A 54,876-nucleotide genomic window follows, 5' to 3' on the forward strand; every position below is an offset into this window, starting at 1 on the left:
GCGGCAGGCCACGTGCTCGGGCTGTCGGATGGGCAGTTGGCCGAGCTGATCGGTAGAGGGCAATTTTCAGAGGTGCACGACCATGGTGAAAAAATACCGCAGTGATGCTTTTGCGGCCATCCATGAAACGATGGAGGCCTTGCATGAGGTCGGTGCCATTGGCAAGCAGACCATGCGCGAGTTCGATGAAAGCTGCCTGACACCGGCGCTGCCCATGCCACCCGATCGCATCCGTGCGCTGCGCGAGCGGGAGCATTTGTCGCAACCCGTTTTTGCTCTGTATCTCAACGTGAGCAAAAACCTGATTTCCGACTGGGAGCGTGGCGTGAAGCAGCCTGGCGGACCGGCACTGCGCCTGTTGACGGTGGTGGAAAAAAACGGCATTCAGGCGATCACCTGATGGGATCGGACCAGTTCGCAGTGAACTGGCCTTACCCCAATCCCAGCAAGCGCACCGCGTTGCCCTTGAGGATGCCCGGCATCACCTCGGGTTTGAAGCCCGCCACCTCGAAGTCCTTCATCCAGCGCTCGGGCGTGATGAGTGGGTAGTCGCTGCCGAACAGGATGCGGTCTTTCAGCAGCGTGTTGGCGTACTGCACCAACTGCTTCGGGAAATACTTGGGGCTCCAGCCCGACAGGTCGATCCACACGTTGGGTTTATGGGTGGCCACACTCAGGGCCTCGTCCTGCCATGGAAAGCTCGGGTGGGCCATGACGATCTGCATGTCGGGGAAGTCGATCGCCACGTCGTCCAGGTGCATGGGGTTGCTGTACTCCAGCCGCAGGCCGCCTCCGCAGCGCATGCCACTGCCGATGCCGCTGTGCCCGGTATGGAAAATGGCAGGCAGCTTGTGGGCGTTGATGACCTCGTAGATCGGCCAGGCCATCTTGTCGTAGGGGTGGTAGCCCTGCACCGTGGGGTGGAACTTGAAGCCCCTGACGCCTTCTTCCTTGATCAGCCGCTCGGCCTCGCGCGCGCCCATCTTGCCCTTGTGCGGGTCGATGCTGGCGAAGGCCATCATCATGTCGCTGTTCTCGCGCGCGGCCTGGGCAATCTCCTCGTTGGGGATGCGTCGGCGGCCCAGCTTGGACTCGCTGTCCACCGTGAACATCACCAGCCCGATCTTGCGCTCGCGGTAGTAGGCAATGGTTTCTGCGATGGTGGGCCGGCGGTTGCTGCCGAAATACTTGTCCGCCGCGCGGTCGTATTCCTCGCCGTAGTTGTCGAAGGGGTTCCAGCAACTCACCTCGGCGTGGGTGTGGATGTCGATGGCGATCAGGTTCTGGTGGTCCATGCGCGTCTCCGGCGGGGGTGATTTGGTTATTTACTATAACCAAACCACCGACAACAACTCGCCGTGGCCGATGCCTGTTGTCGGCCATTCGGCCGCCGACCGAATGGGCCTCGCGCCTTGCGCCTTCAGGAACATCACCGCCTTCGCCACACCCGCGTGCGTGACCCACAGGGCCTCGCCGTCCTGGCCCACCTGGGCGACGAGGTCCGCCAGCGCGGCGGCCACACGGTCAATCACCTGCTGGGTGCTCTCCGCGCCACCAAATCGGTGGTGGGCGAAGTCGGCGGTCCAGGCGTCCACCGCAGTGCGTGGGAGGTGGGCCCAGGTGTGCCCTTCCCAGCAGCCAAAGTCCATTTCGTTGAGGTGCGGGTCGCGGCGGGGCGCGCCCAGGTCGGGGCGCAGCGTGTGCAGGTCGTGCGCCAACTGTTGCGCCCGCTGCAGTCCCGACACCCACACCGGCAGGCCGGCGGGCAACACGGCTGCAGCGGCCTGTGCGGCGGCGTGTGTGGCCTCGGGGTCAGCGGGCAGGTCGCTGGCGCCGTAGCACAGGCCGGGTGCAGCCAACACGCGGGCATGGCGCAGCAGCCACAGCTTCATGCCGCCAAACCCAGTGCCAGGCCCAAGTAGAAGCCTGCCTCGCTCACCTGCTGGGCGGTGCCCAGCCCGTCACCGGTGAAGCCGCCTAGGCGGCGGTGCAGCAGCCGGTGCACCCACGCCATGCCCAGCATGGCCCCGAGCATGGCCAGCCACCAGGGCGCCTGCGGCAAGCGTGCGTACAGCACCGCGAGTGCGGGCCACCACCACAGGCTGGCGCGCAGCAGGGCCCAGCCACCCAGGGCATCGGCCAGCGGTTTGGACTTGGAGCGTGAGGTGTCCCCCACATGTGGCAAGCGGTACACGGTCCACAGCGGCAGCAGGCGGGAGAGCACGTGGGCACCGAACAGCGCCGCGCCGGCCAGCGCCACGCTGTGCTGGGCGATCAGCGCCAGCAGGCCCAGTTTGGTGGCGCCGGCCAGCACCAGGGCCAGCGCACCGTAGCTGCCGATGCGCGAGTCCTTCATGATGTCCAGCGCGCGCTCGCGGTCCAGGCTGCCGCCCAGGCCATCGGCCAGGTCGGCCAGGCCGTCTTCGTGGAAGGCCCCCGTCAGCAGCACGCTGAACACCGTGCTCAGTGCCGCTGCCACCCAAGGTGCTGCGGGCAGCGGCGGCAAAGTCCAGCACAACCCCCAAAACACCGCGCTGCTGAGCATGCCCACCACCCAGCCCACCCCGGGAAAGTGCACCGCGCTGGCCCGCAGCATGGCCGGGCTGTAGCCCACCCAGGCCGCCAGCCGCCCCGTCACCGGGATGCGGGTGAAGAACTGCAGGGCGAGCAGGAAATGACGCACCGCTTGTGTCACGTGGGCTGCACCTCGGTGGCCGCGCGCGCCACGCCAGCCGCCTCGAAACTGGCCATCTCGCGCAGGATGGCACAGGCCGACACCAGCAGCGGCCAGGCCAGGGCCGCGCCCGAACCTTCGCCCAGGCGCAGGCCCAGGTCCAGCAGCGGTTCGGCGCGCAGCAGGGCCAGCATGAGGGCATGGCCGGGCTCGCCGGAGCGGTGGGCGAAGACGCAGTGGTCCAGCACCGTGGTATCCAGCCGGCTGGCCACCAGCACGGCGGCGCTGGCGATGAAACCATCGACGACGATGACGCGGTGTTCCTGTGTGGCCTGCAACACGGCGCCCACCAGGGTGGCGAGCTCGAAACCACCGAAGGCGGCCAGCGCCTGCAGCGGCGCGGTGGCGGTGGCGTGGCGCGCCAGCACTTGGCGCAGCACGGCGATCTTGCGTTGCACGCCGGGCGCGTCCAGCCCGGTGCCGGCGCCTGTCACGTCCGTGATGTCCAGCCCGCCCAGGCGGGCCAGCAGCAGCGACGCGGCCGAGGTGTTGCCTATGCCCATTTCGCCCAAGAGCAGCGCGTTACCCGGCAGGCCTTGCACCACGGCGCGGCCATTGGCCAGGGCGGTTTGGCACTGCGCGTCGGTCATGGCGGGGCCGTCCAGCGCGTCGGCGGTGCCCGGCGCGATCTTGCGCACGAGCAGACCGGGGCGGGGCGCGAAATCGTGTCGCACGCCGCAGTCCACCACGGTGAGGGCAATGCCGTGCTGGCGCGCGAGCACGCTCACCGCCGCGCCACCGGCCAGGAAGTTTTCCACCATCTGCCAGGTGACGTCGCTGGGGTAGGCCGAGACGCCACGCGCGGCCAGGCCGTGGTCGCCCGCGCACACCAGCATCTGTGGCGCGCGCAGTTCGGGCATGGTGCTTTGAAGGATGAGCCCCAGGCGCAGCGCCAGAGATTCGAGGCGGCCGAGCGAGCCCACGGGTTTGGTTTTGTTGTCCAGGCAGGCCTGGAGTTGTTGGGCGAGGTTCATGGGTGTTGCAGCAGGGCTTGATGAAGTGCCGCTTGCGCGGCGGGGGGCTGGACGCTGAGCCGCCAGTGGGCGGCCAGGCCCATGTTGTCGGTGGGCCGCAGCTTGATGCCCTGGCGGCGCAGCGCGTCACCGTCCAGGGCCTGAGGCGGCTGGGCGCAGAAGTAGGGTGTGTCGCTGGGCAGGCAGGTCCAGCCCAGGCTTTGCAGCATGGCGATCTGCTCCCCCTTCCACACACGGAGTTGCGCGCGGCTGTTGTGCAGCCAGCGCTGGGTGTCGGTGCGTGTCCAGGCCGTCAGCTGGGCCACGGCGTGCGCGCCGAGTGGCCAGGATGCGGCCATGTCCATCAGTTCTGCCGCTTGCGCCGTGGCCCCCGCGGGCGCGATGGCGTAGGCGCCGCGCACGCCCGTCAGCCCCAGTGCCTTGTTGGGCGACCACAGCTGCCAGGCGTCGTCGCAGCATGCGGCGGATGGCGGCGACTCGCTCAGGCGCAGGGGTTCGTAGGCGCGATCGAGCGCGAGCACACGGGCCTGGCGCAGGTCGGCCCAGGGCGTGGGTTCTGCCACACCACGCGGGCTGCTGGGCGTACAGCACCAGGCCAGATCGGCTTGCGTCGGTGTCGCTACGCGTGTCAATCGCCACTGCGCGGCCGCATGGGCGTAGTCGCCGTAGGCCTCGGTTGGCAACCACACCGTGCGGCCACCACCACGCGCCACCCAGGCCGTCAGGCGGGCAATGAGTTCGCTGCTGCTGCTGCCCGGCACGATGCGCGCTTCGGCCACACCGTGGAACTGGGCCAGCGCCGTGCGCAGTTCGGTGTACGCCGGGTCGGGGTAGCGCGTGGCGTCGGCCGCCTGCACCGCCGCCAGCGCGGTGGGGCAGGGGCCACAGGCATTGCTGTTGGTGGAGAAGTCCCAACGTGGCACGCCGGCCGCGTCGGGGCCACCGTGGTGGCGGTTCATTGCAAGCCTTCCCACACCAGGCACAGCAGGGCGCCCGCGCACACCGTTTGCACGGCGCGTGTGGCACGGAGGATGGCCGGTTCTGTGTCGGCGGCCCCAGGCGCGCGGCCCTCAGCGTTCAAGGTGTACACGCCAGGTTTGCCCAGGCGCACGCCCAGACTGAGTGCCATGGCGGCCATGGGCCAGCCGCTGTTGGGCGATGGCGTGAGGCGGGCTTCGCGTGGCAGGTGCCACCACATGCGCCACGGCCGCCACAGCACGAGCAGCAACGCGGTCAGGCGGGCTGGCACCCACGACAACACATCATCGGCCCGCGCCGCCCATTTGCCGGCCCAGGTCCAGTCGCGGCCCTGGCGTTCCTCCCGGTAGCCCCACATCGCGTCGGCGGTGTTGGCGAAGCGGTACAACGCCGCGCCCGGCAGGCCGCCAATCACAAACCAGAAGAGTGGCGCCACCACCGAGTCGTTGAGGTTTTCGGCCAGCGATTCGATGGCGCTTTCGCGCACCTCGGCGTCGGTCAGTGCTGTCACGTCGCGGCTCACCAACCAGGCCAGGCGTGCGCGACCAGCGTCCAGCGATTGAGCCAGCGCGGTTTCCACGGCCCACACCTCCTCGTGCAGCAGGCGCCAGGCCAGCAAGGGCTTGAGCAGCAGGCCCAGCAGCAGGGATTGCCACAGGGGCGGCGCCTCACGCACCAGCATCACAACACCCGCTGCAAGCACCACCACCAGCGTGGCACCGAGCGCCCAGGCCAGCGCGCCCAGCAGGAACACCCGCCAGGGCCGGTGGGTTTGGCCTGTTGTGGGCGCAACACGCGCGCCTGTGCAGCCCAGGTAACGGCCCATGGCCACCACCGGGTGCCAGTGCGCGGGCGGTTCGCCGAACAGGCGGTCCACCGCCAGTGCAACGAGGATGGCCAGGGCGGTGACCGCCATCAGTCCTCAATGCCACGTTGCGCCGGAATGCCCGCCTTGAAGGCGTGTTTGACCAGCGTCATCTCGGTCACGGTGTCGGCCAGTTCGATGATTTCGGGCGGGCAGCGGCGGCCGGTGATGACCACATGCACATGGCGCGGGCGCTGGCGCAGGGTGTCGAGCACGTCGTCCAGCGGCAGCCAGCCATAGATGAGTGGGTAGGTCAGTTCGTCGAGTGTGACCATGAAGCACTCGCCGCTGAGAATGGCTTCGCGCGCCTTGAGCCAGCCGTCGCGCGCCAGTTGGGCGGAGTGCTCCAGGTCCTGGCTTTTCCAGCTGAAGCCGTCGCCCAACCCTTCGATGCGCAAGCCCAACTGTTCGAACATGCGGTGCTCGCCAAAACGGGCAGAAGGAACCTTCATAAACTGGAAAATGCGCACCTGCTTGTGGTGCACATGGGTGCGGCCAAAGGCGCGCAGTGCGAGACCGAAAGCGGCCGTGCTTTTGCCCTTGCCGTCGCCGGTGTGGACGATGACCAGGCCACGGCGTTCGCCCTCGGGTTTGTCGTAGCGTTTTTCGGTGGGCGGTGATTCGAGTTGCATGGTGTCTCCGGTCAGCGTGGCAGTGCCACCCATTGGTGGTTCAGGGGGTGGATGGCGATGCGGTGGTCAAAAACGGTTTCGAGGCAGCGGTGCGCGACCAGATCGTGAGCCGGGCCGACGTAATCGATGTGGCCCTGGCGCATCACCACCAGCTCGTCGGCCATCAGGGCCAGGGTGATCTCATGCAATACGCTGACCACGGTGTGGCCTTCGGCCACCAGCGCGCGCACCAGGGCAATCCAGTCGGCCTGGTGGGGCGGGTCGAGGTTGGCCAATGGTTCGTCCATCAGCATCACCGGAGCCTGCACCGCCAGCAGGCGCGCCAGCAAAACACGCTGGCGCTCACCGCCCGACAGTTCGCCCAGCGCACGGGTGCGCCAGTCCCAGGCCTGGGACTGGCGCAGCGCGGTTTCCACGGCGGCGTGGTCGGCGGCGCTGGGCGGCGCCAGCCAGGCCTGGTGGGGCAGGCGGCCGAGCAGGGCCACGTCATAGACCGTGAGGTCGTCGGCGCTGGTTTCACCGGCGCCACTCTGGGCCAGCCAGGCCAGGCGGCGGGCGCGCTCGCGTGCGCCCAGGCCGGCCATCGGCTCGCCCAGCAATGCCACCTGGCCCTGATGAGGGACGACTTGTGCGAGCGCCTTGAGAAGGGTGGACTTGCCGGCGCCATTGGGCCCGACGATCGCGGTCCAGGCGCCGGCGCGCAGCGTGAGGTTGAGGCCGGACAGCACCTGGCGGCGCGAGGGGCCGCTGCCTAGCGAGACGCTCAGCTCCGTGGCTCGAAGGGCGGGCGGGGTGAGCATCAGATCAGCCGGCACGGCGGTGCATGAGCCACAGCAGGTAGCTTCCGCCCAGAATGGAGGTCACCACGCCCACGGGCAGTTCTTGTGGTGCCAGCGCACCACGCGCCAACAGGTCGGCGGCCATGAGCAGCACCGCACCCATGAGCGTAGCCAACGGCAACAGCCAGGCGTGGGTGGTTTTGACGGCCCCGCGCACCAGGTGTGGCGCGGCCAGACCAACGAAGGCGATCAGGCCAGCCTGGGCCACGGCGGTGCCGGTGGCCAGGGCCATGATGGCCACGAGCGCAACGCGCAGCGGCAGCAGTGGCAGCCCCAGGCTCTGGGCGGTGGCCTCGCCCAACGCCAGTCCGTCGAGCACCCGCGACAGGCCCCAGGCCACCACAACACAGGGCGCGGCCACGCCGGCCATCAACGCACACGCGGGCCAGCCCAGGTAGCCGGTGGAGCCCAGCAAAAAGGCCTGCATGGCCTGCAACACCTCGGGCACGGCCAGCGTGATGAGCGAGGTGAGTGCGCCCAACACCACGCCCACCACCACACCGGCCAGCAGCAGGCGCAGGGTGTGGGTCACGCCACGCGCCAGGGCGAGCGTGAGCGCCACAGCGGCCATGGCACCCAAAAATGCGGCACCCGTTAGGCCCAGGCGCAGCAGCCACGGCGCAGCCACGGATGTGGTGCCCAACAGGGCCAGGCACAAGGCCACGCCCAGCGAGGCGCCCGAGGCGCTGCCCATCAAAAAGGGGTCGGCCAGGGGGTTGCGGAACAGGCCCTGCGCGATGGCGCCCGCCAGGCCCAGCAGCGCGCCGGTGAGGCACGCGCCCAGCGTGCGCGGGGCGCGTATCTCCCACACGATGGCGGTGGCCGTGGGGTCGGCCATCAGCGCGCGCAGGCTTTGCAGCCCGGTGCTGCCCACGCCCAGGCCCAGCAGCGCCAGCAACACAGCGCACAGCAGCAAGACCACGGCCAGCCCGATCGGGTGCTGGCGGGCTGGTCGCGGCAGGCGCACATCCAGTGCAGCGGTGCTCATGGCGCTTTCTCCTGTAGGCATTGCGCCATCAGCCGCGCGGCTTCGGCCATGCGGGGGCCGGGGCGCACCAGCACGTCCGACGCCTCGTTGGGAAAGATGCACAGGCGCCGCTCTCGCACCGCACGCACGGTGTGCCAGCCGGGGCGCGCGGTCAGGCCCTCGGCGTTGCGGGCGCCCACCATGATGAGGTCGGGGTTGGCCCGCACCACAAACTCGGGATTGAGTTTGGGAAAGGGCCCCAGCGCGGCCGGCACGATGTTGGCCACGCCCAGGCGCGTGAGGGTTTCGCCGATGAAGGACGAGGTGCCGGCCGCATAGGGTGCGCGGTTGACTTCGAAATACACCCGCGTGCGCCGCGCCTGCGGTGGCAGCGATTGCGCCGCCGCCGACACCGCCGCATCGATGTGGCGCCACACGGTCTGCGCGGCGGCGGCGTCCAGGCCAGCCACGGCGGCCACCTTGCCCAACACGCGCTGCACGTCGGCATGGGTTTTGGGCTCCAGCGCCACCACCTTGAGGCCCAGGCTTTCCAGCCGGGCGATGGCGCGCGACGAATGGGCCAGCAGCACCACGTCGGGTTTGAGCGCGACGATGGCCTCGATGTTCGGGTCCAGCCCGCCGCCCACGCGGGGCAGCGTCGCGATCTGGGCGGGCCAGTTGGAATAGCGGTCCACTGCCACCAGTTTGTGGCACTGGCCCAGTTCGCACAGGCTTTCGGTCAACGAGGGCAGCAGAGAGACGATGCGTTGTGGCGGGGTGTTCCAGCGCACGACCACACCCCGGTCGTCGGTGACCTCCAAAGCCTGTGCTGCCAGGTTCAGGCAAACGAGCACACAGGCCACCAGCAGGCGTTTCATGGCGCGCCTTTCAAGGTCAAAGGCAGTCCGGCGGCCATGAGCGTGACGCGTTCGCACTGTGCGGCCACGGCCTGGTTCAACTGGCCCAGCGCATCCACAAAGGCGCGCACCTCGCGGCCCATTGGAATCACACCGAGTCCGATCTCGTTGCCGACCAGCACCACCGGCCCCGAGGCACAGGCAATGGCCTGGCACAGCCGGTTCACCTCGTCTTGTGTGGCTTCGGGCGTGTGGGGCGCTTGGCCGGGCGGCGGCATCAGGTGGTGGGTCAGCCACAAGGTGAGGCAGTCCACCAACACCATGCGGTGTGGCAAGCTCGATGCCAGCAGCTTGTCGCCCAAGGCGTGGGCATGTTCAACGGTGCGCAGGCCAGGCACACGTTGGGCGCGGTCACGCTGATGGCGGGCGATGCGTTCGCGCATCTCGTTGTCCCAGGGCCTGGCGGTCGCAATCAGCACCGCTTCGTGGTGGGGGTCGCCCTGCAGCCAGGCATGCGCCCGTTCTTCGGCGCGGCGCGATTTGCCACTTTTCTGTCCACCCAGAATGAGTTCGCTGCGGGCAAAGGGGCTGTTCACAACGGTGCCTCCATGAACAAGCTGGCGGTGGCCTCAGGTGCGGAGGCAAACCAGGCGTGGAAGTAGCTCGCGCGCACGCTGCCCCGTTGGTAGACCGCCTCGCCGGGTTTCGTGACGCCACCGCGCACCGCTTCGGTGTGGGCCACGGGCGCCAAAGGTGTGTCGCACCGCGAGTAGTGGAAGGTGTGGCCGCGCAGCGTGCCGGCTGGCAGGGTGAGCTGCTGCGGGCCCAGCGCCGCCAGCCGCTTTTGCATGCTCACCTGGCCGGGCAGCAGGCCCCACTGCGGGTGGGTTTGGCCGTCGACCTGGAGCAGCAGTTCGAACAGCACCATCATGCCGCCGCACTCGGCCCACACCGGCTTGTGGGCCGCCACGTGGGCCAGCAGGCTGGCGCGGCACAGGGCGGCGTGCTGCAGGGTCTGGGCGTGTAGCTCGGGGTAGCCGCCGGGCAGCCACACGGCGTCGCAGGCGGGCAGGGGCTCGTTGGCCAGGGGCGAGAAAAACACCACCTGGGCGCCCAGGGCGCGCAGCGTGTCCAGGTTGGCGGGGTAGATGAAACAAAAGGCGGCGTCGCGGGCCACGGCGATGGTGCGGCCGGCCAGCAGCGGGGGTGTGGGCGTGTGCGCCGGAGGGGCCTCGAAGGGCACTGCCCAGCGTGCCAGCGCGGCGGTGTCCATCTGGCCGAGTGGGGTGGCGGCCAGGGCGTCGGCAGCGGCATCCAGGCGGGCCATCGCGTCCGGCAGTTCGCTGGCCACGGTCAGGCCCAGGTGGCGTTCGGGCAGGGTGAAGGCGGCGTCGCGCGGCACGGCGCCCAGCCAACCACTGTCGTCGGTGGGCAGGGCCGCTTCCAGCATCTGTGCGTGGCCCGCGCTGGCCACCCGGTTGGCCAGCACGCCGGCCCAGGGCAGGCCGGCGCGGTAATGCCGCAGGCCGTGCGCCAGTGCGCCGAAGGTGCCGGCCATGGCCGAGGCGTCGATCACCGCCAGCACGGGCAGGCCAAAGCGTTGGGCCAGGCCGGCCGCGCTGGGCGTGCCGTCGAACAGGCCCATCACACCTTCGATGACGAGCAGGTCGGCGTCAGCGGCGGCGGCGTGCAGGCGGGCGCGGCAGCCGGCCTCGCCGGTCATCCAGAGGTCCAGGTTGTCCACCGGGTGGCCGCTGGCGAGCGTGAGCCAGTGTGGGTCCAGAAAGTCGGGCCCACACTTGAAGGCGCGCACGCGGCGCCCAGCGCGCGTGTGCAGGCGTGCCAGGGCGGCGGCCACGGTGGTTTTGCCCTGGCCCGAGGCGGGCGCGGCCACCAGCACGGCCGGGCAGGAGACCGGCGCGGTGCTCATTGCGGCGCCCACTTGAGACCCAGGTAGACCGTGCGGCCGGCGGTGGCGTAGCCACGCGCCGTTTCAAAGGCCTTGTCGCCCAGGTTGTCCACACGGGCGATCAGGCGCCAGTCGCGGCCCAGTGGTTTGGTGGCGCTCAAGTTGAACAAGCCGTAGCCGCCCAGGCGCTGGGTGTTGGTGGCGTTGTTGTAGCGGTGGGCCACCAGTTGCACCTCGGCACCGAGTTGCCAGTCGGCCAGCCGCTGGTCCAGGCCCAGGGTGGCCTGGCGGCGGGCGCGGCGGGCGAGCTGTTTGCCGGTGTCGAGGTCGCGCGGGTCCAGCAGGTCCAGCGAGGCGCGCAGCACGGTGTTGCCCAGGCGCTGGTCGCCGCTGAAGGTGACGCCCTGGTACTGAGCACGCGCGGTGTTGGCGTAGCAGCCGGGTAGCCTGCCCGTGCCGTTGACGCAGCTGCCGGGGCCGCTCACGTAGGTGATGAGGTTGTCCACCCGGTTGCGGTAGGCCACCACGGTGAAGTGGCGCGTGGGCGTGTCGTGCTTCAGGCCGAACTCGATGTTGCGGCCGGACTCGGCCTTCAGGTCGGGCGTGCCGTAGATGCTGAAGCGCTGGTACAGCGTGGGCACACGGAAGGCCGTTCCGGCCGAGGCGCTGGCGCGCCACTGGGGCGACAGCTCGTAGGCGTAGGCCGCGCTGCCGGTGGTTTTGCCGCCGAACTCGCTGTCCTGGTCGTGGCGCAGGTTGAGCTGCAGGCTGTGCCCATCCCAGCGGCGGCCGTGGCCGATGGCGAGCGCGTCCTGCGAACGGCGGGTGCGAGTGGGGGTGGTGCTCGCGTTGTCCAGCTCATCCTCGCGCCGCTCAAGGTCCACCGACCACTGTTGTCCGCCGGCCTGCCAGCTGTTGTGCAGCAGGTAGCTGGTGATGTGGGTGTCGGTCACGTAGGGCGTAGGTCGGGTCTCGTAGCGGTCGCGGCTGCGGCTCACGCTCAGGCGGCTGTTGTGGCTGGGGCTCCATTGCGCCAGCCATTGCAGGCCCAGGGTGTTCAGCCGGTGCAAGGCATGGTCGTCCCGGCCCGGGGTGGACGCGTCGTATTGCGTGTCCTGCCGGGTGTGCAGCGTGGTGGCTTCCAGCCGGTGTTCGCGGTGGAGCTGCCAGCCCAGACGCGCACTGAGGGCCTCATGCTCATACCCGTCGCGGTCGGGGTTGCCACTGGGCTGCACGTTGAAGCCCTGGCTGCTGTCGCGGCTGAGCGAAAGTGCGTAGTCGAAGGCACCTTCCCGACCACTGAGGCCCGCCTCCACCTGGCGCGTGCCATGGCTGCCCACCCCCACGCCCACGCTCGGGTTGAAGCCGGCTTCGCCCCGGTGGGTGAAGATCTGGATGACACCACCGAGGGCGTCGGAGCCGTAGACCGCGGCGGCCGGACCGCGGACGATCTCGATGCGATCGATCTGCGCCAGCGGGATGGCGTTCCAGGTGGCGCCGCCGGTGGATTGCGAGTCCACCCGCACGCCGTCCACCAGCACGGTGGTGAAGCGGCTTTCGGCCCCGCGCACGAACACGCTGGTGGTGGCGCCAGGGCCACCGTTGCGGGCGATGGTGATGCCGGGCTGGCGGGCCAGCACGTCGGCAATGCCGGTGGCGCCGCTGCGTTCCAACGCCTCGCGGTCAATCAGGGTGACGTCGGCCACCACGTCGGTCAGCGGCTGCACAACGCGGGTGGCGGTGACCAGGGTTTCGGACAGGGATGCGACGACCTCGACAGAGGTTTGGGCGTGGCACAACGGCGAGGCACAGGCGGCCAAGGCCCACGCGGCACGGTGCGCGCGGAGAGAGCGGGTTTTCATGAACAAGAACAAGCCAGGATGTCCGCACCGCCTTCCCCGACGGTGAATGGACCTTACGGTGCCGCGCTTGCGATGCAGGCGTGACACCCCCTTGTTGGCCGGTATCCGGGCTGGCGGAGCAACATCCGTCGCCTTCCCAGCCGCCTTGCGGGCGGCCAGTGGCAGTGAGGGATGCGGGGGTGAGGATCACCCCGTCCGCTTACCGTTGCGGGGGCAGCGCTGGTTAGGAGTGGCCTGTGTGACAGGCCGGTTCCCCCCAGCTTCCCGTTGAACTGCGGCCCAAGAGGCGGGCCGCGAGCACCAACGAGCGCATTGTAAACACAGCCTCAGCGGTGGCCGCCGTTGGCTACACCACCTTGGCCTTCAGGCCTGCTCCACCCGGTTGCGCCCCGCGTGTTTGGCGCGGTACAGCGCCTCGTCGGCGCGGTGCAGGGTGGCGTCGATGTCGGCGTCGGCCGGTTGCCACGCGGTCACGCCCATGGACACCGTGAAGTGGATCTGCTGCCCGTCAGCTAGCGTGACGGCCGTGTGGCCCAGCGTGTCGCGCAGGCGTTCGGCCACCGCCAGCGCCTGGTCCAGCGCGGTGGCGGGCATCAGCACGGCAAACTCCTCGCCGCCCAGCCGCGCGGGCACATCGGTTTCGCGCAGTGCATCGCCCAGGCTGTGGCTGAGCTTGCGCAAGACCACGTCACCACCCGCGTGGCCGTGGGTGTCGTTGATCCTCTTGAAGTGGTCGATGTCCATCAACACCAGCGACAAAGGCGTGTGGTGGCGACGGCTGTGGGCGATGGCGCGGGCGGCCTGTTCGTAAAAATCGCGCCGGTTGCTCAGCGAAGTCAACACGTCGGTGCGCGCCAGCCGCTCCAGTTGGGCCTCCATCATCTTCTGATCGGTGTTGTCGAAGACGGTGGACCGGGTGGACACCAGTTGCCCTTGGGCGTCCTTGATGGCCGTGGCACTGACCAGCACCGGCATGGGCGTGCCGCTGCCACGGACCATGTCCAGCTCCAGGTCCTTGATGCTGCCATCGCGCACGAACTGCGGGAAACGCTCTCGGAAAATGGCCTGGCTCTCTGGTGTGAGGAAATCGCTGAAAGGCCGGCCCAGGGCTTGTTCGCGGCTCAGGCCCAACCAACCGAGTTCGGTCTGGTTCATGCGCAGCACGCGGCCTTGGTGGTCCAGCGAGTGGTAGCCACAGGGCGCGCGGTCGTAGAGGTCTTGCACCTCGTCGCGTTGCAGCGCCACGGTGCTGAGATCGCTGCGCGCGGCCGATTCGGCCTGTTTGGCTTGCCAGAACCCTTGCAGAATGTCCCACAGCTCCTGCACGCGTATGGACTGGCCTGCCGGCAAGCTCAGTTCGTCGCGGCCAAACACCCGCACCACCGTGTCCATCTGGCGTGTCAGGTAGCCCGCGAAGGCCCGGGTGGCCACCACAGACAGGGAAATCCACAACAGCGCGACCAGCGCAATGCGCGAGAGCATGTCGGTGACGGGGGCGTTCAGCACCGATGTGGGCACGCCCACGCCCAGATACCAGTCGACGCCAAAAACGGGCAAGACGTGGTTGATGGTCTTGACGCCGTCCAGCGTGGTGCCTTCAAACGGCTGCGGCAGCTTGCCCGTCACGGCCGCTGTGAATTCGCCGTTGACCGGCTGCCCCACGTAGCGCTCGGCGGCGCGGCTGCGTGCCACCACCGTGCCGTTGCGGTCGGCGATACCGGCCACCCACTGAGCAGGGAGTCGGCGCTCGTCGATCATGTCGCTGATGGACTCGCTCGTCAGGATCATGCGCAGCGCGTGTGTGGCCACCTCGCCGCGCACGATGGGCACCGTCACGGCCACTACTTTTTCGGCAGGCCCGAGCGGTGACGCGAACGGGCCGGAAACGTTGGGGCTTTGCGTGAGCAGTGCTTCGGTGACCCGTTCCGGCGCGTTGAGCGAGCGCACGGGCGCGCCCAGCGGCAGCGAGGTCAGGAACAGCAGCCGCCCCTGGTTGTCTGCCAGCGTGATGGCACGGAAATCTGGGTTGTGGGCAACAAGCCGCCGCGCGTGCGCGTAGAGCGATGGCACGTCCAGCGCCATGGCCGCGTTCGATTCCGCCACCCCCTGCAGCGTGCCCACTGCGGTTTTGATGCGTTCGCCCACCGATTGCGCCAACACCTCGGTGCGGGTTTTCAGGCGCTCTTGAAGCACCCGTTGCTGGTCGTTTTTGTACGACCACAACACCGACGCGGCCAGCACCAGCAAAGGCAGCGTGCTCAAGCCGGCCAACAACAACAGCCAGGTGCGCAGCGTCAGGCGGACGGTGTTCACGCCCACAACCCTTCGGCGCCCTTATTCGCCCAAGCCTGCGAAGACGTTTTGCACATCTTCGTTGGCGTCCAGCGCCGCCAGGAAACTTTCCACCTCGTCCAGTTGCGCAGGCGTGAGGCTGGCGGCGCTGACCGGGTTCTTGGGCCGGTAGCCCAGCTTGGACGACAGCAACTTGAAGCCATGGGCGGGCAGGGCGCGGCCCACCAGATCGAGGTCGGTGGGCGCGGTGATGAACAGGGTCGCACCGTCCTCATCGGCGGGCTCGAAGTCCTGCGCGCCGGCCTCGATCGCGGCCAGTTCGGGGTCGGCGCCGGGCGTGGCCGGTTCGGCTTCGATCAGGCCCACGTGGTCAAAATCCCAGGCGACAGAACCCGAGGTGCCCAGTTGGCCCTTGCGGAACAGCACCCGCATCTCGGAGGCGGCGCGGTTCACGTTGTCGGTCTGGCATTCCACCATCACCGGCACGCGGTGCGGGGCAAACCCTTCGTAGATCACATGCTCGAAATGCACGACTTCACCGCTGAGGCCCGCGCCTTTCTTGATCGCGCGGTCCAGCGTGTCTTTGGGCATGGACGCCTTGCGGGCCTGCTCCACCGCCAGGCGCAGGCGCGCGTTGGCGTTGGGGTCGGCGCCATCGCGCGCCGCGATCATGATGTCCTTGACCAGTTTGCCGAACAAGCGCCCCTTGGCGTTGGCCGCCAGGTCCTTGTGTTTCGCTTTCCATTGCGCGCCCATGCTGCGTACCTTTGTGTGTGGATGTCGATGTGGTGAATGGGTGGGTCTTCAGTCTTCGAGCAGGCGAGCCTTGACGTTTTTGCCCTTGATGCGGCTGAGCCGGTTCGCCACCTGCTCGGCGATGGCGCGGTCCACCGCGATGTAGGTGGACCACTCGTTGACGTTGATTTTGCCCACCTGTTCGCGGGTGTAGCCCAGGTCGGCGGTGAGTGCGCCCAGCACGTCGCCGGGGCGGATTTTTTCCTTGCGCCCACCCTGGATGTGCAGGGTGACCATGGGCGCCAGCAGCGGCCCGCTGCCCGTGGGCTTGAGCTCATCCAGCGGGTGCCACACCGACTCTTGCTTCTGCAGTTGTTCAATGCGGCCCACCGAACCCATCTCATCAAGGCTTGCCAGGTTGAGCGCCAGGCCACTTTCGCCCGCACGCCCGGTGCGGCCAATGCGGTGGATGTGCACCTCGGGGTCGGGCGTCACGTCCACGTTGATGACGGCGGCGAGGCTCGCAATGTCCAGCCCACGCGCGGCCACGTCGGTGGCCACCAGCACCGAGCAGCTGCGGTTGGCAAAACGCACCAGCACCTGGTCGCGGTCGCGCTGCTCCAGGTCGCCGTGCAAGGCCAGCGCGCTGATGCCTTGCGCGTGCAGCACGTCCACCAGGTCGCGGCACTGGACCTTGGTGTTGCAAAAGGCCAGGGTGCTGGCCGGGCGGAAGTGCATCAGCAATTGGCCGACGGCGTGCAGGCGGTCTTTGTCCTTCACCTCGTACCAGCGCTGCTCGATCTGGCCACCGCTGTGCTGGGCTTCCACCGTCACGGTCAGCGGTTCGCGCATGAACTGCGCGGCCAGCTTGGCGATGCCTTCGGGGTAGGTGGCCGAGAACAGCAGGGTCTGGCGTTCCTTGGGGCACTGCCGGGCCACTTTCACAATGTCGTCGAAGAAACCCATGTCCAACATGCGGTCGGCTTCGTCCAGCACCAGGGTGTTCATGGCGTCGAGTTGCAGGCTCTGGCGTTCCAGGTGGTCCATCACCCGCCCGGGTGTGCCCACCACGATGTGGGCGCCGTGCTCCAGCGTGGCCAGCTGGCCGCGCAGCGGCACGCCACCACACAGGGTGACGACCTTGATGTTGTCGTCGGCACGCGCCAGGCGGCGGACCTCCAGGGTCACTTGGTCGGCCAACTCACGCGTGGGGCACAACACCAGGCTCTGCACCGCAAATCGGCGGGGATTGAGGTTGGCCAGCAGGGTGAGCGCAAAGGCAGCGGTTTTGCCGCTGCCGGTTTTGGCTTGCGCGATGATGTCCTTGCCCAGCAGGGCGGCCGGCAGGCTGGCCGCCTGGATGGGCGTCATCTGCTGGTAACCCAGGGTCACCAGGTTGGCCAGGGTGGCCGGTGACAGGGGCAGGGAGGCGAAATCGGTCGGGGAGGAAACGGTCATCCCCAATTATCGACGGGCCAGAGCGCCGCGTCCCCGTATGACCGCAGGACACCGCCGGGCCGGCTTTGCCGGACGGCTGGTGTCGCCCCCTGAGGGGGGATGCGGCCACACGTAGTGGGCAAGCGACGGGGGGGAGCTTTCAGTGCCCCGAGGCGCCGGAAGCACCGATGCCGGTTTCAGAACGCACTTGCTGCGCCAGGAACCCAGCCTTGTCGATCTGGGCGCGCTTGCTGTTGTCCAACACCGAGAACAGCCAGATGCCCACAAAACCGATGGTCATGGAGAACAGGGCGGGCGAGGTGTAGGGGAAGGGCGCGCTGCCTTTGGCGTTGCCCAGCACGGCTTCCCACACCGAGGCCGACAACACGGTCAGCACCACCGAGGAGATCAGGCCCAGGAAGCCGCCGACCACCGCGCCGCGTGTGGTGCAACCCTTCCACAACACGCTCATGAAGAGCACGGGGAAATTGGCCGAAGCGGCGATGGCGAAGGCCAGCGACACCATGAAGGCGATGTTCTGCTTCTCGAAGGCGATGCCCAGCGTGACGGCGATGATGCCCAGCGCGATGGTGGTGATGCGCGAGACCTTGAGTTCGGAGGCGCTGTCGGCCTTGCCCTTCTTGATCACGGTGGCGTAGATGTCGTGCGACACGGCCGATGCGCCCGAAAGCGTGAGACCGGCCACCACGGCCAGGATGGTGGCGAAGGCCACGGCCGAGATGAAGCCCAGGAACACGTTGCCGCCCACGGCGTTGGCCAGGTGGATGGCGGCCATGTTGCCGCCGCCGATCAGGCCGCCCTTGGCGTCGAGGAACTGCGGGTTGGTCAGCACGAAGGTGATGGCGCCGAAGCCGATGATGAAGGTCAGGATGTAGAAGTAGCCGATCCAGGTGGTGGCCCACAACACCGACTTGCGCGCTTCCTTGGCGTTGGGCACCGTGAAGAAGCGCATCAGGATGTGGGGCAGGCCGGCGGTGCCGAACATCAGGGCCATGCCGAAGCTGATGGCCGAGATCGGGTCTTTCACGAAGTTGCCCGGGCCCATGATGGAGAAACCCGTGGCAGCCGCTTCCTCGGGCGACTTGCCCGCAGCCGAGGCCAGGCCGGTCTTGATTTCCACCGCTTTGGCGAACATGGCTTCGGGGCTGAAACCGAAGTTCCACATCACCATGAAGGCCATGAAGGACGCACCGCCCAGCAGGAGGCAGGCCTTGATGATTTGCACCCAGGTGGTGGCGGTCATGCCGCCGAACAGCACGTAGACCATCATGAGCGCGCCCACGATGATGACGGCGATGTAGTACTCCAGACCGAACAGCAGCTTGATGAGCTGGCCGGCACCGACCATTTGTGCGATCAGGTAGAAGGCCACCACCACCAGCGTGCCCGACGCGGCGAAGACGCGGATGGGGGTCTGGCTGAAGCGGAAGGCGGCGACGTCGGCGAAGGTGAACTTGCCCAGGTTGCGCAGGCGCTCGGCCATCAGGAAGGTGACCACGGGCCAGCCCACCAGGAAGCCGATGGAGTAGATCAGGCCGTCAAAGCCCGAGGCCATCACCGCTGCGGAAATACCCAGGAAGGACGCGGCCGACATGTAGTCGCCGGCAATGGCCAGACCGTTCTGGAACCCGGTGATGCCACCACCGCCGGTGTAGAAGTCGGCGGCCGAGCGCGTTTTGGCGGCGGCCCATTTGGTGATGAACATGGTGGCGGCCACGAAGGCGCCGAACATGCCGATGGCGGTCCAGTTGGTGGCCTGTTTTTCGGCCTGGCCCAGGTCGGCACCAGCGGCCAGCGCGGCACCTGCTGCGGCCAGAAGCGCGAGCAGCGCAAACGAACGTTTGAACATCGGATTCATCACAACACCGCCTTTTTGATTTCTTCTGTCAGGTCGTCGAACTCGCTGTTCGCGCGGCGCACGTAAATGCCGGTGATGACGATGGTGAAAATGATCACGCCCAGGCCGATGGGCATGCCCAGGGTCATGACGCCGCTGCCCAGCTTCTGCAGCAGAAAGGGCTTGTTGAAGGCCACCAGCAGGATGAAGCCGTAGTACACGATCATCATCAGGATGGTGAGTGTCCAGCCGAAGCTCGAACGCTTGGCCTTGAGTTCCCGGTATTTCGGGTGCGCGGCGATTTTGTCCGCCAACGTGGTTTCCATGAGTGTTCTCCCCTCAGACAGATGGATGGCTCCTGTCCCGAAGTGATTGCCATCACGCGTGTCAAGTGACAGGCACCAAGCCCTCGCAGGAGTTGGGGGAATGTAGGCCTGCGGGATTACCCTGGACTGACGCCAAACTGTACGTTGGCTGACAATTTTGTGGCGGCTTTGTCAGGCGCCAAGCAGGTAGTCCAGCTCTTCGGTGCTGAAGCCCGCTTGGCGGCGCGCCGCTTCGTTGAAGGGCGGGCGCAGGCGGGGCGCCTCGTGGCGACGCACCAGCACGCGGTAGTGGGCGATGGCGTCCAGCCCTTGTTGCGCGCACAACCACCCGTACCAACGGTTGCCGATGGCCACGTGGCCAATCTCGTCGCGCAGGATGATGTCCAGGATGTCCACCGCCTTCAGCGCGTCCGGTGTGCCGGCTTTGCGCAGCTTGGCCTGGATTTGTGGCGTGGCGTCCAGCCCGCGTGCCTCCAGGGTGCGCGGCACCAGGGCCATGCGTGCGGTGATGTCGTCCTGCGTTTTCACGCACATGGTCCACAGGCCGTCGTGTGCGTCGAAATCGCCATAGGCGTGGCCCAGGCTCAACAGGTGGTCGCGCAGCAGGCCGAAGTGGGTGGCCTCCTCGTCGGCCACGCGCAGCCAGTCGCGGTAAAACTCGGCTGGCATGCCGGGGAAGCGCCAGGCCGCGTCCAGCGCGAGGTTGATGGCGTTGAACTCGATGTGTGTGATGGCGTGCAGCAGCGCCGCCAGGCCTTCGGGCGTGAAGGGGCTGCGCGTGGGCACCTGCATGGGTGGCAGCAGCCGCGGGCGGGCAGGGCGCCCGGGCAGGGCGGCGGCGGGGGTCAGCGTGGCCGATGCGTCCAGCGGCGCCAGGGGCAGGTCGAGCCAGAGCGCATGCACCGCATCGACTTTTTGCTTGGGATCGTTGTCGCACAGGGCGGCCAAGGCGCGCTGGCGGATGTCGGCGGGGGCACTCATCCCTACAATTCTAGGTTTTCACCCGCACAGACAAGGGCAGCGATGGCGATTTACGAACTCGATGGTGTGGCCCCGCAGGTGGCGGCGTCGGCCTGGGTGGCCGACAGCGCACAGGTGATGGGCAACGTGAGCTTGGCCGAGGGCAGCAGCGTGTGGTTTGGCGCGGTGATCCGTGGCGATACCGAAACCATCACCGTGGGCGCGGGCAGCAACATCCAGGACGCCAGCGTGCTGCACGCCGACCACGGTTTTCCGCTCGTGATCGGCGAACGTGTGACGGTGGGCCACCAGGTCATGCTGCACGGCTGCACCATCGGCGACGAATCGCTGATCGGCATCGGTGCGGTGGTGCTCAATGGCGCCAAGATTGGCAAACACTGCCTGGTGGGCGCTGGTGCGCTGGTGACCGAAGGCAAGGCATTCCCCGAGGGCTCGATGATCATCGGCAGCCCGGCCAAGGCGGTTCGCCAGCTCACGCCCGAGCAGATCGAGGGCCTCAAGCGCAGCGCGTTGCACTACACCGAGAACGCCGACCGCTACCGCAAAGGCTTGAAGAAGCTCGGCTGAACCCCATTTGCCACCCTTTGCGAAAGAAGGCCAACGCGTGTCAGAACTCCACAAATTCATCTTCGACGGCATGCCGGTGCGTGGCATGCTGGTGCGTCTGGACGACGCCTGGCGCGACATGCTGCAGCGCCGCAAGCAAAGCGGGGCCTACCCACCCGCCGTGACCGAGTTGCTGGGCGAGATGACGGCCGCCGCCGTGCTGATGCAGGCCAACATCAAGTTCAACGGCGCGCTGGTGCTGCAGGTGCATGGCGATGGCCCGGTCAAGCTGGCCGTGGTGGAGGTGCAATCGGACCTGCGCCTGCGCGCGACCGCCACCGTGGATGGCGAGGTGGCGCTGGACGCGCCGCTCTCGCACATGGTCAACGTCAACAACCACGGCCGTTGTGCCATCACCCTGGACCCACAAGACCGCCAGCCCGGCCAGCAGCCTTACCAGGGTGTGGTGCCGCTGCATGGCGACCGCAAGGAGAAGCTGGAGAAGGTGAGCGAGGTGCTGGAGCACTACATGCTGCAGAGCGAGCAGCTGGACACCACCCTGGTGCTGGCGGCCGACGAGCACATGGCCGCGGGCCTGCTGATCCAGCGCCTGCCGCTGCAAGGCGAGGCCAACCTCTCTGGCAGTGGCCTGCAGCGTGCGGACGAGGACCAGATCGGTCGCAATGAGGACTACAACCGCATCGCCATCCTGGCCAAGAGCCTCAAGCGCGAGGAGTTGCTGGGCCTGGACGCCGACACCATCCTGCACCGCCTGTTCTGGGAAGAGCAGGTGCTGCGTTTTGCGCCGCAGGACGGTGCCCATGCGCCGCGTTTCGCCTGCACCTGCTCGCGCGAGCGGGTCTCGGGCATGTTGCGCAGCCTGGGGCGCGACGAGGTGGAGTCCATTTTGGCCGAGCAGGGCCAGGTGGAGGTGGCCTGCGATTTTTGCGGTGCCCAGTACCGCTACGACCCGGTGGACGCGGCCAGTGTTTTCCTGCAACAGGCGCAGATGCCGCCGGGCACCAGCAGCGTGCAGTGAGCTTCAGCCGCCCGGCTGGCGCTGTGCGATGAGATCGCGGAACAGCCGGTGTTCACACGCCGGGTCGCTGCATTTCTCGCAGTTCCAGGGCCGCCGGCCCTGCTCCCAGAACGGGTCTTGCGCGCTCAACCTGAGGCCCATGCGGGCGCTCACCGTGCGCAGGGCCTGTGACGTTCGGCTGTCGCCCTGGCCGTACACCGTCTGGTAGGTCACGCCGGCCTGCTCCAGCCGGGTGCGCAAGATGTTGTCGGTGGTCTGGCGGGCCGTCGGGCTGTCGCGGCACAGGCCGTCGTCCACCCACGGCAGGTCCAGGCCCATGAGCAGGGTGAGGTCGCAGGTTGAATGATCGGCCAGCGCCCTGGGCCACAAGGACAGGTCATTGAAATACTGTTCGCTGTAGGCCGCCACCATCAGCGCTGTGGTGTCGGCCACCACCACCTGTACGCCGGGCTTGGCGCGGGCCTGGGCAATGAGTTGGCTTTGGGTGTGTGCCAGTGCGGTTTGTTCGTGTTGCACCGGTGCGCGGCCATGCTGTTCACACCAGTCGCGCAGGTGTTCCTCGACCACGTCTACCCGCAGGCCGTGTGTGCCGTGGAGTTGTTGCGCCAATGCTTGGGTGAGATGGCTCTTGCCGGTGGATTCGGCCCCCAGCAAGGCCACGGTGAACGGCGCGGCGTTCACTTCTTGGGCTGGGCAATCTGGACGAAGACCTCGTTGGGCTTGACCATGCCCAGTTCCTGGCGGGCCAGTTCTTCCACCATGTCCTGGCCTTCCTTGAGGTCGCGTACCTCGCTGGCCAACTGCTCGTTGCGCCATTGCGCGGCGCGGTTGAGCTGCTCCTGCTCGCTCAGTTGCTGCTTGAGGGCATTCACCTGTGGCACGCTGCCGCGCCCCAGCCACAGCTGGGCATGGACGATGCCCAGCAAGGCCAGCAGCAGCAGCGGGACGAGGCGGTTGCCCATCAAGCCGTATCAGCGGAGGTTGTAGAACGCATCGCGGCCGGGGTAGCTCGCGATGTCGCCCAAATCCTCTTCAATCCGCAGCAGCTGGTTGTACTTGGCCATGCGGTCCGAACGGCTCATGGAGCCGGTCTTGATCTGCAGCGCGTTCAGGCCCACGGCGATGTCGGCGATGGTGCTGTCCTCGGTCTCGCCAGAGCGGTGGCTGATGACGGCGGTGTAGCCGGCGCGCTTGGCCATCTCGATGGCGGCAAAGGTTTCGCTGAGCGTGCCGATCTGGTTGATCTTGATCAGGATGGAGTTGGCGATGCCCTTCTGGATGCCTTCCTTCAGGATCTTGGTGTTGGTGACGAACAGGTCGTCGCCCACGATCTGAACGTTCTTGCCCAGGCGCTCGGTCAGGTGTTTCCAGCCATCCCAGTCGCCTTCGGCCATGCCGTCTTCGATGCTGATGATGGGGTACTTGTCGACCCAGGTGGCCAGGATGTTGGTCCACTCTTCGGCACTCAGCACCAGGCCTTCGCCTTCGAGGTGGTACTTGCCGTCCTTGTAAAACTCGCTGGCGGCGCAGTCCAGGCCAATGGCGATCTGCTCACCGGCCACATAGCCGGCAGCGGCGATGGCTTCCAGGATCATCTGGATGGCCGCTTCGTGGCTGGGCACGCTGGGGGCAAAACCGCCTTCATCGCCCACGGCAATGCTCATGCCCTTGTCGTGGATGATTTTCTTGAGCGCGTGGAAGACCTCGGCACCGTAACGCACGGCTTCGCGGAAGCTGGGCGCACCCACGGGAATGATCATGAACTCTTGCAAGTCCAGGTTGTTGTTGGCGTGTGCGCCGCCGTTGATGACGTTCATCATCGGCACCGGCATTTGCATGGCAGCGCTGCCACCGAAGTAACGGTACAGCGGCAGGCCAGCTTCTTCGGCAGCGGCGCGCGCCACGGCCATGGAGACCGCCAGCATGGCGTTGGCACCCAGGCGGCTCTTGTTTTCCGTGCCGTCCAGGTCGATCAGGGTCTTGTCCAGGAAGGCCTGCTCGGAGGCGTCCAGGCCCAGCACGGCTTCGCTGATTTCGGTGTTGATGTGCTCCACGGCCTTGAGCACGCCCTTGCCCAGGTAGCGCTTCTTGTCACCGTCGCGCAGCTCGATGGCCTCGCGGCTGCCGGTGGAGGCGCCCGACGGCACAGCCGCGCGGCCCATCACGCCGCTTTCCAGCAGCACGTCGCATTCGACGGTGGGGTTGCCTCGGCTGTCCAGCACCTCACGGCCGACGATGTCAACGATTGCGCTCATTGTTGTCCTTTCAGATTGATTTCAAAAAACGTGTGGGTCAGAAGACGGGCGCGGCCACGCCTTCGACCAGAACCATGTTGAAAAACGCGGTGGCACCGGCGCGGTGGGCGCGGGCCTGCTTGTACAACTCCTCGTCGTAGAAGGCCTTGGCCACTTCGAAGCTGGGGAAGCGAAGCATCGCGATGCGCGTCGGCTGCCAGTTGCCTTCCATGACCTCAAAGCGGCCACCGCGCACCAGGTATTCACCGCCTGCGGCCTTCACGGCGGCGGGGGCTGCGGCCATGTACTGCTTGTACTGCTCGGGGTCGGTGACTTGCATGTCAACGATGATGTAGGCGGGTGTCATATGAGGTCCTGCGAGAGGGGATCAGGCGTTGAAGTGGTCTTCGAGGAAGCCACTTTGTTTGGTCACGCTGTCCAGCGCCACCAGCGTTTCCAGCAGCGCCTTCATGTGTTTGAGGGGCACGGCATTCGGGCCGTCAGACCAGGCCTCGGCCGGCTTGGGGTGGGTTTCCATGAACAGGCCGGCCACGCCGACCGCCACACCCGCGCGGGCCAGGACGGGCACCATCTCGCGGGCGCCGCCACTGGTGCCACCCAGGCCACCGGGTTTCTGCACCGAGTGGGTCACGTCGAACACCACCGGTGCGCCGGATTTGCGCATCTCGGCCAGGCTGGTCATGTCGGCCACGAGGTTGTTGTAGCCAAAGCTCACGCCACGCTCGCAGGCCAGGAAACGGTCTTCCGACAAGCCCACCTCCTTGGCGGCGGCGCGGGCCTTGTCGATCACGTTTTTCATGTCCCAGGGCGCGAGGAACTGGCCCTTCTTGATGTTGACCGGTTTGCCCGACTGCGCCACCGCGCGGATGAAGTCGGTCTGGCGGCACAGAAAGGCGGGCGTCTGCAGCACATCCACCACGCTGGCCACCTCGGCCACCTGATCGGCCTCGTGCACGTCGGTCAGGATGGGCAGATGGAGCTGGCGCCGCACCTCGTCGAGGATCTTTAGGCCAGCGTCGATGCCCACGCCCCGCTGGGACGTGCCAGATGACCGGTTGGCTTTGTCGAACGAGCCCTTGTAGATGAGTGGAATGCCCAGTGGGTCACATGCCTCCTTGAGCTGGCCTGCCACGTCCAGCGACATCTGCAACCCTTCAATGGAGCAGGTGCCCGCGATCAGGAAAAACCGGTGCTCCAGCCCGACGTCAAAGCCGCAGAGTTTCATGTCAAGCCTTTTGTTGGTGGTCCAGCGCCGCCTTGACGAAGGCGTTGAACAGCGGGTGGCCGTCCCAGGGCGTGGACTTGAACTCGGGGTGGAACTGCACGCCGATGAACCAGGGGTGCTGGTCTTTGGGCAGCTCGACGATTTCGGTCAGATGCTCGCGTTGGGTGAGGGCCGAAATCACCAGCCCGGCTTCACGCAACTTGTCGAGGTAGTTGACGTTGGCTTCGTAGCGGTGGCGGTGGCGTTCGGTCACCACGTCGCCGTAGATGTCGTGCGCCAGCGTGCCTTTTTGCACGTCAGAGCTTTGTGCCCCGAGGCGCATGGTGCCGCCCAGGTCGGAGTTTTCGTCGCGCACCTTGATGCTGCCGTCGGCGTCTTTCCACTCGGTGATCAGGGCGATCACGGGGTGGGGCGTCTCGGGCTCGAACTCGGTGGAGTTGGCGTCTTTCAGGCCCGCTTTGTTGCGGGCGTATTCGATGGTGGCCACCTGCATGCCCAGGCAGATGCCCAGGTAGGGCACCTTGTGCTCGCGGGCGTAGCGGGCGGTGGCAATCTTGCCTTCGATGCCGCGTTTGCCAAAACCGCCGGGCACCAGGATGGCGTCGTATTGGGCCAGCTGTGCAGACGGGTCACCTTCCATGGTTTCCGAGTCGATGTGCTCGATCTTGACCCGCACATGGTTTTTCATGCCGGCGTGGCGCAGCGCTTCGTTGACCGACTTGTAGCTGTCCGACAGATCGACGTATTTGCCGACCATGGCGATCTTCACCTCGCCGCGCGGGTGGGCGGTTTCATACACCAGGTCGTCCCAGCGCTTGAGGTTGGCCGGCGGCGTGTTCAGGCGCAGCTTGTCGCAGATCAGGCCGTCCAGCCCTTGCTCGTGCAGCACACGCGGCACTTTGTAGATGGTGTCCACATCGGGCATGGAGATCACGCCCCACTGCGCAACGTTGGTGAACAGGCTGATCTTCTCGCGCTCGTCGTCGGGGATAGTGCGGTCGGCGCGGCACAGCAGGGCGTCGGGCTGGATGCCGATTTCGCGCAGCTTTTGCACCGTGTGTTGGGTGGGCTTGGTCTTGAGTTCGCCAGCGGCCGCGATCCAGGGCACGTAGGTCAGGTGCACAAAGGCGGTGTTGTTGGGGCCCAGCCGCAGGCTCAGTTGGCGCACGGCCTCCAGGAACGGCAAGGACTCGATGTCGCCCACGGTGCCACCGATTTCAACGATGGCCACGTCCACCGCGTCAGGGGTGTCGAAGCCGGCGCCGCGCTTGACGTAGTCCTGGATTTCGTTGGTGACGTGCGGGATGACCTGCACGGTTTTGCCCAGATAGTCGCCACGGCGCTCTTTTTCAAGAACACTTTTGTAGATCTGGCCGGTGGTGAAGTTGTTGGCCCGCTTCATCCGGGTGTTGATGAAGCGCTCGTAGTGGCCCAGGTCGAGGTCGGTTTCGGCGCCGTCGTCGGTGACGAACACCTCGCCGTGCTGGAAGGGCGACATGGTGCCCGGGTCCACGTTGAGGTAGGGGTCGAGCTTGATGAGGGTGACGGAGAGGCCGCGCGACTCCAGCAACGCAGCAAGGGAGGCGGAGGCGATTCCCTTGCCCAGGGAAGACACCACACCGCCGGTGACGAACACAAATTTGGTCATGACTCGGGCGAGCTGAACGCTCGCGGAGATGGAAATCGAGATTATAAATGGGCGGGTATGCTCAGGCTCGGCTTGGTGGGGCGCGGTGCCGGCTGCCGCCGCCTGCGGAACTGCTACATTGCCGCCCATGAACGACCTCGCTGGCAAACACATCGTCCTGGGCCTCACAGGGGGCATCGCCTGTTACAAGTCGGCCGAGCTGTGCCGCCAGCTGATCAAGGCCGGCGCCACCGTGCAGGTGGTGATGACGGCAGGCGCGGAACGGTTCATCACCGCGACCACCATGCAGGCCTTGTCGGGGCGGGCGGTGCACACCTCGCAATGGGACACGCGCGAACCCAATGCCATGCCCCACATCAACCTCAGCCGCGAGGCCGACGCCATTCTGGTGGCGCCGGCCAGCGCCGATTTCATCGCCCAGTTGGCGATGGGGCAGTCGCAGGAGTTGTTGGGTTTGTTGTGCCTGGCCCGACCCATCGAGCGTGTGCCGCTGTTGCTGGCGCCGGCCATGAACCGCGAAATGTGGGCCCACCCCGCCACCCAGCGCAACGTGGCCCAGGTGCGCGCCGATGGTGCCACCGTGCTGGCCGTGGGGCAGGGTGACCAGGCCTGTGGCGAAACAGGCGACGGCCGCATGCTGGAGCCCGACGAGCTGCTGCACGATCTGGTGCACTTCTTCCAGCCCAAGACGCTGCTCGGCCAGCACGTGCTGGTGAGCGCCGGCCCCACCTTCGAGGCCATCGACCCTGTGCGCGGCATCACCAACAAATCCAGCGGCAAGATGGGATTTGCCATTGCACGTGCTGCGCGCGAGGCGGGCGCTGAAGTGACGCTGGTGGCCGGCCCGGTGACCTTGCCCACGCCGCGTGGCGTGCGCCGGGTGGATGTGGCCTCGGCCCAGGACATGCTGTTGGCGGTGGAAGCCGCCGTGCCGCAGGCCACCGTGTTTGTGGCCACGGCGGCGGTGGCCGACTGGCGCCCGGCCAACGCCGCCACGCAAAAGATCAAAAAAGACGGCAGCGGCCAGGTGCCGGCACTCGCTTTTGAAGAAAACCCCGACATCCTGGCCCGCGTCGCGGCCAGCGAACGCGCCCGCAGCGGGGCCCTGTTTTGTGTCGGTTTTGCCGCCGAGAGCCACGACCTGGCCCACCACGCCAAGGTCAAACGCGAACGCAAGGGCGTGCCTCTGCTGGTGGGCAACATCGGCCCGGCCACGTTTGGGCAAGACGAAAACGCGCTGCTGCTGGTGGACGCCGAAGGCACGCGTGAACTGCCGCAAGCCGGCAAACTGGCTCTGGCGCGCCAGTTGGTGTCGGAGATCGCCCAGCGTTTGCCTCGTTGACCTGGGTTTGCCTGTATTTATTTGTGGTTGCTTATTAATCGATAATCTGGCCTGACCCCATCAGGAGCCAGGCATGCAACCCTTCGATTTTTCGGCCCCGGCCACACGTCCACTTTCGGGCATCACACGCAGGCGCTGGCTGGGTGCTGGCGCGCTGGCTGGTGTGGGCCTGGCGGTCACGCCCGAAGTGCGGCTGTTTGCCCAGCAGGTTCAGGAGTTCATCGCCGGCCCGCCGGTGCCTGACGTCAAACCGGTGCAACTCTCGGCCCATGTCTGGATGGTGTATGCCAAGGACGGTTTTCCCACCGCCGAAAACCAGGGCCTGATGGCCTCCATCATTTTTGTCGTCACATCGGCCGGCGTGGTGATGCTGGACACCGGCGCCTCGGTGCAGATCGGCCGCATGGCCATCCGCATGATCAAGACGGTGACCGACAAGCCGGTGGTCGCCGTGTTCAACAGCCACTACCACGGTGACCACTGGCTGGGCAACCACGCCTTTGCCGAGGCTTATGGCGCCCAACTGCCTATTTACGCGTTGCCACACACCATGGCTCAGATCAAGGGCCATGAGGGCAGCCTGTGGCGCAGCCTGATGGAACGCTGGACCAACCAGGCCACTCTGGGCACCCAGGTGGTGGCGCCCAACCAGGCCACGGAAAATGGCAAAACCTACACCTTTGGCGACGTGACGCTGCGCATGCACCACTACGGTACGGCCCACACACCGTCCGACCTGTGTGTGGAGGTGGTGCAGGACAAGCTCACGTATGTGGGCGATATCGCCATGGGCAACCGCATCGCCAACATCGACGATGGCTCCTACGTGGGCACCTTCAAGTACTACGAGGCTTTGCAGAAAGCCGCTGGCGAGCAGTTGTGGGTGCCTGGCCACGGGCAGGCTGGCAAGACGCTGCTCAAAGACTACGGCGACTTCATGGCCGGCATCTACGAGCCCTGCCTGAAAGCCGTCAAGGATGGGCAGCCTGTGGACGTGGCCAGGGCCGCTGTGCTTAAAGACCCCCGTGTGGCCAAACGTGCGCCCACCATGGACGGCTTTGAATCCAACATCGGCAAGTACGTGAGCCTGGCCTATCTGGAAGCCGAAAAAGAGGCCTTTTAGGCCTTGGTCTTGCGCGGTGGCAGGTCCCACCAGGGCAGGGCCTCGCGCAGCGACAGCACCTTGCCGCTGAGCTGTGGCTCGCAGCCGGGCACGCCCGCCAGCAGCGCCTGCCAGGCGGGTGCCGCCAGCAGGTCGCGCAGCGCACGCACGGCGGGTTGGTCGAGTGCGCTTTTGAGGCAGACGAGGTGGTAGTTTTCATGCGCCAGCGGCACAAAACCCAGGCCCAACTTGCGCGCCGACGCCTCGGTGCCCAGGCCCACGTCGGCGCTGCCGCTGGCCACCGCTTGTGCCACGGCGGCGTGTGAGGGTTCGTTGCGTTCGTAGCCGCTCAGCTGGGCGGCGGCCAGGCCCGCCTCTGCCAACAATTCGTCGAGCAGCACCCGCGTGCCCGTGCCCAGCGCGCGGTTCACAAATCGCGCGCGCCAGTGTGCGGCGCGGCGCAGGCTGTCGATCTTGAGCGGGTTGCCGGGCGCGACGATCAGGCCCTGTGTGCGGCGCGCAAAACCGATCAGCTTGTGCTGGCCGGGCTGCAGCAGGTGGCGGTAGGCCTGGGCTGCCAGGCTGTTGGCGGCGGGTTTTTCGCGCACATGAAAACCCGCCAACACGCTGCGGCCTTCGTTGAGCGCGCGGATCGCGTCCACGCTGCCACAAAAGCGGATGTCGAGGTGCAGCTGGGCCGTGGTGGCATGGTCCAGCAGCAACGGCAGGGCGTCGTCGTGGCTGGCGTACAGACTCAGCACGTGGCTGGCTTCGTCAAACGCCAGGGCCAGGGTGCGTTCCAGCTCGGCACGCAGGGCTTCGATCTGGGGCGCCAGCCGGGCTTGCGCCAGGCGCTCGGTCCACAGAAGCTTGTCGGCAAAAGGTGTGAGCTGGGCGGATTGCCCGCGCTCCCACACGATCAAGGCTTGGCCAACCGTCTGTTCCCAGGTTTTGAGTTGGCCCCACACGTGGCGGTACGACAGGTCCAGTGCACGTGCCGCGCCGGATATCGACCCCTCTGTGCGCACCGCCTGCAACAAATCCATCAGGGGGTTGCGAATCAGGGTGTCGCGCTCGCGTTGGGCGCTGAGTTGGTAGCTGAGGGCGATTTTTCGCATGGCGCGAGTGTGCCGCAATCGCCGCGTATGAATGACGTTGCATACGTTCACCGCCTCGCACGGTGACGCGCTGTCCTGCGTCTAGCATCGCGGCTGCTTGTTGCCCTGCCCATGAACACATTCGCCGACAGCCTCTGGACCGCACTTTCGTTGGTGGTCTCCTTCGATCCCGCCTTGTGGGTGGTGGTGGGGCGCTCGCTTGCGGTCAGTGCCAGTGCCTGTCTGGTCGCGGGCGGCGTGGGCCTGGTGCTGGGTGCCTGGCTGGGCACAGCGCGGTTTCGCGGGCGCGAGCTGGTGCTCACCCTGCTCAACACCTGGCTGGCCGTGCCCTCGGTGGTGGTGGGTTTGGTGGTGTACCTGCTGCTGTCGCGCACCGGGCCACTGGGCTTTTTGGGGTGGCTGTTCAGCTTCAAGGCCATGGTGCTGGCCCAGGCCATTCTGGTGTTGCCGGTGGTCACGGCGCTGGTGCGGCAGGTGGTTGCCGACACCGAGCGCCAGCACGGCGAACAACTGGCTTCGCTGGGTGCGCGCCCGCTGCTGCGTTGCCTGCTGCTGGCCTGGGACGAGCGCTACACGCTGCTGACCGTGGCCATCACCGCATTTGGCCGTGCCATCTCAGAGGTGGGGGCGGTCATGATCGTGGGCGGCAACATCGATGGTTTCACCCGCGTGATGACAACGGCCATCGCGCTGGAAACCAGCAAAGGCGACTTGCCGCTGGCGCTGGGCCTGGGCTTGGTGTTGCTGGCGGTGATGCTGCTGCTCAATGCGCTCGTGTCGGCGTTGCGGCGCTGGCGTGAGCGAGGCGCCCCCGCGTCGTCGCCCGCCGACCTGGGCGCGGGGTGGATCGCATGAAGCCCTTGTTCGAATTGGAGCGGGTGGGTGTGGTGCTGGGCCGGGTGCGGGCGCTGCAGGACGTGAGTTTGCACATCCTCGCCGGCGAACGTGTGGCGCTGGTGGGGGCCAATGGCAGCGGCAAAAGCAGCCTGCTGCGTGTGCTCAATGGCCTGCTGCCACCCAGCGAAGGCCGCGCCCATGTGCCGCCCTCGCATGCGCAGGCCATGTTGTTCCAGCGGCCGTTTCTGTTGCGCACCAGCGCGCGCAACAACGTGGCGCTGGGGCTTTGGCTGGCCGGCGTGCCATGGCGCGACGCCAAAGTGCGTGCCCTGGACGCGTTGCAGCGCACGGGCTTGGCCGACTTGGCTCAGCGCCGGGGCAGGGAACTGTCGGGCGGACAGCAACAGCGGTTGGCCCTGGCCAGGGCCTGGGCCCGGCAGCCGCAGGCACTGCTGCTGGACGAACCCACCGCCAGCCTGGACCCGCACGCCAAGCGCGAGGTGGAGGCTTTGATTGCCGAGTTTGCTGCCGGACACGCCGGTCAGCCCATGACACTGGTGTTTGCCAGCCACAACCTGGGCCAGGTGAAACGCCTGGCCAGCCGGGTGGTCTATCTGGAGCGGGGCCGGGTGCTGGCCGATGTGCCAGTGGCCCGTTTTTTTGATGACGCGCAGTTGCTGCGCATCAGCCCGCAGGCGCACGCGTTCGTGCGCAGTGAATCGGCTTAGCGCCGGCGTGGGCCGGGGGTCGAAGGGCCGCGGCCTTCGATGTGGCGGAAGGTGATGCGGCCCTTGGTCAGGTCGTAGGGCGACATTTCCAGCGACACCTTGTCGCCCGCGAGGATGCGGATGTGGTTTTTCTTCATGCGGCCAGCCGAATAGGCGATCAGCTCGTGGCCGTTGTCCAGCGTGACGCGAAAGCGGGTGTCGGGCAGGACCTCGGTGACCTTGCCGCTCATTTCAATGTGTTCTTCCTTGGCCATGTGGCTCCTTCGTGTGCTTGTTCCGTGGGATGTCTGGTGGCGCTGAGCGAAACAGGTCTCAGCGCTGCGCATGGGGCAGACCACCGTTGGCGTGGCGGTGGTGGCATCTCGGGCGGGAAGCGGATGCGGGCCGGCTGTGCAGATAACCCGGCATTATAACGCGGGCACCGAAAACTGGCGCCCAAAAACGCGCGCCCATTGGTGGCCCTGGGCCGGGCCTTCAGGCGCGCCGCCCGAGCTTGCGGTACACCGTGGCCCGGCTGATGCCCAGGGCGCGGGCCGCTTCCATCACGTTGCCACGTGCCGCCTGCACCGCCTGTTTGATCAGGGCGGTTTCAATGTCCTTGAGTGCGGCGCCAGGCGCGGGCGGGTGGGGTGGGGCGCTGTGCGACAGCGGTTCGGCTGCGTCGCCGTTGAGGCTGGCCAGCACCTGCAGGCGCAACCCCGACCACAGCGGCTGCTCGCCAGCGGGGCGGCGGGCGCGAGCGGCATCGAACAGATGTTCCCAAGGCAGGGCAAACAGGTCGGCGCAATGTGGCTGTGGGACGGCTGGCGACAGGGCGAGCATGTCGCTGGCGGCATGGTTGCGTCCCACCACAAAGCCGTCGGCGTCCACACAGACCAGCCCGTCACTTTCGTCGCCAAAGGCCTGGCCGGGCCACGCCAAACGCAACAAAAGGGCGTGGGGTTGCGCCAGCGTCAGTGCGTTTTCAATGCTGCGCGCAGAGCGGGTGACCAGGTGTTTGAGGGCAGGGCGTTCAGCCACGTCCACACCCGTGAGGTCAAGCATTCCCACACACGCGCCCTGAGGCCCCCACACGGGGGCGCCGGCGCAGCTGTAGTGGCGGTTGACCTCAAAAAAATGTTCGCCCCGGTGCAACCACACCGGCTGTTGCTCGGCCAGCGCGGCACCGATGGCGGTGGTGCCCACCGCCTGTTGCGACAGATCGACCCCCACACGGGCAATGGCCATGGCGCGAGGCTCTCCTGGGTCGATGGGGCCGTCCACCGTGACCACGATGCCCTGGGCGTTGGTGAGGATGGCGAAGTAGCGCGTGTCGGCCATGGCGCGGGCCAGCTTGTGCAGTGTCGGCTGGGCGGCGCGTATCAGGGGCTGGTTGATATCACTGATGCGCCGCATGTCGGCCGCGCTCACCGCGTCAAAGTGCACGCCATCCTGAGCGCGCTGACCAATGGCCAGACAGCGCTGCCAGGAGCGCTGTATCCACGGTTCGATGTGTGGTGCCCAGCCCCCTTCCACCAACACCGCCTGCCGTGCCAGCGCAATGTGCCCTAGGCGGGCGGCTTCGGCGTGGGAGGCAGTAGGCGAAGGGGTCATGGGGGCGTGGCTGGCGTTCGGCTGGCTGCGGCGATTGTGGGTGTTGACGCAAGCCTGAGCAAGTCGCTCGGATGTCTGTTGGCGCGACCGGCTGTCTCAGTTTGAGAATTTCTGTGGGCGGCGACGCGGTTTTCGGGTTTACCCCAAGGGTGTTCGGGCGAGGGTTTTTTACATTGCTTGTGCAATCCCGTTCATAGGCACAGCGGCGCATAAGTGGTGCGGTTCGCTGCCACCCAACCAGGAGACCCCTCATGCAGAAAGTCCTGCACATCAACCCGGACAAATGCACCGGCTGTTTGCAGTGCGAAATGGCGTGTTCCTTCGAGAACTACGGCACCTACGCCACCTCCAAATCGCGCATCAAGGTCTTTGACTTCCACCACACCGGCAAAAAAGTGCCCTACACCTGCACCCAGTGCGACGAGGCTTGGTGCCTGCACGCCTGCCCGGTCGAGGCCATCACCGTGGACAAGCTGACCGGCGCCAAGGTGGTGAACGAAACCACCTGTGTGGGCTGCAAGGTTTGCACCATTGCCTGCCCGTTCGGCACGGTGAACTACGTGCAGGAAACCGGCAAAGTGCAGAAGTGCGACCTGTGCGGTGGCGAACCCGCTTGCGCCGACGCCTGCCCCACCGGCGCCATCACCTTCATCGACGCCAACTGGACCGGCATCTCCAAGATGCAGCAGTGGGCCGACAAGCTGGGCAACCAGCCTTCCGCCGCTTAAGGAGAACCATCATGTCTTGGGCTGGAAAAATCCTCCGTGTCAACCTGACCGCCGGCACCGTGGCCGTGGAGCCGCTGCGCATGGACTGGGCGCGCGCCTACATCGGCTCGCGCGGGCTGGGCAGCAAATACCTCATCAGCGAAATCGACCCCAAGGTCGATCCGCTGTCTCCGGACAACAAGATCATCTGGGCCACCGGCCCGCTGACCGGCACCATGGCGTCCACCGGCGGGCGCTACACCGTCATCACCAAAGGGCCGCTGACCGGCGCCATCGCCTGCTCCAACTCGGGCGGCTACTGGGGCGCTGAGCTCAAAATGGCCGGCTGGGACATGATCATTTTTGAGGGCAAGAGCCCGAAGCCGGTTTACCTCTACATCAACGACGACACGGTGGAGCTGCGCGATGCCTCCCACCTGTGGGGCCAGAGCGTTTGGAAAACCGAAGAGGCGCTCAAGACCAGCCTGCAAGACCCGCTGCTGCGCGTCTCCAGCATCGGCAAGTCGGGTGAGACGGGTGTGCTGTACGCCGCCGTGGTCAACGACCTGCACCGTGCGGCTGGCCGCTCGGGTGTGGGTGCCGTGATGGGCAGCAAAAACCTCAAGGCCATTGCGGTGCGTGGCACCAAGGGCGTGGGCAACCTGCGCGACCCTAAGGCCTTCATGCAGGTCACGAAGGAAAAGAAAAAGATCCTGGCCGAGAACGCCGTTACCGGCCAGGGCCTGCCTGCCTACGGCACCCAGGTGCTGATGAACGTCATCAACGAAATCGGCGGCCTGCCCACGCGCAACCACCGCGATGTGCAGTTTGAAGGCGCCAAGGACATCTCGGCCGAAGCCATGGCCACGCCACGCGCCACCGATGGCAAGAAGCACCTGGTGACCAACCAGGCCTGCTTTGGCTGCACCATCGCCTGCGGGCGCATCAGCAAGATGGACGAGGGCCACTTCACCGTGCAGAACAAGCCGCAGTACTGGGGCGCCAGCGGCGGCCTGGAGTACGAAGCGGCCTGGGCGCTGGGCGCGGCCAATGGCGTGAACGATCTGGAAGCGCTGCAATACGCCAACCTCTTGTGCAACGAAGAGGGCTTCGACCCCATCAGCTTTGGCGCCACCGTGGGCGCGGTGATGGAACTGTATGAAATGGGCGTGCTCACCAAGGAGCAGTTGGGCATTGAGGCCCCGTTTGGCTCGGCCCAGGCCTTGGCTTACTTTGCTGAAATCACCGCCAAGGGCGAAGGCTTTGGCAAGGAAATTGGCCAGGGCTCCAAGCGCTTGACCGCCAAGTACGGCCACCCCGACCTGTCCATGAGCGTCAAAGGCCAGGAATTCCCCGCCTACGACGGCCGCGCCATCCAGGGCATCGGCCTGGCCTACGCCACCAGCAACCGCGGCGCCTGCCACCTGCGGGGCTACACCATCGCATCGGAAGTGCTGGGCATCCCGGTCAAGACGGAGCCCACCGAAAGCGAAGGCAAGCCAGAGCTGGTGAAGGCATTCCAAGACGCCACCGCCGCTTTCGACTCGTCGGGCTTGTGCATCTTCACCACCTTCGCCTGGAGCCTGCCCGACCTGGCGCCCCAGTTGCAAGCGGCGTGTGACGACGCCTACACCACCGAAGAGCTGGAGAAGATCGGCGAGCGCATCTGGAACATGGAGCGCGAGTTCAACAACGCCGCCGGCTTCACCGCCAAGGACGACTCGCTGCCCAAGCGCCTGCTCACCGAAGCCGCCAAGACCGGTGGCTCCAAGGGCATGGTCAGCAAGCTGCCCGAGATGCTGCCCAAGTACTATGCCGCGCGCGGCTGGGACAGCGAGGGTCGCCCGACCGCCGAGACCAAGGCGCGCCTGAGCCTTTGAACTTGCCCTTGATCTTGCGGTAGCGCGCATCACGAAGCGGCTCACGGTCCTCCACGGGGCCTGGGCCGCTTCCACTTTCTGGAGTGATTCATGACCCACCACGTCATCCTCGGTGCCGGCCCCGCCGGTGTCATCGCGGCCGAAACCATACGCAAACACGCGCCCACCGACACCATCACCCTGGTGGGCGACGAGCCGGAGCAGCCGTACTCGCGCATGGCCATCCCCTACCTGCTGATCGGCAACATCGACGAGCCCGGCACCTACCTGCGCAAGACGGCCGACCACTTTGAGCGTCTGCGCATCACCCAGGTGCGTGCCAAGGCCACGGCGGTGGACAGTGCGAAGCGCACCGTCACGCTGGACAACGGCCAGACGCTGGGCTTCGACAAGCTGCTGATCGCCACCGGTTCGCACCCGGTGCGCCCACCCATCCCCGGTATGGACAGCGCGGGCGTGCACCCTTGCTGGACGCTGGACGACGCCCGCGCCATCGCGCGCCTGGCCCAGCCCGGTGCGCGCGTGCTGCAAATGGGCGCCGGCTTCATCGGCTGCATCATCATGGAAGCGCTCAAGCAGCGCGGTGTGCAGCTCAGCGTGGTGGAAATGGGCGACCGCATGGTGCCGCGCATGATGGGCCCCACCGCCGGCGGCATGATCCGCGACTGGTGCGAAACACAAGGTGTGCAGGTGTTCACCGGCACCAAGGTCGAGGCCATCCAAGCGGGCACGCCGCTGAAGGTGCAGCTCTCGGGCGGCCGCACGGTGGAGGCCGACCTGGTCATCAGCGCCACCGGCGTGCGCCCGGCCATCGGTTATCTGAAGGACTCGGGCATCACCTGCCTGCTGGGTGTGCTGACCGACGAACACCTGCAGACCAACGTGCCCGGCGTCTATGCGGCCGGCGACTGCGCCGAGGCCTTCGACAAGGTCAGCGGCAAAACCATCGTCAGCGCCATCCAGCCCAACGCCGCCGAGCAAGCCCGTGTGGCCGCGCTCAACATGGTGGGCCAGAAAGCCGAATTGAAAGGCGTGACCCAGATCAACGTGCTCGACACCCTGGGCCTGATTTCCACCAGCTTCGGCAACTGGGAAGGTGTGCCCGGCGGTGAACACGTGGAACTGACAGACCAGGCCGGTGGCCGTCACCTGAGCCTCCAGTTCAAGGGCGACATCCTGGTGGGCTGCAACAGCGTGGGCTGGACCGACCACGTAGGCGTGATGCGTGGCCTGGTCGAAGGCCAGGTGCACCTGGGCGAGTGGAAAGACAAACTGCTGGCCGACCCCACCCGCCTGATGGACGCCTACCTGGGCGCCGCGCAGGCGCAAGGCCACTGGAGCGGGGCTGAAGATACCCGTCGCAGGGCATGATGGTGGGTATGAAGATCACCTTCAAACTGTTTGCGACCCTCACCGACTACCTCCCGCCCGAAGCGCGGCGGGCCAACCAGCTCGATCTGGAGGTGGCGCCCACCGACAGCATCGCCCGCATCATCGAGCCCTTTGGCCTGCCACCCAAGCTGGTGCACCTGGTGTTGGTCAACGGCCGCTACGTGGCGCCCGAGGTGCGCGGCTCGACAACGCTGAACGACGGTGATGTGCTGGCCATCTGGCCACCCATTGCCGGCGGCTGAAACAGGCTCGCATGTTTGCACACTACCCAGCGCACATGGAGCGCGACATGGGTTGCACCGAAGTCGAATGGCTGCGCGCCCTGCCGGCCGCCATGGGCGATGTGCCGTGGCAACAGGAGGGTGCCGTGGTGTTGGCCACGGTGGCCAACGGATCGCTGAGCATCAGTTGGCGCGAGGGTGCGCCGCGTGTCATCGCGCTCATGCGGATGCCGCGCCTGCATGTGGTGTTCGACTTTCAGGGCGTGGACGAAGCAGCCCGGCAGGCGTTCATGAAGCGCTTTGACTTGTACATGCAGCGGGGCGGAGGATGATCAACCGAGCTTGCCCCACCAAGCCTGCCCCGTAAGCACCCCCAGCCACGCCAGCAGCAGCGAGCCGAACAGGTGCAGGCCTGTGTGCAGCAACGCGGTGGCCACACGCCCTTGCTGCAACAACACTATGGCCTCGGCTGAAAAGGTGGAGAAGGTGGTCAGCGCGCCCAGCAGGCCGGTGACAATGAGCAGGCGCCAGGCCGGGTCCATGCCGGCGTGGGCCTGGAAGAACACCACGGCCAGGCCAACGGCGTAGGCGCCGATCCAGTTGGCGGCGAGGGTGCCCCAGGGCAGGGCTGCGCCGGGGTTGAGCCACAGGCCCAGCTGCCAGCGCGCCAGCGCACCCACACACGCCCCAAAACAAATGGCCAGTGCGTGGTTCATGTGGCTGGCGGGGTGTCAAGCGTTCAGAACGGGGCGCTGCCGTCGTCGGCCGTGGCCAGGTCGGCCGCCGTGGCCTGGTGCGCGCGGCCTGTGGTGACGGTGCCGGCAGCGCCGCCAGCGCTGGCAACACCGGCAGGTGTGGCGCCAAATTCCAGCAACTCGCCGCCCAACACCTCCACCAGTTCGGGGATGAGCTGCCCGAGTTCGCCGGTGCTGATGGCCACGTCGGCGTCGAAGTTGTCTTCCTTTTCTTTGGACGTGCCTTCGAACACGGTTTCCAGCAGGCCCACTTTTTTGAGCGTCATCGACTCCGTCAGCGTGAAGGCCACACGCCCTTGCCAGTTGAGCGCCAGCTTGGTGGGCAGCTTGCCCTGTGCGATGTGCTGTTTGACTTCGTCGATGTCCAGCGTGTGGCGGGTGTACTTGACCACCGCGCGGTCTTCACCGCTGGACTTGAGTTCGCATTCCTGTTCGATCTGGAAAGCGCCATCGGCTTCCCCCTCGGCCAGCCACTGGGCCATGGCACTTTGGGGTGTGCGCTGGGTGTTGTAGAGGCGGGGGGCCACACCGGGCACCGCCTCCACCAAGGCGGTGATCACCGCATCCGCACGCGACTGGCTGCCGGCGTCGAGGATCAGCAAATCCTGCTCCGCGTCCAGCCACACCCACACGCTGGACACTTTGCTGAACGCCTGTGGCAGCAGGGCGCGTTTGGCGTCTTCGCGCAGATCGCGGGTCTCTTTTTTGCCCGGTTTGCGTCCGGTGGTGGCCTCAATGCGGGCGATTTCCTCGTCCGCCTTGCGCCGCACCACGGTGGATGGCACCGATTTGGTTTCGACCGTGAATTTGAGGATGCGCTGGCCGGCGATGGATTCGACCAGGGCGCCGTGTTCTTTGCCCCGCGGCACGGCCCAGCCCATGGACATTTCCTGCGAGGCGCCACATTCGACAAAACGTGCCTGCGCCAGCGCGTCTTCCATCTCGTCCAGCGTGGGCAGCGACTCTGCGCCCAGGCGGTACACCATCACGTTCTTGAACACACGAATCCTTGCAACAAAAAAATGCCCCGCCGGGGTAGGCGGGGCGCTTATCTTAGCCCGGCGAGATCACATTCTCGAGGGCATCCAGGTGACGATGCCCGGAAACCACCACAGCAGCAACAGCGCCAGCACCATGATGAAGAAGTAGGGCATGCACACCTTGGCGATCCAGGCGATGTCGCGTTTTGTCATGCCTTGCAGCACAAACAGGTTGAAGCCCACAGGCGGTGTGATCTGCGCCATTTCCACCACGATGACGATGAAGATGCCGAACCAGATCAGGTCAATGCCGGCGGCCGTGACCGTGGGGAGGATCACCCCCATGGTCAACACGATCATGGAAATGCCATCGAGGAAACAACCCAGCAGGATGTAGAACAGCGCCAGCGCGATCAGCAACACGCCGGGCGAGAGGTTCAGGCCGGTGACGAACTCGGCCAGGTGGCGTGGCAGGCCGATGTAGCCCATGGACAGCGTGAGAAAAGCCGCGCCCGCCAGGATCAGCGCAATCATGCAGTACAGCCGTGTGGCGCCCAGCAACGATTCCTTGAAGGAGCCCCAGTTGAGCGAGCCTTGCGCGGCCGACAGGATGAGTGCACCCACCACGCCGATGGCGGCGGCTTCGGTGGCCGTGGCAATGCCGGTGTAAATGGAGCCAATCACGCCAGCGATCAGCAACACCACCGGGATCAGGTGGCGCGATTCGGCCAGCTTCTGCGCCAGCGTCATGCTGGCATCGGCCTTGGGCACTTTGTTGGGGTTGAGCAGCGCCCAGACCATCAGGTGTCCGCTGAACAGCGCGGCCAGCATCAGCCCCGGCAACACGCCGCCCACAAACAGTTTGGCAATCGACACCTCGGCCGCCACACCGTAGACGATCATGATGATGGACGGCGGGATCAGCAGGCCCAGGGTGCTGGCGCCGCCCAACGAACCGACAATTTTTTCGGCCGGGTAGCCGCGCCGGGTGAGTTCGGGCACGGTCATCTTGCCGATGGTGGCGCAGGTGGCGGCCGATGAGCCAGACACCGCCGCGAAGATGGTGCTGCCAATGATGTTGGTGTGCAGCAGCCGGCCAGGCAGGGCGTTCACCCACGGCGCCAGGCCCCGGAACATGCTCTCCGACAGCTTGGTGCGGAACAGAATTTCACCCATCCACACAAACAGCGGCAGCGCGGTCAGCGTCCAGCTGCTGGCGCTGCCCCAGATGGTGACAGCCATGGCGTCGCCGGCCGGCCGGCTGGAGAACAGCTCCATGCCGATCCACGCCACGCCTGCCAAGGTGAGGCCAATCCACACGCCGCTGCCGAGCAGGGCAAACAGGGTGACGATCAACAGCGCGGTGATGGCCATGTCATTCATGGTGGGTCTCCTGGCCTTCGTTGTTGTGGCGCTGTCCGCGCAGTTCCAGCACCCATTCGTCGATGAAGGCGATGAACAGCACGGCCGTGCCAACGGCCATCATGATTTGGGGAATCCACAGCGGCGTGGCGTCGTTGCTGGTGGAGATGTCGTGGAATTGGTGCGATTGCCAAGCCAGACGCACCGAATAAAAGGCGAACAACCCGGCCAGCAGCACGGCCGCGCTCAGCGACCACAGCTCCAGGGCGCGTTTGGCCTTGCCCCGCAACTTGCCCAGAATGAGCGTGACGCGGATGTGCTCGTTGCGTTTGAGCGTGTGCGCCAGGGCCAGAAAACCCGCGCCCGCCATGGCGTAGCCGGCATAGGCATCGGTGCCGGGCACGTGAAAGTGCAACAGGCGGCTGACGATGGACAGCAGCACCATCAACAGCACACCGATCATGAACAGCGCGGCCAGCCAGGCGGCGCCATCGTACAAAGCGTCAAGCAGTTTTCTCATCCGGGTCATCCTTGCAAAAAAACAGCCCGGGGGTGTACCCGGGCTGCTGTGTGCCGTGGCCGTGTTGGCGCGCCGCTTACTTGCGGTACGCGCCCATCAGCGCCTGGCCTTCGGGGCCGGCTTTGTCCAGCCATTCCTTGAGCATGGTTTCGCCCACCTTTTGCATGTCGGCCTTGAGCTGCGCCGACGGTGTGTGGATGGTCATGCCATTGGCCTTGAGCTTGTCCAGCGACTCCACGTTGACCTTTTTCGACGCGTTCCAACCGCGCACTTCGGCATCGGCGGCGGCCTTGAGCACGGCGTCTTGTGTGGGTTTGTCGAGCGCGTCAAACGCCTTTTTGTTGACGATGACCGCGTTCTTGGGCAACCAGGCCTGGGTGTCGTAGTAGTTCTTGATGTGCTCGTAGGTCTTGGTGTCAAAGCCGGTGGAGCCCGAGGACATGTAGCTCTCCACCACGCCCGTGGCCATGGCCTGCGACAGTTCGGCCGCCTGCACGGTGACGGGTTGTGCGCCCACCAGTTCGGCAATGCGGGCCGTGGCCGGGCTGTACGCGCGCCACTTCACACCCTTGAGGTCGGCCGCCGACGCGATGGGCTTCTTGACGTAAATGCCTTGTGGCGGCCAGGCCACCGCGTACAGCAACGACATGCCCTGTTCGGCCAGCTTCTTCTCCAGCAACGGCTTTTGTGCCTGGTACAGCTTCATCGAGGTGTCGTAGCTGTCGGCCAGGAAGGGTAGGCCATCGGCGCCGAACATCTGCCATTCGTTTTGGTAGTTCACCAGCAGGATTTCGCCGATCTGCGCCTGCCCGCCCTGCACCGCACGTTTGATTTCGGGCGCCTTGAACAGGGCTGCGTTGGAGTGCACCGTGATCTTGAGTTTGCCGCCCGTGGCCTTGTCCACGTCGTTGGCGAATTCGACCAGGTTCTGGCTGTGGAAGTTGGTGGCCGGGTAGGCGGCAGGCAGGTCCCACTTGGTTTGTGCCTGGGCGGCAGTGCCCAGAGCCATGGCCGAGGCAAGCAGGGTGGCAGAGAACAGGCGACGCTTCATGAGGGCTCCAGAAAAGGATGGGGTGAAGTGTGTGTTCGGTGGCATCACCGACGTCACAGAATGTAGCCGCGTGGCGGGCCAGTGTGCTCCGTATTTTCCCTTGATGTCAACAAAATGTTGGCAATTTGTTGGTGAAATAACTAGACTCGCCGGCATGGCCTCAACCCGCAAATCGACACGAGCAGATTCCGTGCCCATCGTCTCGTCGGCGCACCTGGTGTCGCCGCGCAGCGCGGAAATGAGCGAGTTCGAGTTCGGCCTTATCGTGGCCGGCAACGCCTTCCACCGCTGGATCGTGCACTGCATGAGTGCGGCCGGCCTGCGCGATCTCACCCCGTTGGACGTGCTGGTGCTGCACCACGTGACGCACCGTGCGCGCGACAAGCGCCTGGCCGACCTGTGTTTCATCATGAACGTGGAAGACACCCACCTCATCAACTACTCGCTCAAGAAGCTGCAGGGCCTGGGTGTGGTGGTGTCGAGCAAAAACGGCAAGGAAGTGACCTACGGTCCCACCGAGCCGGGCCGGGCCTTCGTCGAACGCTACCGCGAGATCCGCGAAGACTGCCTCATCAACGCCCTGCGCGCCGACGACGCGCTCAACCACGACATTGGCGAACTCGCGCGGCTGCTGCGGGTTCTTTCCGGCATTTACGACCAGGCCGCAAGGTCTGCCGCATCTCTATGAGCAACACCCCTGAATCCCGTTGGCAGTTCTGGATCGACCGCGGCGGCACCTTCACCGACATCGTGGCCAAGCGGCCCGATGGGTCATTGCTGACACACAAGCTGCTGAGCGAAAACCCCGAGCAGTACCGCGACGCGGCGGTGGCCGGCATCCGCCACCTACTGGGCCTGCAACCCGGCGAACCCGTCACCCCCGCCCAGGTCGAGTGCGTGAAGATGGGCACCACCGTGGCCACCAACGCGCTGCTGGAACGCAAGGGCGAACCCACCTTGCTGATCACCACGCGCGGCTTTCGCGATGCGCTGCGCATCGCTTACCAGAATCGCCCGCGCCTGTTCGATCGCCACATCGTGTTGCCTGAGCTGCTCTACAGCCGCGTGATCGAGGCCCAGGAGCGCGTGGGCGCCCAAGGCGAATTGATCGAGCCGCTGGACGAAGCCCACCTGCGCGAGCGCCTGTGGGCCGCCTTTGACGCTGGCCTGCGCAGCGTGGCCATCGTTTTCATGCACGGCTACCGCTACACCACCCACGAGGCGCACGCCGCCGAACTGGCGCGCGAGATCGGCTTCACCCAGGTCAGCACCTCGCACGGCACCAGCCCGCTGATGAAGTTCGTGAGCCGGGGCGACACCACCGTGGTGGATGCCTACCTCTCGCCCATCCTGCGTCGCTATGTGGAGCAGGTGGCCAGCGAAATGCCGGGGGTGCCGCTCTACTTCATGCAGTCCTCCGGCGGCTTGACCGATGCCCACCGCTTCCAGGGCAAAGACGCCATTCTCAGTGGCCCGGCCGGTGGCATTGTGGGCATGGCCCGGACAGCGGAGATTGCGGGTCAACCCAAGGTCATCGGTTTTGACATGGGCGGCACCAGCACCGACGTGAGCCACTACGCGGGCAGCTTTGAGCGCGAGTTTGAAACCCAGGTGGCCGGTGTGCGCATGCGCGCGCCCATGATGAGCATCCACACCGTCGCCGCAGGCGGTGGCTCCATCCTGGCGTTTGACGGTTCGCGTTTTCGTGTAGGCCCCGAAAGTGCGGGCGCCAACCCCGGCCCAGCCAGCTACCGGCGCGGCGGCCCGCTGGCCGTGACCGATGCCAACGTGATGGTGGGCAAGGTGCAACCCGCCTGGTTTCCCAAGGTGTTTGGCCCCACCGCAACCGAGGCGCTGGACGCCGACGTGGTGCGCGCCAGGTTTGCCGAACTGGCCGCGCAGACCGGCCGCACGCCTGAGGACGTGGCCGACGGCTTCATCCGCATCGCTGTGCAGCAGATGGCCAACGCCATCAAAAAGATTTCGGTGGCGCGTGGCTACGATGTGACGCGCTACACCTTGCAGTGTTTTGGCGGCGCCGGTGGGCAACACGCCTGCCTGGTGGCCGACGCCCTGGGTATGACACGTGTGCTGGTGCACCCGCTGGCCGGCGTGCTCAGTGCCTACGGCATGGGCCTGGCCGATCAGACCGTGATGCGCGAACAGGCGGTGGAGGCGCCGTTGTCGCCCGAGGCACTTCAGGGCATTGCCGCGCAGCTGGAGGCCCTGGCCACCGAGGCGCGCACCGAACTGAAGCAACAGGCCATTGGCGATGGTGCCATCGCGGTGCACCGCCGCGTGCACGTGCGCTACGCGGGCAGCGATTCGGCGCTGGTGGTGGCATTTGCCGACGACGTGGCCGCGATGCAGCGCGCGTTTGAGGCCGCCTACCGCCAGCGTTTTGCCTTCCTCATGACCGGCAAGCCGCTGGTGGTGGAGGCCGTTTCGGTGGAGGCCGTGTTGGCGGGCGACGCGCCGGCCGAACCCATGTTGGCGCTGCAGTCGCAACGCGCATTTCCAAAGCGCGACACCGTGCGTCTCTACAGCGAAGGCGCCTGGTTCGACGCCGCCCTGGTGGTGCGCGAAGACCTGCGCCCCGGCGACGAAATTGCCGGCCCGGCCATCATTGCCGAGAAAAACGCCACCACGGTGGTGGAGCCTGGCTGGGTGGCACGCCTGACCGAACGCGACCACCTGCTGCTGGAGCGCCGCGTGGCCCGCGCCCAGACCTACGCCGTGGGCACCACCGCCGACCCGGTGCTGCTGGAGGTGTTCAACAACCTCTTCATGAACATCGCCGAGCAGATGGGCCTGCAACTGCAGAACACGGCGTACTCGGTCAACATCAAGGAGCGCTTGGACTTCAGCTGCGCGCTGTTCGACAGCGAAGGCCACCTGATCGCCAACGCGCCGCACATGCCGGTGCACCTGGGCTCCATGGGCGAGAGCATCAAGACCGTGATACGTGAGAACGCCGGGCGCATGAAACCAGGCGATGTGTATGTACTCAACGACCCCTACCACGGCGGCACCCACCTGCCCGATGTGACGGTGATCACGCCGGTCTACATTGCCGACGAACCACAGCCCACGTTCTATGTCGGGTCGCGTGGCCACCACGCCGACATCGGTGGCAGCACGCCGGGCTCCATGCCGCCGTTCTCCACCCGCATCGAAGAAGAGGGCGTGCAGATCAACAACGTCAAGCTGGTGGACCAGGGGCATTTGCGCGAGGCCGAAATGATCGCCTTGCTGCAAAGTGGGGCCTACCCCAGCCGCAACCCACAGCAGAACATGGCCGACCTCAAGGCGCAGATCGCCGCCAACGAAAAGGGCGTGCAGGAGCTGCGCAAGATGGTGGCGCAGTTTGGGCTGGATGTGGTGCTGGCCTACATGGGCCACGTGCAGGACAACGCCGAGGAGTCGGTGCGCCGCGTCATCACACGGCTTAAAAACGGCCAGTTCACCTTGCCGCTGGACAACGGCGCGCAGATCAGCGTGGCGGTGCGTGTGAACGTGGCCGAGCGCAGCGCAGAGATTGACTTCAGTGGCACCAGCGCGCAGCAGACCAACAACTTCAACGCCCCCACGGCGGTGTGCATGGCGGCCGTGCTGTACGTGTTCCGCACGCTGGTGGACGACGACATCCCGCTCAATGCCGGGTGCCTGAAGCCGCTGAAGGTCATCATCCCGCCAGGCTCCATGCTCAACCCCAACCCGCCGGCCTCGGTGGTGGCGGGCAACGTTGAAACCTCCACCTGCATCACCAACGCCCTCTTTGGCGCGTTAGGTGTGATGGCCGGCGGCCAGCCGACCATGAACAACTTCACCTTCGGCAACGCGCGGCACCAGTACTACGAAACCATTTCGGGCGGCAGCGGTGCGGGTGGCGTGTTCGACGACGCGGGCCGTGTCGTCGGGGGCTTTGACGGCACCAGTGTTGTGCAGACCCACATGACCAACTCGCGCCTGACCGATCCCGAGGTGCTGGAATTCCGCTTCCCGGTGCGGCTGGAGAGCTACGCCGTGCGCGCCGGTTCGGGTGGTGCCGGGCGCTGGAAGGGCGGCGACGGCGGCGTGCGCCGCGTGCGCTTTCTGGAGCCCATGACCGCCAGCATCCTGTCCAACGGCCGTGTGCACCCGGCCTTCGGCCAGGCCGGCGGGCAACCCGGTTCGCCCGGCATCAACCGCGTCGTGCGTGCTGATGGTCGGGTGGAGGACTTGGCCCACATCGGCTCGGCCGAGATGGCCGAAGGCGACATCTTTGAGATCCACACCCCCGGCGGCGGTGGCTTCGGGCTGCCGCAATGACAGGCGTGTTGCTCACGGGCTTCGAGCCCTTCGGGGGTGACCTCGTCAACCCATCTGCGGAGGTGGTGACGGCGTTGAACGGGCAACGTGTGGGTGGCCATGACGTGACCGGTGTCGTGTTGCCGTGCGTCTTTGGTGCGTCGCTGGACTTGCTGCGCGCGCAGTTGCGCTTGCGTGACTGGTCGGTGGTGTTGTGCCTGGGGCTGGCGGCCAGCAGGCCCGTGTTCTCTGTCGAGCGAATTGCGATCAACGTCGACGATGCCCGCATCCCCGACAACGCCGGGCAACAACCCGTGGACAGCCCGGTGGTGCCCGGTGGACCAGCGGGCCTGTTCAGCACCCTGCCCATCAAACGCATGGTGTCCGAGCTTCAGGCTGCCGGTTTGGGTGCCGAGGTGTCCCAGACCGCTGGCACCTACGTCTGCAACCATGTGTTTTATGGCTTGATGCACTGGGCCAGCACCCAGGCCAGGCCGCCGCGCTGCGGCTTTGTGCATGTTCCGGCGCTCAGCCACACGCCCTTGACCACGCAGGTGGATGCGGTGAGGCTGGCGCTGCGCGCCGCGCTGGCGGCGGGCGACGATATCCGCACCACGGGCGGCGCCATCGAGTGATCGGTCGCCTCGTGTGGTGGTTCTACTCCCGGGGGTTGCGATCCCCTTGCGGGTGGCCACGGTGAGGCCAAGTCCCCTGGCTCCTGTTAACATTTGTTGGCAATGAACCGCCTCGCTGCGGTTCACAGGGAGCTGACGACGCACCGGGTGACACCGGCAGTGCGCGGCGTGCCGGGTACCCGTTTGGGAGGACGTCAACATGGTGGCCATTCAGCGCCGGCTGGACCAGTCGGTGCAGCGCACGCTTCGCTGGATATTCGCACTGCTGGGTGGCATGGCCGTCATCGCGTTTGCCGCGTGGGTGGTGTTCGGGCAGTTTCAGATCGCCATGCTCAACACGGTCTACGACGACCGGGTGGTGCCGTTGCGCAGCCTCACGCTGATCGCCGACACCATCAACGTGCGCATTCCCGGGCGTTACCACAGCGGTGAATACGACGCCAAAGCGAGCCCGTCCCCGACGGACGATTGGGCACAGATCGAAGCCCTGTGGAGCGCCTACATGCTGACCTACCTCACGCCGAAAGAGGCCTTGTTGGCGGCGCAGGCGCGGGCTTCGCTGGACGACCTGCGCGTGCGCCTGCTGGAGGTGGGCCTGGACCGCAGCTTGGGCACCGGCCAGGACGGTGCCCACTATGTCCACGCGCTGCGCATTTTCAATGAACGTTTCACGGCTTTGTACGAACTGCAGGTGGACGTGGCACTGGAGAGCCTCAACCGCGCCCGCACGGTGACCCACTGGGCCATTGTGCTGGCCGCGCTGGCCCTGGTGCTGATGTTGTTGCTGGCGATGTTGGCCTTGAAGCTCATTTCCCAGCGGGTGATTGCGCCAGTGGAATGGGTGGCACGTTCTCTGCAGCGGCTGGCCGAGGGCGACGTGGCGGTGCAACAACCCCGCTTTCCCTTGAGCGCCGAGTTCTCCGAACTGCTGGACCAGATGCACCGCGTGCGCCAGTTTCTGGGCCAGCGTCAGCAACTGCTGGAGGAAGAGCAGGCCGCCAGCCAGCGCCTGCGCGACACGCAGACCGAGCTGGTGGAGGCCGAAAAATTGGCGTCGCTGGGCAGCCTGGTGGCGGGCGTGGCGCACGAACTCAACACACCGCTGGGGGTGTCGGTGGAAGTGGCCAGCAGCCTGGAGGCAAAGCGCAAACGGTTTGCCTCGGCCTTGGCCGAGGGGGGCATCAAGCGCTCCACGCTGGAGGGCTTTCTTGCCGATGTGCAGCAAGCCAGCGACTTGCTCACGCAGAACCTGGCCCGGGCGGCCGGCCTGGTGAGCAGCTTCAAGCAGGTGTCGGTGGACCGCGCCGGCTCGCAGCGCCGGCGTTTCGATCTGGCCCGCACGCTGGACGAGGTCTTGGCCTCGCTGCGGCCCAGTTTGCGCGGCAAAGGCATCGCCGTGGAGCTGCAGGTGCCGGTCGGCATTGCACTCGACAGCTATCCCGGCGCGTTGGGGCAGGTGGTCACCAACCTGATCAACAACGCCGCGGTCCACGCGTTTGCGGACGAGGAACCCGACCCAGCCCATGGGCGGTGCATCTCGCTGGCGTGTTTCGAGGCCGCGCCGGGGCTGATCGGGCTGCGCGTCAGCGACAACGGCCGCGGCATGAGCGAGGAGGTGTTGAGCCGCGTTTTCGAACCCTTCTTCACCACACGTCTGGGCCACGGTGGCAGCGGGCTGGGCATGGCCATTGTGCGCAACATCGTGGTCGGTCTGCTGGGCGGTCGGCTCCAGGTGCGCAGCGAACCGGGCGCCGGCACCACCATCGACATCCAGCTGCCGCCCAGCGCGCCCCAGCGCGACCACACCCATGATTCACAGGAGGCCGTGATTTATGCCGTCCATTGACGTTGGCCCTGAGGGCGCCGATCCGAGCCACGAAGCCCAGGCGGATGGCGACGACATCTTGCTGTTCGAGGACGAGACCGTCACGGTCAAAAGCCTCAGCGCGGGTCGAACCCCCTGGCGTGTGCTGGTGGTGGACGACGAGGAGGATGTGTTTCGCGCCACCGCCTTCAGCTTGCGCGACGTGGACATCGACGACCGCCCACTGGAGCTGCTTCAGGCGCGCTCTGCACGCCAGGCGCTGGAGACCGTGGCGCACGAGCCCAACATCGCCGTGGTGCTGCTCGACGTGGTGATGGAGTCTGAAGACGCCGGTCTGAAGGTTGTCGAACGCATACGCGCCATGCCGGGACGTGAGGCGCTGCGCATCATTCTGCGCACCGGCCAGCCCGGCTATGCGCCGGAGCTGGACATCATCCGCCGCTACGACATCAACGACTACAAGACCAAGGGCGAGCTCAGCCAGGTGCGGCTGGTCACCTCGCTGACGGTGGCGGTGCGCGGTTACCACCAACTGGTCAAGCTGCAGGCGCACCAGCGTGGGCTGGAAAAGGTGGTGGCCGCCTCGGGTACGCTGGTCACGCAGCGGCACTCCATGCAGAGTTTTGCCGAAGGTGTGTTGACCCAGATCTGCGACATCAGCGAATGCCTGCCCCAGGGCGCGGTGGTGCTGCGCGGGCGCGACACCGGTCAGCGCGACGGCCATGTGGTGGCGGCTGCAGGTGTGTACCGCGATCTGGTCGGGCAAACGCTGGACCGCTTGCCGGCCCCTTTGAAGCAGTGTCTGGGCCTGGATTTCGGCCGTTCGGTCACCACCGTCGCCGGCTTCGAGGCGGTGCGCATCCATTCCGTCAGCGGCGATGACCTGGTGGTGCTGCTCACCGCCCAGGGGCCACTGGACGATGTGGCCCGCCACATGCTCGAAGTGTTCGCCTACAACATCTCCCTGGGCCTGGACAACGTGCAGGTGTTTCAGGACATGGAACACCTCGCCCACCACGACGTGGAAACCGGGTTGCCCAACCGGGCCGGTTTCCGCCGTGGCCTGCAGCCGCTGGGGGGCTTGTTTGCCCAGGTGCAGATCGATGAACTGGAGGACATCCGCGGCACGCTGGGCGAAGCCGTCACCTCGCAATTGATCGCCGAGGTCGGGCACCGCTTGGCCCGAGAACTGGGCCACGAGGCCCGCGTGGCGCGGGTCAACGGGGACCGCATCGCATTGGCCTTGCCCCCGGGCGACCTGGGCATGGCCCGCGAACGGGTGCTGGCCGTGCTGGCACGACCCGTGGCGGTGGCTGGCCTGGAGTTGCAGCTGCCCATGGGGGTGGGTTGGTCTGTCGGTGGCGATTCGGTGACACAGGCCATCGATGAGGCGGGCCTGGTGGTGTCGCGTCTGCCCGGTGGGCGCCAGTTGCGCAGCGGGCGCTGGACGGAGGCGTTGGGCAACGAAGTCCGCAGCCGGGTGCGTTTGCTGAGCGATCTGCAGGACGCACTGGCGGAAAACCGGATCGAAATGTGGTTGCAACCCCAGGTGCGCCTGAGCGATGGACAGGCGATCGGGGCCGAAGCCCTGGTGCGCTGGCGCCGGCGCGACGGCAGTCTGGTGATGCCCGCTGAATTCATTCCCATGGCGGAACAGACCGGCGCCATCCGCGACCTGGGCGAGCGCGTGACGGCGCAGGCGGTTCAAACGCTGGCGAGCTGGCCGCAATCCTCACTGCGCATCTCGGTCAACGTCAGCATGCGCCAGTTGGAGGAAAGCAGCTTTGCCGACTGGTTGGTGGCTTTGTGTGAAACCCACGACGTGCCGTTTCGGCGCCTGCGCCTGGAGATCACCGAAACCGCGTTCACACTCGAACACAGCCAGGTGCAAGACTCGCTGGAGGCTTTGATCGGCCACGGTTTCGAGCTTGCCATCGACGATTTTGGGACCGGGCACTCCAGCCTGGGGCGCTTGTTCGAACTGCGCTTTCAGGAACTGAAAATTGACCAGAGCCTGGTCAGCGGGCTGGAGCACGACGAGCGCGCGCGCAAACTGGCGGCCATGATTGTTGAGCTGGGCCGTGATTTTGGCGTCGAAGTGCTGGCCGAGGGTGTGGAGACCGAAGCGCAGTTGAACCACCTGCGCGACATTGGCTGCCACCTGGGGCAGGGCTGGCTGTACAGCAAGGCCTTGCCGCTGACCGAATTTTCGCAACGTTATTGCGCCACAATTCAAGGACAGGGAGTTTGAGATCTTTTTGGGACACGCCCATGTTCAAACACCTTGCCTGCCTGATCGCCCTCACCGTCTCTGCCGCCGTGTCCACCCACGCACAGGCGGAAGGCCCCTCCTGCAATGCCGCCGCTGCCGAGAAGAAGCTGGCCGGCGCAGCCAAAACCTCCTTTCTCAAGAAGTGCGAAAAAGACGCCACGGCCAGCTGCCAGGCGGCTTCGAAAGAGAAGAACCTGCATGGCGCCGCCAAGAACAGCTTTGAGAAAAAGTGTGTGAAGGACGCCGTGGGCTGACGAAGGTCAATGCGGGCCGAGGGGCTTGTGTGTAGTCTCGCTGCCAATGACGGAAGAGCTGGACAAACTGCGACGTTTGCTTGATGAGCAGTCGCACGCCCTGCAGGCAAGCCGTCAGCGCCTGCAGTCTGTCGAGGCCGAGAACCTGCGTTTGCAAACCATCCTGCGGCTGCAGGAGCAGCAGATCTTTGCGATCGACCAACACACCATTGCCTCCGCCAGCAACCGAGCCGGCGACATCGTCTACGCCAACGACCGCTTTGTGGACATCTGTGGCTATTCCCGCGAGGAATTGCTCGGCGCCAGCCACCGCATCGTCAATTCGGGTGTGCACCCACCCGAGCTGTTTCGCGACATGTGGCGCACCATCTCATCGGGGCAGGTGTGGAAGGGTGAGGTGTGCAACCGCCACAAGAATGGCAGCCTGTACTGGGTCAACGCCACCATCGTGCCGTTTCTCGACGAATCCGGCCGGCCCTACCAGTACTTTTCGGTTCGCACCGACATCACGCCGCTGAAGCAGGCACAACGCTCGCTGCAACAAACGGTCGTGGATTTGGGTGAGCGGGTCAAGGAGTGGACCTGCCTCAACGCCGTGACCCAGGCCCTGCAGGACGACGCGCTGAGCGATGCACAGGCTTTGTCGGCGGTGGTGGGCCTGATTCCGCCCGGTTGGCTGGTGCCGGCGTCCACCTGTGCGCGGGTGCGCTGGGGCGATCTGGTGTGCACGTCGCCCCATTTTTTCGAGAGCCCATGGCGCCAGGTGGCGCAGCTGTCCAGTGCGCATCGGCAGGTCGAAGTCGAGGTGTTTCGTCAGCCTGTCGAGGGCGTGGACAAGCCTTTTCTGCCGGAGGAGCAAACCCTGCTGGACAGCATTGCGATGCAGATTGGCCAGGCCATGGAACGGCGCGAGGCTCAGCGCGAATTGCGCATCGCCCGCGACGCTGCCGAAGCCACCAGCCTGGCCAAAGGCGCCTTTCTGGCCAACATGAGCCACGAGATCCGCACGCCCATGAACGGCATCATTGGGATGAGCCAACTGGCGCTGGAGGCGCCCAGCGACAACGAGCGGCGCGAACACATGCTCATCGTCAAGCAGTCGGCCGAATCGCTGCTCGACATCATCAACGACATCCTCGACTTTTCGAAAATCGAAGCCGGCAAACTGGCGCTGGAACAGGTGCCATTTGATCTGCGCGCCAGTGTTGAGTTGGGCTTGCATGCGCTGCGCATGCGGGCGCAGGAAAAAGGCTTGGTGCTGACCTGCCGCGTGGACCAGGCGCTGCCACGCCAGGTGGTGGGTGACCCGACCCGGCTGCGCCAGGTGCTGGTCAACCTGATCGGCAACGCGATCAAGTTCACCGCCCGTGGTGAGGTGGTGCTCGACATCGGTTGGGGGCCAGCGATGGCGACGGGCATCTTGCTCCGGTTCACCGTGCGCGACACGGGCATAGGCATCGCACCCGACAAGCTGGAGAGCATTTTTGATGCGTTTTCGCAGGCCGACACCTCCACCACCCGCCAATACGGTGGCACCGGGCTGGGCCTGACCATCACCCAGCGGCTGGTGACCCTGATGGGCGGCCAGTTGCGGGTGCAGAGCCAGACGGGGCAGGGCACGACCTTTGACGTGCTGTTGCCCATGGGCCTGAGCGATGCCGAGGCCACGGCGGCGCCGGTCAAAGGGCCGCAGGCGGTGGATGCGCCACACATCGCCGCCAGCCTGCGGGTCTTGCTGGTGGAAGACCACCCGGTCAATCAAAAGCTGGCCAAGCACTTGCTGCAACGCTGGGGGCATCAGGTGACGCTGGCCCACAACGGCCAGGAAGCGCTTGACGCCGTGGGTGCAGGCCAGCCCTTTGACCTGCTGCTGATGGACATGCAGATGCCTGTGATGGACGGCATCGAAGCCACCCGCCACATCCGCACACTCGAGGCGCTCAAGGGTTGGCCGGCCGTGCCCATCATTGCCATGACCGCCAACGCCATGCAAGGGGATCGCGACGATTGCCTGGCCGCTGGCATGAACGACTACCTCTCCAAACCCATGCGCCCGGATGAGCTGAGCGACAAGCTCGCGCTCTGGGCGCCCACCAGGCCTTCGCCATGAGCCAAACCACCGTCTCCGTTTCACTGACCCAACAACAGGACTACCGCTTTCTGATCGAGTTTGGCGCGCCTGTGCCCGCGTTGGTGGGCGATGAGCCGCCACCGCTGGGCGCCTCTGCCGGGCCATCGCCGGTGCAACTGCTGGCGGCCTCGGTGGGCAACTGCCTGTCCGACTCATTGCTGTTTGCGCTGCGCAAGTTCAAGCAGGCGCCCGAGCCCATACGCACCCAGGTGTTGGCCGAAGTCGGGCGCAACGCCGAAGGGCGGCTGCGTGTGCTGAGCATGGCGGCCGACATGCACCTGGGCGTGCCGGCCGCGCAGCTCGATCACCTGCAGCGCGTGTTGGACACGTTCGAGCAGTACTGCACCGTCACCCAAACCGTGGGTGCCGCCGTGCCCATCGCGCTGCGGGTGTTTGACAGCAACGGCCAGCCTCTCAAGTGAGGCCGGTGTGGGTCAGTGGCCTGCCGCGTTGTTGGCCTCAAGCGCCCGCCGCTTGGCGCGGGCACGCAGGTTCAACGCCTCCACGGCCAGCGAAAAGGCCATGGCCGCGTAGATGTAGCCTTTGGGCACTTCCTGGTCGAAGGCTTCGGCGGTCAGCGCCATGCCCACCATCACCAGGAAGGCCAGCGCCAGCACCTTGACGGAGGGGTGGCTCTCAACAAATTCACCGATCGGTTTGGCGGCAAGCAGCATCACACCGACCGACACCACCACCGCCGCCACCATCACGGACAGGTTGTCCACCATGCCGACGGCTGTGATGACCGAGTCGAGTGAGAACACGATGTCGATGATGGCGATCTGACCGATGATGGCCCAGAACAGCTTGGTTCCGGCGGCCTTCATCGCGGCCGGATCGGTTTGTGGCGGCACATCCTGTTCACGCGCCTCGACCTCGACAAAAATTTCGTGCGAGGCTTTGTAGAGCAGGAACAGGCCAC

The 54,876-nt window shown here is 66.2% G+C and carries 55 protein-coding genes and 1 riboswitch (2 of these 56 running past the window's edge); of the genes, 21 read left to right on the forward strand and 34 right to left on the reverse strand.

Features of this window, described 5'->3' with window-relative positions; all coding sequences use genetic code 11:
• Positions 1-105, forward strand: the end of a protein-coding gene (locus tag ACFQPB_RS13370) for a type II toxin-antitoxin system RelE/ParE family toxin (protein WP_382224069.1). 285 nt of this gene lie to the left of the window's left edge; the window shows 105 of its 390 coding nt (coding positions 286-390); the start codon falls outside the window, past its left edge; it ends in the stop codon at positions 103-105.
• Positions 83-400, forward strand: a complete 318-nt coding sequence (locus tag ACFQPB_RS13375; protein WP_382224072.1) for a helix-turn-helix domain-containing protein — start codon at positions 83-85, stop codon at positions 398-400. Before ACFQPB_RS13370 ends, ACFQPB_RS13375 begins: the two co-directional genes overlap by 23 nt.
• A gap of 31 nt (positions 401-431) precedes the next feature.
• On the opposite strand, the gene ACFQPB_RS13380 is transcribed toward ACFQPB_RS13375, so the two are convergent.
• The 19 genes from ACFQPB_RS13380 to ACFQPB_RS13470 all read right to left on the reverse strand — a co-directional run bounded on the left by ACFQPB_RS13380 (position 432) and on the right by ACFQPB_RS13470 (position 20,246).
• Entirely contained in the window at positions 432-1,295 is an 864-nt protein-coding gene (locus ACFQPB_RS13380) for an amidohydrolase family protein (protein ID WP_382224074.1), read from the reverse strand.
• A 33-nt stretch (positions 1,296-1,328) separates the two neighbouring features.
• Positions 1,329-1,892 carry a histidine phosphatase family protein gene (locus ACFQPB_RS13385; RefSeq protein ID WP_382224077.1) on the reverse strand — a complete coding sequence of 188 codons (564 nt, stop codon included), beginning with the start codon at positions 1,890-1,892 and terminating at the stop codon, positions 1,329-1,331.
• Positions 1,889-2,695 (reverse strand): adenosylcobinamide-GDP ribazoletransferase, encoded by an 807-nt coding sequence (locus tag ACFQPB_RS13390; RefSeq protein ID WP_382224080.1) that lies wholly within the window; start codon positions 2,693-2,695, stop codon positions 1,889-1,891. Before ACFQPB_RS13390 ends, ACFQPB_RS13385 begins: the two co-directional genes overlap by 4 nt.
• A complete protein-coding gene (gene cobT, locus ACFQPB_RS13395; RefSeq protein WP_382224083.1) occupies positions 2,692-3,708 on the reverse strand; it encodes a nicotinate-nucleotide--dimethylbenzimidazole phosphoribosyltransferase in 1,017 nt (338 codons plus the stop codon). Before cobT ends, ACFQPB_RS13390 begins: the two co-directional genes overlap by 4 nt.
• Positions 3,705-4,667 (reverse strand): aminotransferase class I/II-fold pyridoxal phosphate-dependent enzyme, encoded by a 963-nt coding sequence (locus ACFQPB_RS13400; RefSeq protein WP_382224085.1) that lies wholly within the window; start codon positions 4,665-4,667, stop codon positions 3,705-3,707. Before ACFQPB_RS13400 ends, cobT begins: the two co-directional genes overlap by 4 nt.
• Entirely contained in the window at positions 4,664-5,602 is a 939-nt protein-coding gene (cbiB, locus tag ACFQPB_RS13405; RefSeq protein ID WP_382224087.1) for an adenosylcobinamide-phosphate synthase CbiB, read from the reverse strand. Before cbiB ends, ACFQPB_RS13400 begins: the two co-directional genes overlap by 4 nt.
• Positions 5,602-6,183 carry a cob(I)yrinic acid a,c-diamide adenosyltransferase gene (gene cobO, locus ACFQPB_RS13410; RefSeq protein ID WP_382203965.1) on the reverse strand — a complete coding sequence of 194 codons (582 nt, stop codon included), beginning with the start codon at positions 6,181-6,183 and terminating at the stop codon, positions 5,602-5,604. The genes cbiB and cobO overlap by 1 nt, the downstream gene beginning before the upstream one ends.
• 11 nt (positions 6,184-6,194) lie before the next feature.
• On the reverse strand, positions 6,195-6,983 hold the full coding sequence (locus tag ACFQPB_RS13415; protein WP_382224090.1) for an ABC transporter ATP-binding protein: 789 nt from the start codon (positions 6,981-6,983) through the stop codon (positions 6,195-6,197).
• A gap of 4 nt (positions 6,984-6,987) precedes the next feature.
• Positions 6,988-8,010, reverse strand: a complete 1,023-nt coding sequence (locus ACFQPB_RS13420; RefSeq protein WP_382224092.1) for a FecCD family ABC transporter permease — start codon at positions 8,008-8,010, stop codon at positions 6,988-6,990.
• Positions 8,007-8,867: an ABC transporter substrate-binding protein gene (locus tag ACFQPB_RS13425; protein ID WP_382224095.1), complete on the reverse strand. Its 861-nt coding sequence runs from the start codon at positions 8,865-8,867 to the stop codon at positions 8,007-8,009. The genes ACFQPB_RS13420 and ACFQPB_RS13425 overlap by 4 nt, the downstream gene beginning before the upstream one ends.
• A complete protein-coding gene (locus ACFQPB_RS13430) occupies positions 8,864-9,442 on the reverse strand; it encodes a bifunctional adenosylcobinamide kinase/adenosylcobinamide-phosphate guanylyltransferase (RefSeq protein ID WP_382224098.1) in 579 nt (192 codons plus the stop codon). Before ACFQPB_RS13430 ends, ACFQPB_RS13425 begins: the two co-directional genes overlap by 4 nt.
• Complete coding sequence (locus tag ACFQPB_RS13435) at positions 9,439-10,776, reverse strand: cobyrinate a,c-diamide synthase (protein ID WP_382224101.1); 1,338 nt, start codon at positions 10,774-10,776, stop codon at positions 9,439-9,441. Before ACFQPB_RS13435 ends, ACFQPB_RS13430 begins: the two co-directional genes overlap by 4 nt.
• Positions 10,773-12,617, reverse strand: coding sequence for a TonB-dependent receptor domain-containing protein (locus ACFQPB_RS13440; protein ID WP_382224104.1), 1,845 nt, complete (start codon positions 12,615-12,617; stop codon positions 10,773-10,775). Before ACFQPB_RS13440 ends, ACFQPB_RS13435 begins: the two co-directional genes overlap by 4 nt.
• A gap of 79 nt (positions 12,618-12,696) precedes the next feature.
• Positions 12,697-12,937, reverse strand: a riboswitch (cobalamin riboswitch).
• Between the two features lie 43 nt (positions 12,938-12,980).
• Positions 12,981-14,930: a sensor domain-containing diguanylate cyclase gene (locus ACFQPB_RS13445; protein ID WP_382224107.1), complete on the reverse strand. Its 1,950-nt coding sequence runs from the start codon at positions 14,928-14,930 to the stop codon at positions 12,981-12,983.
• A 21-nt stretch (positions 14,931-14,951) separates the two neighbouring features.
• Positions 14,952-15,665, reverse strand: a complete 714-nt coding sequence (locus ACFQPB_RS13450; protein ID WP_382224110.1) for a YebC/PmpR family DNA-binding transcriptional regulator — start codon at positions 15,663-15,665, stop codon at positions 14,952-14,954.
• Between the two features lie 48 nt (positions 15,666-15,713).
• The gene (gene dbpA, locus ACFQPB_RS13455; protein WP_382224113.1) at positions 15,714-17,102 is read right to left on the reverse strand and encodes an ATP-dependent RNA helicase DbpA; all 1,389 of its coding nucleotides are present in this window, start codon (positions 17,100-17,102) and stop codon (positions 15,714-15,716) included.
• A gap of 139 nt (positions 17,103-17,241) precedes the next feature.
• The gene (locus ACFQPB_RS13460; RefSeq protein ID WP_382224116.1) at positions 17,242-18,960 is read right to left on the reverse strand and encodes a cation acetate symporter; all 1,719 of its coding nucleotides are present in this window, start codon (positions 18,958-18,960) and stop codon (positions 17,242-17,244) included.
• Positions 18,960-19,265 carry a DUF485 domain-containing protein gene (locus ACFQPB_RS13465; protein WP_382203982.1) on the reverse strand — a complete coding sequence of 102 codons (306 nt, stop codon included), beginning with the start codon at positions 19,263-19,265 and terminating at the stop codon, positions 18,960-18,962. Before ACFQPB_RS13465 ends, ACFQPB_RS13460 begins: the two co-directional genes overlap by 1 nt.
• A 171-nt stretch (positions 19,266-19,436) precedes the next feature.
• Positions 19,437-20,246, reverse strand: coding sequence for a ferritin-like domain-containing protein (locus ACFQPB_RS13470; protein ID WP_382224119.1), 810 nt, complete (start codon positions 20,244-20,246; stop codon positions 19,437-19,439).
• A gap of 42 nt (positions 20,247-20,288) precedes the next feature.
• Between ACFQPB_RS13470 and ACFQPB_RS13475 the strand changes: the two genes are divergently transcribed.
• Together ACFQPB_RS13475 and hslO are read left to right on the forward strand one after the other, a co-directional pair.
• On the forward strand, positions 20,289-20,813 hold the full coding sequence (locus ACFQPB_RS13475) for a gamma carbonic anhydrase family protein (RefSeq protein ID WP_382224122.1): 525 nt from the start codon (positions 20,289-20,291) through the stop codon (positions 20,811-20,813).
• Positions 20,814-20,850: 37 nt separating this feature from the next.
• A complete protein-coding gene (gene hslO / locus ACFQPB_RS13480; RefSeq protein ID WP_382224125.1) occupies positions 20,851-21,831 on the forward strand; it encodes an Hsp33 family molecular chaperone HslO in 981 nt (326 codons plus the stop codon).
• Positions 21,832-21,834: 3 nt separating this feature from the next.
• On the opposite strand, the gene ACFQPB_RS13485 is transcribed toward hslO, so the two are convergent.
• From ACFQPB_RS13485 to ACFQPB_RS13510, 6 genes are read right to left on the reverse strand one after another with little or no spacing between them, the layout of a single operon-like run.
• Positions 21,835-22,512, reverse strand: coding sequence for an AAA family ATPase (locus ACFQPB_RS13485; protein ID WP_382224127.1), 678 nt, complete (start codon positions 22,510-22,512; stop codon positions 21,835-21,837).
• Positions 22,509-22,793 (reverse strand): cell division protein FtsB, encoded by a 285-nt coding sequence (gene ftsB, locus ACFQPB_RS13490; RefSeq protein ID WP_382203990.1) that lies wholly within the window; start codon positions 22,791-22,793, stop codon positions 22,509-22,511. The genes ACFQPB_RS13485 and ftsB overlap by 4 nt, the downstream gene beginning before the upstream one ends.
• 9 nt (positions 22,794-22,802) lie before the next feature.
• Positions 22,803-24,086, reverse strand: coding sequence for a phosphopyruvate hydratase (eno, locus tag ACFQPB_RS13495; RefSeq protein ID WP_382224129.1), 1,284 nt, complete (start codon positions 24,084-24,086; stop codon positions 22,803-22,805).
• Positions 24,087-24,123: 37 nt separating this feature from the next.
• The gene (locus ACFQPB_RS13500; RefSeq protein ID WP_382224132.1) at positions 24,124-24,432 is read right to left on the reverse strand and encodes a DUF1330 domain-containing protein; all 309 of its coding nucleotides are present in this window, start codon (positions 24,430-24,432) and stop codon (positions 24,124-24,126) included.
• 21 nt (positions 24,433-24,453) lie between these two features.
• The gene (gene kdsA / locus ACFQPB_RS13505) at positions 24,454-25,311 is read right to left on the reverse strand and encodes a 3-deoxy-8-phosphooctulonate synthase (RefSeq protein ID WP_382224135.1); all 858 of its coding nucleotides are present in this window, start codon (positions 25,309-25,311) and stop codon (positions 24,454-24,456) included.
• Position 25,312: 1 nt separating this feature from the next.
• Positions 25,313-26,959: a CTP synthase gene (locus tag ACFQPB_RS13510; RefSeq protein ID WP_382224137.1), complete on the reverse strand. Its 1,647-nt coding sequence runs from the start codon at positions 26,957-26,959 to the stop codon at positions 25,313-25,315.
• A 127-nt stretch (positions 26,960-27,086) separates the two neighbouring features.
• On the opposite strand from ACFQPB_RS13510, the gene coaBC reads away from it, so the two are divergent.
• Both coaBC and ACFQPB_RS13520 read left to right on the forward strand, forming a co-directional pair.
• Positions 27,087-28,301: a bifunctional phosphopantothenoylcysteine decarboxylase/phosphopantothenate--cysteine ligase CoaBC gene (gene coaBC / locus ACFQPB_RS13515; RefSeq protein WP_382224140.1), complete on the forward strand. Its 1,215-nt coding sequence runs from the start codon at positions 27,087-27,089 to the stop codon at positions 28,299-28,301.
• A gap of 73 nt (positions 28,302-28,374) precedes the next feature.
• Positions 28,375-29,424 (forward strand): MBL fold metallo-hydrolase, encoded by a 1,050-nt coding sequence (locus tag ACFQPB_RS13520; protein ID WP_382224142.1) that lies wholly within the window; start codon positions 28,375-28,377, stop codon positions 29,422-29,424.
• Here ACFQPB_RS13520 and ACFQPB_RS13525 read toward each other — a convergent pair.
• The gene (locus ACFQPB_RS13525) at positions 29,421-30,521 is read right to left on the reverse strand and encodes a substrate-binding domain-containing protein (RefSeq protein WP_382224145.1); all 1,101 of its coding nucleotides are present in this window, start codon (positions 30,519-30,521) and stop codon (positions 29,421-29,423) included. The two genes, ACFQPB_RS13520 and ACFQPB_RS13525, sit on opposite strands and share 4 nt — an antisense overlap.
• 111 nt (positions 30,522-30,632) lie before the next feature.
• Between ACFQPB_RS13525 and ACFQPB_RS13530 the strand changes: the two genes are divergently transcribed.
• Both ACFQPB_RS13530 and ACFQPB_RS13535 read left to right on the forward strand, forming a co-directional pair.
• On the forward strand, positions 30,633-31,376 hold the full coding sequence (locus ACFQPB_RS13530; RefSeq protein WP_382224148.1) for an ABC transporter permease: 744 nt from the start codon (positions 30,633-30,635) through the stop codon (positions 31,374-31,376).
• Complete coding sequence (locus tag ACFQPB_RS13535) at positions 31,373-32,086, forward strand: ATP-binding cassette domain-containing protein (protein WP_382224150.1); 714 nt, start codon at positions 31,373-31,375, stop codon at positions 32,084-32,086. The genes ACFQPB_RS13530 and ACFQPB_RS13535 overlap by 4 nt, the downstream gene beginning before the upstream one ends.
• Here ACFQPB_RS13535 and infA read toward each other — a convergent pair.
• A complete protein-coding gene (gene infA / locus ACFQPB_RS13540) occupies positions 32,083-32,340 on the reverse strand; it encodes a translation initiation factor IF-1 (RefSeq protein WP_382204010.1) in 258 nt (85 codons plus the stop codon). The genes ACFQPB_RS13535 and infA overlap by 4 nt on opposite strands.
• 220 nt (positions 32,341-32,560) lie before the next feature.
• Positions 32,561-33,679 (reverse strand): helix-turn-helix domain-containing protein, encoded by a 1,119-nt coding sequence (locus ACFQPB_RS13545; protein ID WP_382224153.1) that lies wholly within the window; start codon positions 33,677-33,679, stop codon positions 32,561-32,563.
• 251 nt (positions 33,680-33,930) lie between these two features.
• Here ACFQPB_RS13545 and ACFQPB_RS13550 point away from each other — a divergent pair, with 251 nt between their 5' ends.
• From ACFQPB_RS13550 to ACFQPB_RS13570, 5 genes are all read left to right on the forward strand, one after another.
• Complete coding sequence (locus ACFQPB_RS13550; protein WP_382204014.1) at positions 33,931-34,407, forward strand: 4Fe-4S dicluster domain-containing protein; 477 nt, start codon at positions 33,931-33,933, stop codon at positions 34,405-34,407.
• 11 nt (positions 34,408-34,418) lie between these two features.
• On the forward strand, positions 34,419-36,266 hold the full coding sequence (locus ACFQPB_RS13555) for an aldehyde ferredoxin oxidoreductase family protein (RefSeq protein ID WP_382224155.1): 1,848 nt from the start codon (positions 34,419-34,421) through the stop codon (positions 36,264-36,266).
• A 90-nt stretch (positions 36,267-36,356) separates the two neighbouring features.
• Complete coding sequence (locus tag ACFQPB_RS13560) at positions 36,357-37,637, forward strand: NAD(P)/FAD-dependent oxidoreductase (RefSeq protein ID WP_382224158.1); 1,281 nt, start codon at positions 36,357-36,359, stop codon at positions 37,635-37,637.
• 8 nt (positions 37,638-37,645) lie between these two features.
• The gene (gene thiS, locus ACFQPB_RS13565) at positions 37,646-37,900 is read left to right on the forward strand and encodes a sulfur carrier protein ThiS (RefSeq protein ID WP_382204019.1); all 255 of its coding nucleotides are present in this window, start codon (positions 37,646-37,648) and stop codon (positions 37,898-37,900) included.
• Positions 37,901-37,911: 11 nt separating this feature from the next.
• Positions 37,912-38,211 carry a hypothetical protein gene (locus ACFQPB_RS13570; protein ID WP_382224160.1) on the forward strand — a complete coding sequence of 100 codons (300 nt, stop codon included), beginning with the start codon at positions 37,912-37,914 and terminating at the stop codon, positions 38,209-38,211.
• On the opposite strand, the gene crcB is transcribed toward ACFQPB_RS13570, so the two are convergent.
• The 5 genes from crcB to ACFQPB_RS13595 all read right to left on the reverse strand — a co-directional run bounded on the left by crcB (position 38,212) and on the right by ACFQPB_RS13595 (position 42,547).
• Positions 38,212-38,595, reverse strand: a complete 384-nt coding sequence (crcB, locus tag ACFQPB_RS13575; protein WP_382224163.1) for a fluoride efflux transporter CrcB — start codon at positions 38,593-38,595, stop codon at positions 38,212-38,214.
• Positions 38,596-38,618: 23 nt separating this feature from the next.
• A complete protein-coding gene (locus tag ACFQPB_RS13580) occupies positions 38,619-39,635 on the reverse strand; it encodes a recombination-associated protein RdgC (protein WP_382224165.1) in 1,017 nt (338 codons plus the stop codon).
• A gap of 66 nt (positions 39,636-39,701) precedes the next feature.
• Positions 39,702-40,997 carry a TRAP transporter large permease gene (locus tag ACFQPB_RS13585; RefSeq protein ID WP_382224168.1) on the reverse strand — a complete coding sequence of 432 codons (1,296 nt, stop codon included), beginning with the start codon at positions 40,995-40,997 and terminating at the stop codon, positions 39,702-39,704.
• On the reverse strand, positions 40,990-41,496 hold the full coding sequence (locus ACFQPB_RS13590; RefSeq protein WP_382204029.1) for a TRAP transporter small permease: 507 nt from the start codon (positions 41,494-41,496) through the stop codon (positions 40,990-40,992). Before ACFQPB_RS13590 ends, ACFQPB_RS13585 begins: the two co-directional genes overlap by 8 nt.
• Before the next feature lie 76 nt (positions 41,497-41,572).
• Positions 41,573-42,547, reverse strand: coding sequence for a TRAP transporter substrate-binding protein (locus ACFQPB_RS13595; protein WP_382224171.1), 975 nt, complete (start codon positions 42,545-42,547; stop codon positions 41,573-41,575).
• Between the two features lie 154 nt (positions 42,548-42,701).
• Here ACFQPB_RS13595 and ACFQPB_RS13600 point away from each other — a divergent pair, with 154 nt between their 5' ends.
• The 8 genes from ACFQPB_RS13600 (at position 42,702) to ACFQPB_RS13635 (ending at position 54,376) form a co-directional block, all read left to right on the forward strand.
• A complete protein-coding gene (locus ACFQPB_RS13600) occupies positions 42,702-43,235 on the forward strand; it encodes a winged helix DNA-binding protein (RefSeq protein ID WP_382224174.1) in 534 nt (177 codons plus the stop codon).
• Positions 43,232-46,858 (forward strand): hydantoinase B/oxoprolinase family protein, encoded by a 3,627-nt coding sequence (locus ACFQPB_RS13605; RefSeq protein ID WP_382224177.1) that lies wholly within the window; start codon positions 43,232-43,234, stop codon positions 46,856-46,858. The genes ACFQPB_RS13600 and ACFQPB_RS13605 overlap by 4 nt, the downstream gene beginning before the upstream one ends.
• Positions 46,855-47,472 (forward strand): pyroglutamyl-peptidase I, encoded by a 618-nt coding sequence (gene pcp / locus ACFQPB_RS13610; RefSeq protein WP_382224180.1) that lies wholly within the window; start codon positions 46,855-46,857, stop codon positions 47,470-47,472. Before ACFQPB_RS13605 ends, pcp begins: the two co-directional genes overlap by 4 nt.
• Before the next feature lie 199 nt (positions 47,473-47,671).
• Positions 47,672-49,318: an ATP-binding protein gene (locus ACFQPB_RS13615; RefSeq protein WP_382224182.1), complete on the forward strand. Its 1,647-nt coding sequence runs from the start codon at positions 47,672-47,674 to the stop codon at positions 49,316-49,318.
• Positions 49,305-51,548 (forward strand): EAL domain-containing response regulator, encoded by a 2,244-nt coding sequence (locus tag ACFQPB_RS13620; RefSeq protein WP_382224185.1) that lies wholly within the window; start codon positions 49,305-49,307, stop codon positions 51,546-51,548. Before ACFQPB_RS13615 ends, ACFQPB_RS13620 begins: the two co-directional genes overlap by 14 nt.
• A gap of 20 nt (positions 51,549-51,568) precedes the next feature.
• Positions 51,569-51,823 (forward strand): PsiF family protein, encoded by a 255-nt coding sequence (locus ACFQPB_RS13625; RefSeq protein WP_382224188.1) that lies wholly within the window; start codon positions 51,569-51,571, stop codon positions 51,821-51,823.
• A gap of 46 nt (positions 51,824-51,869) precedes the next feature.
• Complete coding sequence (locus tag ACFQPB_RS13630; protein ID WP_382224191.1) at positions 51,870-53,933, forward strand: PAS domain-containing hybrid sensor histidine kinase/response regulator; 2,064 nt, start codon at positions 51,870-51,872, stop codon at positions 53,931-53,933.
• Positions 53,930-54,376, forward strand: a complete 447-nt coding sequence (locus tag ACFQPB_RS13635) for an OsmC family protein (protein WP_382204046.1) — start codon at positions 53,930-53,932, stop codon at positions 54,374-54,376. The genes ACFQPB_RS13630 and ACFQPB_RS13635 overlap by 4 nt, the downstream gene beginning before the upstream one ends.
• A gap of 12 nt (positions 54,377-54,388) precedes the next feature.
• On the opposite strand, the gene ACFQPB_RS13640 is transcribed toward ACFQPB_RS13635, so the two are convergent.
• Positions 54,389-54,876 carry the 3' portion of a TerC family protein gene (locus ACFQPB_RS13640; protein ID WP_382224194.1) on the reverse strand. Its footprint extends 277 nt past the window's final position, so only the last 488 of its 765 coding nucleotides appear in the window; its start codon lies beyond the right edge, outside the window — the gene reads right to left on this strand; its stop codon occupies positions 54,389-54,391.

It is taken from the genome of Hydrogenophaga atypica (genome assembly GCF_042665215.1).
Classification (GTDB): Bacteria; Pseudomonadota; Gammaproteobacteria; order Burkholderiales; family Burkholderiaceae_C; genus Hydrogenophaga; species Hydrogenophaga defluvii_A.

What these genes read in the sequence shown, in the direction of transcription:
- ACFQPB_RS13375 (WP_382224072.1), top strand. Translation starts at nt 83, where the DNA reads ATGGTGAAAAAATACCGCAGTGATGCTTTTGCGGCCATCCATGAAACG.
- ACFQPB_RS13380 (WP_382224074.1), bottom strand. Translation starts at nt 1,295, where the DNA reads ATGGACCACCAGAACCTGATCGCCATCGACATCCACACCCACGCCGAG.
- ACFQPB_RS13385 (WP_382224077.1), bottom strand. Translation starts at nt 1,892, where the DNA reads ATGAAGCTGTGGCTGCTGCGCCATGCCCGCGTGTTGGCTGCACCCGGC.
- cobT (WP_382224083.1), bottom strand. Translation starts at nt 3,708, where the DNA reads ATGAACCTCGCCCAACAACTCCAGGCCTGCCTGGACAACAAAACCAAA.
- ACFQPB_RS13400 (WP_382224085.1), bottom strand. Translation starts at nt 4,667, where the DNA reads ATGAACCGCCACCACGGTGGCCCCGACGCGGCCGGCGTGCCACGTTGG.
- cbiB (WP_382224087.1), bottom strand. Translation starts at nt 5,602, where the DNA reads ATGGCGGTCACCGCCCTGGCCATCCTCGTTGCACTGGCGGTGGACCGC.
- cobO (WP_382203965.1), bottom strand. Translation starts at nt 6,183, where the DNA reads ATGCAACTCGAATCACCGCCCACCGAAAAACGCTACGACAAACCCGAG.
- ACFQPB_RS13415 (WP_382224090.1), bottom strand. Translation starts at nt 6,983, where the DNA reads ATGCTCACCCCGCCCGCCCTTCGAGCCACGGAGCTGAGCGTCTCGCTA.
- ACFQPB_RS13420 (WP_382224092.1), bottom strand. Translation starts at nt 8,010, where the DNA reads ATGAGCACCGCTGCACTGGATGTGCGCCTGCCGCGACCAGCCCGCCAG.
- ACFQPB_RS13425 (WP_382224095.1), bottom strand. Translation starts at nt 8,867, where the DNA reads ATGAAACGCCTGCTGGTGGCCTGTGTGCTCGTTTGCCTGAACCTGGCA.
- ACFQPB_RS13435 (WP_382224101.1), bottom strand. Translation starts at nt 10,776, where the DNA reads ATGAGCACCGCGCCGGTCTCCTGCCCGGCCGTGCTGGTGGCCGCGCCC.
- ACFQPB_RS13440 (WP_382224104.1), bottom strand. Translation starts at nt 12,617, where the DNA reads ATGAAAACCCGCTCTCTCCGCGCGCACCGTGCCGCGTGGGCCTTGGCC.
- ACFQPB_RS13450 (WP_382224110.1), bottom strand. Translation starts at nt 15,665, where the DNA reads ATGGGCGCGCAATGGAAAGCGAAACACAAGGACCTGGCGGCCAACGCC.
- dbpA (WP_382224113.1), bottom strand. Translation starts at nt 17,102, where the DNA reads ATGACCGTTTCCTCCCCGACCGATTTCGCCTCCCTGCCCCTGTCACCG.
- ACFQPB_RS13460 (WP_382224116.1), bottom strand. Translation starts at nt 18,960, where the DNA reads ATGAATCCGATGTTCAAACGTTCGTTTGCGCTGCTCGCGCTTCTGGCC.
- ACFQPB_RS13465 (WP_382203982.1), bottom strand. Translation starts at nt 19,265, where the DNA reads ATGGAAACCACGTTGGCGGACAAAATCGCCGCGCACCCGAAATACCGG.
- ACFQPB_RS13470 (WP_382224119.1), bottom strand. Translation starts at nt 20,246, where the DNA reads ATGAGTGCCCCCGCCGACATCCGCCAGCGCGCCTTGGCCGCCCTGTGC.
- ACFQPB_RS13475 (WP_382224122.1), top strand. Translation starts at nt 20,289, where the DNA reads ATGGCGATTTACGAACTCGATGGTGTGGCCCCGCAGGTGGCGGCGTCG.
- ftsB (WP_382203990.1), bottom strand. Translation starts at nt 22,793, where the DNA reads ATGGGCAACCGCCTCGTCCCGCTGCTGCTGCTGGCCTTGCTGGGCATC.
- eno (WP_382224129.1), bottom strand. Translation starts at nt 24,086, where the DNA reads ATGAGCGCAATCGTTGACATCGTCGGCCGTGAGGTGCTGGACAGCCGA.
- ACFQPB_RS13500 (WP_382224132.1), bottom strand. Translation starts at nt 24,432, where the DNA reads ATGACACCCGCCTACATCATCGTTGACATGCAAGTCACCGACCCCGAG.
- kdsA (WP_382224135.1), bottom strand. Translation starts at nt 25,311, where the DNA reads ATGAAACTCTGCGGCTTTGACGTCGGGCTGGAGCACCGGTTTTTCCTG.
- ACFQPB_RS13510 (WP_382224137.1), bottom strand. Translation starts at nt 26,959, where the DNA reads ATGACCAAATTTGTGTTCGTCACCGGCGGTGTGGTGTCTTCCCTGGGC.
- coaBC (WP_382224140.1), top strand. Translation starts at nt 27,087, where the DNA reads ATGAACGACCTCGCTGGCAAACACATCGTCCTGGGCCTCACAGGGGGC.
- ACFQPB_RS13520 (WP_382224142.1), top strand. Translation starts at nt 28,375, where the DNA reads ATGCAACCCTTCGATTTTTCGGCCCCGGCCACACGTCCACTTTCGGGC.
- ACFQPB_RS13525 (WP_382224145.1), bottom strand. Translation starts at nt 30,521, where the DNA reads ATGCGAAAAATCGCCCTCAGCTACCAACTCAGCGCCCAACGCGAGCGC.
- ACFQPB_RS13530 (WP_382224148.1), top strand. Translation starts at nt 30,633, where the DNA reads ATGAACACATTCGCCGACAGCCTCTGGACCGCACTTTCGTTGGTGGTC.
- ACFQPB_RS13535 (WP_382224150.1), top strand. Translation starts at nt 31,373, where the DNA reads ATGAAGCCCTTGTTCGAATTGGAGCGGGTGGGTGTGGTGCTGGGCCGG.
- infA (WP_382204010.1), bottom strand. Translation starts at nt 32,340, where the DNA reads ATGGCCAAGGAAGAACACATTGAAATGAGCGGCAAGGTCACCGAGGTC.
- ACFQPB_RS13545 (WP_382224153.1), bottom strand. Translation starts at nt 33,679, where the DNA reads ATGACCCCTTCGCCTACTGCCTCCCACGCCGAAGCCGCCCGCCTAGGG.
- ACFQPB_RS13550 (WP_382204014.1), top strand. Translation starts at nt 33,931, where the DNA reads ATGCAGAAAGTCCTGCACATCAACCCGGACAAATGCACCGGCTGTTTG.
- ACFQPB_RS13555 (WP_382224155.1), top strand. Translation starts at nt 34,419, where the DNA reads ATGTCTTGGGCTGGAAAAATCCTCCGTGTCAACCTGACCGCCGGCACC.
- ACFQPB_RS13560 (WP_382224158.1), top strand. Translation starts at nt 36,357, where the DNA reads ATGACCCACCACGTCATCCTCGGTGCCGGCCCCGCCGGTGTCATCGCG.
- thiS (WP_382204019.1), top strand. Translation starts at nt 37,646, where the DNA reads ATGAAGATCACCTTCAAACTGTTTGCGACCCTCACCGACTACCTCCCG.
- ACFQPB_RS13570 (WP_382224160.1), top strand. Translation starts at nt 37,912, where the DNA reads ATGTTTGCACACTACCCAGCGCACATGGAGCGCGACATGGGTTGCACC.
- crcB (WP_382224163.1), bottom strand. Translation starts at nt 38,595, where the DNA reads ATGAACCACGCACTGGCCATTTGTTTTGGGGCGTGTGTGGGTGCGCTG.
- ACFQPB_RS13585 (WP_382224168.1), bottom strand. Translation starts at nt 40,997, where the DNA reads ATGAATGACATGGCCATCACCGCGCTGTTGATCGTCACCCTGTTTGCC.
- ACFQPB_RS13590 (WP_382204029.1), bottom strand. Translation starts at nt 41,496, where the DNA reads ATGAGAAAACTGCTTGACGCTTTGTACGATGGCGCCGCCTGGCTGGCC.
- ACFQPB_RS13595 (WP_382224171.1), bottom strand. Translation starts at nt 42,547, where the DNA reads ATGAAGCGTCGCCTGTTCTCTGCCACCCTGCTTGCCTCGGCCATGGCT.
- ACFQPB_RS13600 (WP_382224174.1), top strand. Translation starts at nt 42,702, where the DNA reads ATGGCCTCAACCCGCAAATCGACACGAGCAGATTCCGTGCCCATCGTC.
- ACFQPB_RS13605 (WP_382224177.1), top strand. Translation starts at nt 43,232, where the DNA reads ATGAGCAACACCCCTGAATCCCGTTGGCAGTTCTGGATCGACCGCGGC.
- pcp (WP_382224180.1), top strand. Translation starts at nt 46,855, where the DNA reads ATGACAGGCGTGTTGCTCACGGGCTTCGAGCCCTTCGGGGGTGACCTC.
- ACFQPB_RS13615 (WP_382224182.1), top strand. Translation starts at nt 47,672, where the DNA reads ATGGTGGCCATTCAGCGCCGGCTGGACCAGTCGGTGCAGCGCACGCTT.
- ACFQPB_RS13620 (WP_382224185.1), top strand. Translation starts at nt 49,305, where the DNA reads ATGCCGTCCATTGACGTTGGCCCTGAGGGCGCCGATCCGAGCCACGAA.
- ACFQPB_RS13625 (WP_382224188.1), top strand. Translation starts at nt 51,569, where the DNA reads ATGTTCAAACACCTTGCCTGCCTGATCGCCCTCACCGTCTCTGCCGCC.
- ACFQPB_RS13630 (WP_382224191.1), top strand. Translation starts at nt 51,870, where the DNA reads ATGACGGAAGAGCTGGACAAACTGCGACGTTTGCTTGATGAGCAGTCG.
- ACFQPB_RS13635 (WP_382204046.1), top strand. Translation starts at nt 53,930, where the DNA reads ATGAGCCAAACCACCGTCTCCGTTTCACTGACCCAACAACAGGACTAC.